A 56357-nucleotide genomic window follows, 5' to 3' on the forward strand; every position below is an offset into this window, starting at 1 on the left:
GAACTCAACAGCCTGATCGGCGGGCGCGATGCGGGCATGGTGCTCTACACCGCGTGGAGCGAGCGCGCCCTGCGCCAGATTGCCAAGCGCTGGCGTATCCCGCTGCCGCCATGAGCGCGGACATGACAGGCGACGAGCTGCTCGCCCTGACCCTCACCGCCGGCTGCGGCGGGCTCACCGACCCCGATCAGGCCCGGCGCATCTGCGTCCGGTTGGAGGCCTTGTGTCGGAACTAGCCGTCCTGCGCGAGCTGCTGGCCGACGCCCTCGCCCGCGTAGAGGCGCTCGAGGCGGCCGAGCGGGCGAGAGATGTACGTGAGCGGCAGGCAGAGCTGCTGAATCGCGCAGCGGCCGCCGTGGACCCGCTGGCGAGCCGCTGGCAGCGTGCCCAAGCCCTCGCCCGCCGGGTGGCCGCCCGTGGCCGCAGCGCCCGGCCGCCGGCGACCGAGGCCGACCGATGGGTGGACCAGGCCCTCGGCCTCGGGGCGCTGCCGGCCAGCGCGCGCCGCCTGTGGGAGCTGTTGACGCCCGAGCGTCAAACCGGAGCGGCTACGCTCCCCCCATCACCGCCGACCCGTGGCGGACTATGGGATGACTGACATGACCCAAGACGAATACGCACGCGGACTCGAAGACATCGCGGTCCGCCAGGGCGTCGAGCGCGCCAAGAGCGCTCGCACCGAGCGCCTGGCGGCCGGCCGGTACAGCCGCGAGGACCTGGTTGACGCGCTGGACGATTACATCGGCGAGCTGGTCGGCGACCCCTCCAGCGACCCGCACCCGCTCGCCAGGCACCTGCACCGGGATAGCTCTCTGCGCCGCGTGCTGTACGAATACCACGGCGCCGACACCGCGCAGGACCTGCACCGTGCCTTGGCGTTCTCGGACTGGCCGCAGCTGATCGCAACCCGCGTCACCCGTGCTGTGACGCAGCGCCCCTCGGGCCTCACCGAGCACCGTGCCCTCGTCCTGCCTGCGCCGCTCGACACCTACCACCCGTCGGCGTTCTTCGAGACGGCATCGAGCGATGCCATCGCGCCCATCCCGACCGGCGGCGGCCCGTGGCCCATCCCTGAAATCGACATCAGCGACGCGACCGTCACCGGCGCGCCCTCGCGCTACGCGGTGCGGGTGGCCATCGGCCGGGCGTTGTTCTTGACCGCGAGTCTGTCGCCCGTCGAGGCGCTGGTCACCGAGCTGCACAACGTGCTGTTGCGCGCCGAGAGCAAGGCGTTCTCGACCTACCTGGAGAGCTCGCCGCAGTTGGGGGATGGCAACCCGCTGTTCGTCGACGGCACCAACGCCATCGCCAGCGGCAGCGGCGGCGAGCCGTCCGCCACGACGATCGGCGTCGCGCTGCAGACCCTGCGCACGCAGGCCAATGCGGCCGGCGCCCGTAACGCGGTGCGCGGCAAGTATCTCGCGGTGCCACCCGCGCTGGAGGCGACTGCGCTCACCGCGCTGGGAGCTATCGACCCGCACGACCGCCGCGGCTTGCAGGTGGTGGTCCTGCCGTACGCCAGCAGCTCGACCGCCTGGTGGCTGTTTGCCGCCCCCCGCGAGGCCGCCTCGATTGCCCGCCTGTCGGTCGGCGATGCGGTCGATCCGGTGGTCGAGACCCGTCCCGTCCCGATGCAGGATGCGGTCGACTTCCGGGCGGCGGTGGACTTCGGATTCATCGCCTTGAGTCGTGCCGGCTGCTTCTATAACCCAGGCGCATAAGGTTTCTGCCGTCTGCCCCCGTCGCGACGGGGGCGGCAGGCGTTAGTCGGCGAGTGGCCTGCCTCGGACCAACCAACCCCGACTGCCAGCGGGCGCACCATTACCTCGGGCGCCGCGGCTGGCCCCCCGGAGCCCCCGGCCGGGCCCGGGGGTCGCACCGGCCGGACAGTTCACGCCCACCCCGGCGGGCTCAAGCCGGGGCCCTCCCCACCGTATAGCGTTACCGCCCGTAACGCTATAAGGTGACGCCGCGGACATCTGCGGTGTTGCGACCGAGCCGTTAGTGGTCTACCTTAGCGTTACTGCCGGTAACGATAAGGGGGTTGGCGTGGAAGATCATATTCGCCGGTGCCAGCACTGCGGGGCGTTCTTCACATCACCGCGCCGGTCCGCCCGGTTCTGTTCCGCGCGGTGCCGCATCGGCAATCACCGCAATGGCTCGCGGCCGCTGTCGTCGGTCTGGCTTCGCCGTGCCGCTCGGGCCCTGGCGGGCGAGCTACTCGTGCCGCTGGGCGCAGAGGTCGCCGTCAACCGCCTGGATATCCATTTCAGTGAGTACCGCGAGAAGTCAGACAGCGGCGTCGAGCTTGGCGTCATCGGCGGCAAAGCATACGGTGGCCAGGACGCGATAACCATCGCCATTTCAGCCGATGCGGTGCTGGTGCTGGGGACGTTGTTGCACGAGCTGATCCACCTTGCGACCCCTGGCGAAGGACACGGCGGAAGGTTTGCCGAGGTCGCTCGCGAGCTAGGGTTTCTCCCCCCGGTCACTCAGTACAAGCCGAGCGCGACCCTGAAAGACCGGCTCAAGGCGCTTGCTCAGAAGCTCGGCCCGATGCCGATGCCCTTCGACCCACGCGTAAGCAAGACCGGGACAATCAGGTTCAAGGCGCTGAAGGGTAGCCCCGACGTGTTTGTCCCCGTCGGCACCCCTGATTGGGTGCCCAAGCGCAAGCCGTAGCCGTTAGCCGCTAACAGCCCCCTGGTCAGGCAACTGGCCGGGCCTTTCTGCGTCTGGAGGCCGCCCCACGCGCGCGCGGGCGCGACGACTTCCCGGCAAGATTGCCGGAAGGTTGCAGGGGCCGCCCCACGCGCGCGGGCGCGTGGGAGGGGGTCGCCGGCGGGGACCGTTACCGCGTAACGGGCGGGCGACTGCACACGGGCGGGGCGGGTTGTGTGCAGCGGGCTGGGTAACAGCGCTGTTACCCAAGCAGGATCGCGGGGCGGGGTCGCCTGGCGACAGGGCGAGCAGATCCCGGGCTGTTACCCAAACTGTTACCCAATTCCTCCGCGCCGTCTCGCTTTTCTCGTGTAAACCCTTGGTTTCTTTGGCTCCCCGGGACGGGCTCGAACCGCCGACCTAGTGATTAACAGTCACCCGCTCTACCGACTGAGCTACCGGGGAAAAGCGCGACGTATCCTACTGGCGGCGCGGGAATGGGTCAACCTGAGGAAACCATTCCCGCCGGACGCGCGGCCGGCGGCCGCGCCGTCGGGCTGGCCATGGAGCCAGCGCCCCGTCAAGCCGGCCCGAGGAAGGCCGTGATGCGCTCCATGGCCTTTTCCAGGTTCGCCAGGCTCGTGGCGATGGAAATGCGCTGGAACCCCGGGGCGCCGAAGGCGGAGCCGGGAACGAGCGCGACGCCGGCCTCGCGCAGCAGCAGGTCCGCGAAGGACACGTCGTCGGAGGCCCCCGTCGCACGCATGGCATCCCGGGTGTCGGGGAACAGGTAGAAGGCCCCCTGGGCCGGGAGGCAACGGACCCCCCGGATGCCGTTCAGGGCCCCCAGCACGTAATCGTGCCGCGTCTTGAACGCCCGCACCATCTCGGCGATGAACGCCTGGTCGCCGTCGAGGGCCGCCTCGGCTGCGACCTGGGCAATGGAGGTCGGGTTGGAGGTGCTCTGGGACTGGATCTTGACCATGGCCCGGATCAGCGGCGCGGGGCCGGCGGCATAGCCGATGCGCCAACCCGTCATGGAGTAGGCCTTGGAGACGCCGTTCAGCACGACGGTCCGGTCATAGAGGTCCGGCCGGGCCATCAGGATGTTCGCAAAGGGCTCGCTGCCCCAGGTGATGTGCTCGTACATGTCGTCGCTGGCGACGAGCACGTCCGGGTGCCGGTGCAGGACCTCGCCGAGTGCCGCGAGTTCGGCCCGCGTGTAGCAGACCCCGGTCGGGTTGGAGGGGCTGTTGATCACCAGCATGCGGGTGCGCGGCCCGATGGCCCGCTCCAGTTGCTCCGGGGTCAGCTTGAACCCGTGCTCGGAAGTGCCCTCGAGGATGACGGGGGTCCCGTCGGCCAGCAGCACCATGTCGGGGTAGGACACCCAGTACGGCGCGGGGATGAGCACCTCGTCCCCCGCGTCGAGCAGAGCCTGGGCGAGGTTGTAGAAGGTCTGCTTGCCGCCCACGGACACCACGACCTGCTCCGGGGCATAGGTGAGCCCGTTGTCGCGCTGGAGCTTGCGGATCACGGCCTGCTTCAGCGACGGGATTCCGTCGACCGCGGTGTACTTGGTGAAGCCGCGGTCCAGGGCCTGTTTGGCGGCGTCCTTGATGTGGGTGGGTGTGTCGAAATCCGGCTCCCCAAGCCCGAGGTTGATGATGTCCTGGCCGGACGCCTTGAGCGCGGCGGCGCGGGCGCTCACGGCGAGGGTGGGGGAGGGCTTGATGCGCCGTACGCGCTGGGAGAGGCGGAGTTCCACGGCGAAGGTCCTGGTGCGGGAAGGGAGTGTCGGCCGGGAATTCTATACCAAGCGGGCGCGCTTGCCCCCGGGGCAGGCGCGCCGATCCGGGGGCAGGGGCTGCCGCGCCGGGGCGGGGCCGCCAGCGGGAGATTGGCCCCCCCCGGTGGGGGCGCTATCCTGCGGCCCATGTCCAGGCCATTGGAGCTGGTTTCGAGCTATGCACCGTCCGGCGACCAGCCGGACGCCATCCGCCGGATGCTCGAGGGGATCGAATCCGGCCTCGCCTGCCAGACCCTGCTCGGCGTCACCGGCAGTGGCAAGACGTTCTCGGTCGCGAATGTCATCCAGCACGTCCAGCGCCCGACCCTGATCCTTGCGCCGAACAAGACGCTGGCAGCCCAGCTCTACGGGGAGATGCGCGAGTTCTTCCCGCACAACGCAGTCGAGTACTTCGTCAGCTACTACGACTATTACCAGCCGGAGGCCTACGTCCCCTCGACCGACACGTACATCGAGAAGGACGCGTCGATCAACGAGCACATCGAACAGATGCGGCTCTCGGCGACGAAGGCGATTCTCGAGCGCAGGGACGTGGTGATCGTGGCGACCGTCTCGGCGATCTACGGCCTCGGCGACCCGGACGCGTACATGAGCATGGTGTTGCACCTGGCGCGCGGACACCTGCTCGACCAGCGGGAGATCCTGCGCCGCCTCGCAGAGCTCCAGTACGCACGCAACGAGCTCGAGCTCTCCCGGGGCACCTTCCGGGTGCGCGGGGACGTCATCGACATCTTCCCCGCAGAGAGTGAGCGGGACGCGATCCGCGTGGAGCTGCTCGACGACGAGATCGAGTCGCTCGGCTACTTCGATCCCCTCACGGGGGAGGTGCTGCGGAGAGTGCCGCGCCTCACCGTCTACCCGAAGAGCCACTACGTCACGCCCCGCGAGCGGGTGCTGGAGACGGTGGACGGGGCGCGCGCGGAACTGCGGGAGCGGCTCGAGCAGCTCCACCAGGCGGGTAAGCTGCTCGAGGCCCAGAGGCTGGAGCAGCGCACGACCTTCGACCTCGAGATGATGCAGGAGCTCGGTTACTGCAAGGGCATCGAGAACTACTCCCGCTACCTCTCCGGGCGCCGGCCGGGGGAGCCGCCGCCGACCCTCTTCGACTACCTGCCGCAGGACGCCCTGCTGGTGGTGGACGAGAGTCACGTCACGATCCCCCAGCTCGGCGGCATGTATCGGGGGGACCGCTCGCGCAAGGAGACGCTCGTCGAGTACGGCTTCCGGCTGCCTTCGGCCCTCGACAACCGCCCGCTTCGTTTCGACGAGTGGGAGCGGCTGATGCCCCAGGCGATCTTCGTGTCGGCCACCCCGGGCCCCTACGAGCTCGAGCACTCCGGGCAGGTGGTAGAGCAGGTGGTGCGGCCTACAGGGCTGGTGGACCCGGAGATCGAGGTCCGGCCCGCGGCGACGCAGGTCGATGACCTGCTCTCCGAGATCGTGCTGCGCGTGGCGGGTGGTGAGCGGGTGCTGGTCACGACCCTGACCAAGCGGATGGCCGAGGACTTTACCGACTTCCTCGGTGATCACGGCATCCGGGTGCGCTACCTGCACTCGGACATCGAGACCGTGGAGCGGGTGGAGATCATCCGCGACCTGCGGCTCGGCGAGTTCGACGTGCTGGTGGGGATCAACCTGCTGCGCGAGGGCCTGGACATCCCCGAGGTCTCCCTGGTCGCCATCCTGGACGCGGACAAGGAGGGTTACCTGCGGTCGGAGCGCTCCCTCATCCAGACCATCGGGCGCGCCGCTCGCAACCTGCACGGCAAGGCGATCCTCTACGCCGACGGGGTGACGGGCTCCATGCGCCGGGCCATCGACGAGACCGAGAGGCGGCGCGCGAAGCAGCAGGAGTACAACCGCTCCCACGGGATCACGCCGAAGTCGGTGGAAAAGGCCGTGGCCGACATCATGGAGGGTGCGAGGAGCGGCCCGGTCGTTCCGGCGAGCCGGTACGCCCGCGTGGCGGAGGACCTCTCCGTCTACGCCGCGCTCGCGCCCGAACAGTTGAGGAAAAAGGTGTCGGAGCTCGAGGCCCAGATGTACCGGCACGCGGAGAATCTTGCATTCGAAGAGGCCGCGCGGCTGCGGGACGAGATCCGTCGGATCGAGGACCTCCACCTCGGGATCGCGAAGGAGCCGGCGTCCCGGGGGCGGAGGCGCCGGGCGTCGGGTTGAGCGGTGCCCTCGGCAGCGCGCCCCAGACCCGTGCAGACCCCGCGGCACCCCCGGAGCGGGCCCCTTCGGTTGTCGGCGACGCACGCTTGCTCGCCGGGCGGGGATTCCGCTATCTTTACGGCCCCACAGGCGCGTAGCTCAGTGGTAGAGCACTACCTTGACATGGTAGTGGTCGGTGGTTCGATCCCACTCGCGCCTACCAGAAAAACAAGGGGTTGGCTGCGCAGGCTGGCCCCTTTGTCGTTTTTGTCGCCCTGAGGGGCGACAACGGGGCCTCGCCCCTGGACGGGGCCGTGACGAACTGAGTGCCTGACATGCCAATCATTACCCTGCCCGACGGTTCCCAGAAGGCGTTCGACCAGCCGGTGACGGTGGGGGAGGTCGCTGCCGCGATCGGCCCCGGACTGGCCAGGGCAGCGGTTGCGGGCCGGGTCGACGGCAGGCTCGTGGACACGTCCCATCGCATCGACCGGGACGCCACGCTGGCGATCGTCACCGAGCGCGACCCCGAGGGCGTGGACGTCATCCGCCACTCCACCGCGCACCTGATGGCGCACGCGGTGAAGGAGCTCTTTCCCGAGACCCAGGTGACGATCGGTCCCGTGGTCGAGGACGGGTTCTATTACGACTTCTCCCGGGAGGAGCGCTTCCGTCCCGAGGACCTCGCGCTCATCGAGGCGCGGATGAAGGAAATCGCGAGCCGCGACCTTCCGGTCGAGCGGACCGAGATGGCGCGGGACGACGCGGTGCGCTTCTTCCTCGACCAGGGCGAGAAGTACAAGGCCGAGATCATCGCCTCCATCCCGGCCAACGAGACCCTCTCTCTGTACCGCCAGGGCGAGTTCGTGGACCTCTGCCGCGGGCCGCACGTGCCCTCCACGGGGAAGCTGCGGGCCTTCAAGCTGATGAAGCTGGCGGGCGCCTACTGGCGGGGCGACTCGCGCAGCGAGATGCTGCAGCGCGTCTACGGGACCGCCTGGGGGAGTCAGAAGGACCTGGACGCCTACCTCCATCGCCTGGAGGAGGCCGAGAAGCGCGACCACCGCAAGCTCGCCAAGCAGTTGGACCTCTTCCACCAGCAGGAAGAGGCGCCCGGAATGGTCTTCTGGCACGACCGGGGCTGGACCGTGTACCGCCTGGTCGAGCAGTACATCCGCGACGTGATCCGGGAGCACGGCTACACGGAGGTCCGGACCCCGCAGGTGATCGACCGCTCCCTCTGGGAGCGCTCCGGACACTGGGACAAGTTCCGGGAGAACATGTTCACCACCCGGAGCGAGAATCGGGACTACGCGGTCAAGCCCATGAATTGCCCGGGCCACATCCAGATCTTCAACCAGGGGCTGCGCAGCTACCGCGACCTGCCCCTGAGGATGGCGGAGTTCGGGTCCTGCCATCGCAACGAGGCCTCGGGGACGCTGCACGGCCTGATGCGGCTCCGGAACTTCGTCCAGGACGACGCGCACATCTTCTGCACCGAGGAGCAGCTGCAGCCCGAGGTCGCGGCCTTCATCGACCTGTTGTTCCGGGTGTACGCGGACTTCGGGTTCCAGGAGGTCATCATCAAGCTCTCCACCCGTCCCGAGCAGCGCGTCGGGGCGGACGAGGTCTGGGACCGGGCGGAGCAGGCGCTCGCCGTGGCCCTGGACGGCAAGGGGCTCGACTGGAAGCTGCAGCCCGGCGAGGGCGCGTTCTACGGGCCCAAGATTGAATTCTCGCTGCGGGACTCCATCGGGCGCGTCTGGCAGTGCGGGACCATCCAGGTGGACTTCTCCATGCCTGGCCGGCTCGGCGCCGAATACGTGGCCGAGGACGGTAGCCGAAAGGTCCCGGTCATGCTGCACCGGGCGATCCTGGGCTCCATGGAGCGCTTCATCGGGATTCTGATCGAGGAGCACGCGGGCAAGCTGCCGGCCTGGCTCGCTCCGGTACAGGCCGTTGCCCTCAATATCACCGATGGGCAGGCCGAGTACGCGCAGGAGGTCGTGAAAGTCCTGCGGAAACAGGGGTTCCGGGTCGAGTGCGACTTGAGAAACGAGAAAATCGGTCTTAAGATCCGCGAGCACACGCTGCAGCGGGTCCCTTACCTCCTCGTGCTGGGGGGGCGGGAGCTGGAAAACCGGACCGTGGCCGTTCGCACCCGCAACGGAGCCGATCTCGGGGCGATGCCGTTGGAGGGGTTCGCCGAGAAGCTCCGTGAAGAGGTGGCGAGCCACGGTCGAGTCGTTCTGGAGGGCTGACAATCACTGCGAAGACGGAGTACCGCATCAACGAGGAGATCACGGCTCGGACGATGCGCGTGGTCGGGCCGGAAGGCGAGCAGGTCGGGATCCTGTCCCGGGAAGATGCTCTCCGGATGGCAGAGGAAGCGGGTGTGGACCTGGTGGAGATCGCGCCCCAGGCGGACCCCCCCGTGTGCCGGGTCATGGACTACGGCAAGCACTTGTTCGAAGAGAGCAAGCGCAAGACCTCCGCGCGCAAGAGGCAACAGCAGGTCCAGGTCAAGGAGATGAAGTTCCGCCCTGCAACCGGGGAGGGGGACTACCAGGTCAAGCTGCGCAAGCTCGTCGAGTTCATCACCGAGGGCGACAAGGCCAAGGTGACACTGATGTTCCGTGGTCGCGAGATGGCCCACCAGGAACTGGGGATCAAGCTGCTACGGAGGGTCGAGGCCGATCTGGCCGAGATCGCGAAGGTGGAGCAGTTCCCGCGGCTCGAAGGCCGCTTCATGACGATGATGCTGGGACCGAAGAAATAGCGGATTCGGACCCTGACGATAAAGTCTCCGGCGGCGGTCCTGGGCGGACCGCCAAACGGGCGCAGTCCCTGCCGCCGGGGGTAGTAGTCGATAAACAGGAGTGCAGACATGCCCAAGATGAAGAGTAACCGGGGCGCGGCGAAGCGCTTCCACGCCACGGGCGGGGGCGGGTTCAAGCGGACCCAGGCCTTTCGCCGCCACATCCTCACCAAGAAGGCGACCAAGCGCAAACGCCAGCTGCGCGGCCCGGCCCAGGTGGCCGCGACCGACGTGCGGAACGTGCGCGGCATGTTGCCTTACAGCTAAGGGAGGAGGCCCAAGATGCCCCGTGTAAAACGTGGTGTGACCGCTCACGCCAAGCACAAGAAAGTCCTCGACCGCGCCAAGGGTTATTACGGCCGTCGCAAGAACGTCTTCCGGGTCGCCAAGCAGGCGGTCATCAAGGCGGGACAGTACGCCTACCGTGACCGGCGCCAGAAAAAGCGCCAGTTCCGGGCCCTCTGGATCGTGCGCATCAACGCCGGGGCCCGCGAAAACGGGCTTTCCTACAGCCGCCTCATGGACGGACTGAAGAAGGCGCAGGTGGCCATCGACCGTAAGGTCCTTGCCGACCTGGCGGTGTTCGACAAGCCCGCCTTTGCGGTGCTCGCAGAGCGCGCCCGCGCCAGCCTCGCGGCGGCCTGAACGGGAGGCGCATGGACGCGCTGACCGAGGTCATCGCCCGTGCGGGCCGTGAGGTCGAGCAGGCTGCCGACCTGGCACAACTCGACGCCGTACGGGTTCGATACCTCGGAAAGAAGGGTCTCCTCACCGACCACCTGAAGGCGCTCGGCGCGTTGCCGGCCGAGGAGCGCCGGGTCGCCGGGCAAGCCATCAACGAGGCCAAGGACCGGCTTCAGGGGGCCCTCGACGGACGGCGTGCGGTGCTGGAGACCGAAGCGCTCCAGGCCCGGCTTGCCGCCGAGCGGATCGACGTGACGCTCCCCGGTCGAGGGGGGCGTCCCGGTGGCTTGCATCCCCTCACCCGGACCCTGGAGCGCATCGAGCGCATCTTCGCCCAGGCCGGGTTCGAGGTCGCCGAAGGGCCGGAGATCGAGGACGACTGGCACAACTTCGGCGCGCTCAACATCCCCGCCCACCACCCGGCCCGGGCGATGCACGACACCTTCTATTTCGACGCCCACACGGTGTTGCGCACGCACACTTCGCCCGTGCAGATCCGGGTGATGGAGCGGCAGGCGCCGCCCGTACGGGTCATCGCGCCCGGGCGGGTCTACCGCTGCGATTCCGACGTGACCCATAGCCCCATGTTCCACCAGGTCGAGGGGCTGATGGTCGACGAGGGGGTGAGCTTCGCCGACCTGAAGGGGACGCTCGACGACTTTCTCAAGACGTTCTTTGAGACCGACCTTCCGGTGCGGTTCCGGCCCTCCTATTTTCCCTTCACCGAGCCCTCCGCGGAGGTCGACATCGGCTGCGTGATCTGCGGGGGAAAGGGTTGCCGTGTCTGCAAGGACTCGGGCTGGCTCGAGGTGCTGGGGTGCGGGATGGTGCACCCGAACGTCTTCGCCGCCGTAGGGGCGGACAGCGAGCGCTACACGGGGTACGCGTTCGGAATGGGTGTCGAGCGCCTCGCGATGCTTCGCTATGGAGTCAATGACTTGCGGCTATTCTTTGATAATGATTTGAGGTTCTTGCGGCAGTTCCGCTAACGTCATGCGCTTCAGCGAACGCTGGCTCCGGGAATGGGTCTCTCCGCGGCTCGACACGGCAGGCTTGGCCGCGCGCCTCACCGCGGCGGGGCTCGAGGTCGACAGCGTCACGCCGGTGGGGGAGCGCTTCTCGGGCGTGGTCGTCGGTCACGTGCTCGAGGTCGCCTCGCATCCCGCCGCCGATCGGCTTCACGTCTGCCGGGTCGATGCGGGGGGGAGCGAGCCGCTCGTCATCGTGTGTGGCGCGGCGAACGTGGCCGTGGGCATGAAGGCCCCCACGGCCCTGGTGGGCGCCCGGTTGCCCGGGGGCATGGAGATCCGGCGGGCGAAACTGCGGGGGGTGGAATCGTCCGGGATGCTCTGCTCGGCCCGGGAGCTGGGGCTCGCGGAGACGAGCGAAGGGCTCCTGCCGCTGCCCGCGGATGCCCCGGTCGGGCTCGACGTGGTGAGCTATCTCGGCCTCGACGACGTCGCCATCGAGGTGGACCTCACCCCGAACCGCAGCGACTGTCTGTGCGTCGCAGGGGTCGCCCGTGAGGTGGGGGTCCTCTTCCAGCAACCGGTCCGAGGCGTGGCGGTGGAGCCGGTCCCGCCGGTCATCCCCGACACCTTCCCGGTCGAGCTCGAGGCGCCTGCCGACTGCCCGCGCTACGTGGGGCGGGTGGTGCGCAACGTCGACCCTGCCGCGCAGACCCCGCTCTGGATGAAGGAGCGCCTGCGGCGCAGCGGGCTGCGAAGCATCAGCCCCGTCGTCGACGTGACCAACTACGTCCTCCTCGAGCTCGGGCAGCCGATGCACGCGTTCGATCTGGATCGCCTCTCCGGCGCCATCCGGGTCCGTCGCGCCCGGGCCGGGGAGTCCCTGACCCTCCTCGATGGCAACTCGCTCAGTCTCGACGAGGACTGCCTGCTGATCGCCGACGACCGGGGCCCCATCGCCCTCGCCGGGGTCATGGGTGGCCTCGAGTCGGGCGTCACCGCCGAGAGCCGGCACATCTTTTTTGAGAGCGCGTTCTTCTCGCCGAGCGTGATCGCGGGGCGGGCGCGGCGTTTCGGATTGGCGACCGACGCGAGTCACCGCTACGAGCGGGGAGTGGATTTCGAGCTTCAGCGCCGAGCCATCGAGCGCGCCACCGGGCTCCTGGTGCAGATCGCGGGCGGCGAGTGTGGTCCGGTGATCGACCGGGCGTCACCGGAACACCTTCCCACGAGGGCACCGATCACCTTGCGGGCGGTGCGGCTGCAGAAGGTCCTCGGCGTTGCCGTCCCCGACGAGGCGGTGGCCGACGTGCTGAGCCGCCTCGGGTGCCGCGTCGAGACCCAGGCCGGCGGCTGGAGGGTCACGCCCCCGAGTTTCCGCTTCGATCTCGCGATCGAGGTGGACCTGATCGAGGAGGTCGCTCGGGTCAACGGGTACGAGCACGTTCCCACCACGGCGCCGGTGGCCCACCTGAGCCTGCGCCCTGTGCCGGAGACGCGGGTGCCCCTGGAGCGGCTGCGGGGACTGCTCGCCGACCGCGGCTACCAGGAGGCCATCACCTACAGCTTCGTGGACCCATCGCTGCAGGTCATGCTGGACCCCGGGGAAGAGGTCGTCCGCCTCGCGAACCCCATCTCCGCCGACATGGCGGTCATGAGGACGACCCTGTGGCCGGGGTTGCTGAAGGCCCTCGCGCACAACCAGAACCGCCAGCAGGCCCGCGTCTGGCTCTTCGAGTCAGGACTGCGCTTCCGGCGCCGCCACGGTGAAACCATGCAGGAGCCCGTCCTTGCGGGGCTCGCTTCCGGCAGTGCGCTGCCCGGGCAGTGGGGTCTGGCCCGGCGGCCGGTGGATTTCTACGACGTGAAGGCGGACGTGGAGGCGCTCCTCGCGTCGACCGGGGTTGCCGCTGAGTTCCGTTTCGAGCCGGCGAGCCATCCCGCGCTGCACCCGGGCCAGACCGCCGCGGTATTCCGGGGCGCGGAGGAGGTCGGACGGCTCGGAGCCCTTCACCCCGCGCACTTGCGGTCGCTAGACCTCGAGGGCCCGGTCTATCTCTTCGAACTGGGCCTGAGGCCGTTGCAGGCGGGGGTACTCCCCCGGTTCGCCGCTCTGTCCCGGTTTCCGGCGATCCGCCGTGACCTGGCCGTAGTGGTGGACGAGGCCGTGCCGGCAGAGGCGGTGCGCGCGGCGATTGGACAGGCTGCGGGGGATCTGCTAAATGACCTTGAGTTGTTTGATGTATATCGTGGGGAAGGCATTGACGGCGGACGCAAGAGCCTGGCCCTGTCTCTGACCCTTCAGGCGACGGATCGAACTTTGCTGGACGCAGAGGTCGATGCGGTCTTGAAAAGGGTCCTGGAAAAGCTGGAAAGGGAATACAAGGCCACTCTCAGGGCGTAGCGATGGCGTTAACGAAGGCAGGCATGGCCGAGAAGCTCTTCGAGGAGCTCGGTCTGAACAAGCGCGAAGCCAAAGAGATGGTCGAGTCCTTCTTCGAGGAGGTCAGGCGCTCCCTCGAAGCCGGGGACCAGGTCAAGCTGTCGGGCTTCGGCAACTTCGACCTGCGTGACAAGAATCAGCGTCCGGGCCGGAACCCGAAGACCGGGGAGGAGATCCCGATCAGCGCACGGCGGGTCGTTACGTTCCGCCCCGGTCAAAAATTGAAAACACGGGTAGAGGCTTATGCTGGATCCGTCGAGCGGCGGTGATCTTCCACCGATCCCGGGAAAGCGCTACTTCACCATCGGTGAGGTGAGCGAGCTCTGTGCGGTGAAGCCGCACGTCCTCCGGTACTGGGAACAGGAATTCCCGCAGCTGAAGCCGCTCAAGCGTCGCGGCAACCGCCGGTATTATCAACGGCAGGACGTCATCCTGATCCGCCAGATCCGGAGCCTGCTCTACGAGCACGGCTTCACGATCGGTGGGGCGCGTCACAGGCTCTCCGGCGAGGAAGCGAAGAGTGATCTGAGCCAGAGCCAGCAGATCGTCCGTCAGTTGCGCAGCGAGCTCGAGGAAGTCCTGGAGATCCTCAAGCGCTGACGGTCGGCGACTCCGGGTCGCGTACGATTTCGGGGCGCCCACCCCCCCCCTTTGGGATCCACGCAGACCTGGTGTACTCTACGGGCCCTCGGGAGGGGCTGCTGAGAGATGGTCGGTTGACTCCCTCCCGCGCGGTAAGACACTGCAGACTCGGGGCGTAGCGCAGCCTGGTAGCGCACCTGAATGGGGTTCAGGTGGTCGGAGGTTCAAATCCTCTCGCCCCGACCAATACTCCTGCTACATCGGGCGGTTGTCAGACCGCCGTCCATCACATCCTGCTTCAATGCGGACTCGAAATCGCTATCGCTGCCCGCCGGACGTTAGCTCCGCCGGGTGATCGAGGGGCGAGTGCGCGTGCGAGGGACGGTCGCTCCATCCCGCAGTGGGGAGCGGCAAACGTTGCGGCAGGGCTGCCCCTGGCACATATTCCTTCTCTCCTTGCTTCCTTACATGACCGGGGTTTTTTGCTGATGCGGATCTGGGTCGACGCGGACGCCTGTCCGAAGGTGGTCAAGGAGGTCCTGTTCCGCGCCGCCGAGCGGTTGCGCCTGCCCCTGGTCCTGGTCGCCAACCAGCCCGTCGCGGTTCCGCGCTCGCCCCACATCCGCGCCCTGCTGGTGTCGGCAGGCTTCGACGCGGCGGACAGTCGGATCGTGCGCGACCTCGAGCCCGCGGACCTGGTGGTCACGGCGGATATCCCCCTGGCGGCTGCGGTGCTCGAGAAGGGCGGTCACGTCCTCAGCCCGCGGGGCGAACGCTACACCCGCGACAACATCCGCGATCGGCTGGTCATGCGTGACTTCATGGAGACCCTGCGCAGCAGCGGCGCGGTGACGGGTGGACCCCCTCCGCTGTCGCAGACCGACCGTAAGGCGTTCGCCGACGCGCTGGACCGATTCCTCGCCGGCGGCGAGGCCGCTCGGTAGGTCGGCCGGCCGGCAGGAGGTCAGCCTGCCAGGCGCACGAGGGTTTCGTGGTCCGGTTCCGGCGCGCTGCAGCGCCAACAGCGCCCCTGGCCCTGCGGGTAGAGCCGGCCGCACGCCAGGCAGACCCGTTCCGGGCCATCCCGCTCAACCTTCTCGGGCCAGTCGAACCCGGAAAGCTTGAAGACGCGGTCGCCCGGGCGGAAGTAGCCGGACAACTCGTGGGGCAGCCGCAAAGTGACCTTCCTGCCGTGTCCGGGCAGGGACCGTTGCGGGACGCCGGCGGACGGGTACCGCTCGCGGAGCGCGCGCATGCGGCGCACCTGCATCTGGTTCCTGGCCACGTCCTCCACGACCCCGAGCCAGCTTTGAGTCGTCGCCCGCCGGGACCACCGGGCCAGGAGGAAGAAAACCAGGGCCGCGAAGGCGAAGGAAGAGAGTACGTCCTGGCTCAGCTCGCCCATCTCCCACCAGATGAGCCCCAGGATCGCGGGCAGGACCAGAAGGAAGAAGCCCCAGGCGTAGACACGGGATTGGCGGCCATAGGTACGTACCCAGGCCGCGGTCTGGTCCGGGGTCAGGGGGGGCGGTTCAGCGCGCGATCGCGTCTTGAATGCCCTGCTTGGCCCGCTCAATCCATTCCTTCCCCTGCTGGGTCACCGCACCCTTGACGGCGCTCGCGAGCCCGGGCCTGGTCAGAGTCTTCCCGTCGATCTTCACCTCGAAGGGTGAGGTCGCATAGGCGGACAGCGGGTCGCTCAACTGGAGAGCCGTATTCTCCTGGGCGTTGTACTCGTAGTAACACACGGCCTCACCGTCGCGCCCCTGGGAGGAGTAGCGCACCCGGACGGCCGCGTGTTCGTATCCTTTCGTCTCGGTGTCCGCGCCCTTTATCGTCGCGGAGGGGCCGGTCTCTTTCAGCACGATGTTCTTGCAGAGGGTGACGCGCACGTCTTCCGTCGGGCTCGAGCAGCCGGAGACCAGGAGTCCCACGGAGAGGAACACGACAGGGAAAAGGACCTTGGAACCTCGCAGATCGCTCACGCGTCTGATCTCCTGGGGTGATCGTCGAAACGCTGGCCAACCGATGCCGGGCGCAGTGTAGGACCGGGCCGGGGTGGCCACAAGCGCAAGCCTCTGTCACAGGCCTGCCGCGCCCGCGGACTCGGTCCCGCGGGAAGCTAACATGACCTCAGGCCTTCTCGCGAGCGCATCCAGCACTGCCTGGAGGGGCTTCCCCGGGTTTCGTGACGGGTCTCGCAGATGGTTTGGACAGCCCGCCGGGCGAGTGGCGAATTCATGACACGTCAACCTCGACACCGGGCCGCCCCGGAAACGTCCTGGTCTACACTGTCTTGGACGCGCGGCCCGGTCTTCCCGGGGACGGAACGCTGCCGGTTCTGAACGGGTGAGGGGAGATATCCCTGGCCATGCTGGGCGAACTGCTCCAGGTCCTGCTCGTGCTGACGCTGGGGCTGCTCAGCCCCGGTCCTGACTTCTTCCTGGTCGTCAAGAACAGCCTCGGAGGCAACCGCCGGCGGGCCTATGGGACCGTGGCGGGAATCACGCTGGGCCTGTCCGTGCAGATGCTGGTGGTGTCACTCGGTTTCGTCGCCGCGCCGCCCGAGGTGCTCTCGGGGGTGCAACTGGCAGGGGCGGCCTTTCTGGCCTATCTTGGGCTCCGTGCCCTGCTCTCGGACCCAGCGTCGGCGGGTGGGGGGGGGCGATTGGATGGAGCCCGGGCCCTGCCGGGTGCGCGGAGTGGATTCGTGGAGGGCCTGCTGTGCAATCTCACCAACCCGAAGGCCTTCCTGTTCTTCGTGAGCCTGTTCGCCCAGATGCTCCACCCCGGAACGCCGCCAGCCTGGCGTGTCATGCTGCCGGTGGCCATCGTGGTGCACGGCGTGGCGGCCTGGAGCCTCGTCGTTCTCGCGGTGCAGTCCCCACCGGTGGAGAGGCGCCTGCAACGGGCCCAGCGCTGGCTGCCCCGCGCGTTCGGACTGGCCCTGCTCGTGCTCGCGGCCTTCGTCGCCTGGCAGGGGCTGTCGTGACGGCGCGATACCGGCGTGCTGCGGCGGCGTTGCTGCTTGCCTCGCTGGCGCCCCTGCACGCCCACGCGGTGCCCGAGGAGTCGGTGATCGCCCTGGGGCTGACCGTGCCCCTGGCTCCCATTCTTGCCGCACTCGAGGCCCGGATCCCCCAGGAGGTGCGCCAGGACCGCTCCTGGCATCAGCACGATGGCTTCGAGGTGCGTTATGCGGCGCGGCGTGGGCCGCTCGACCTGCAGGTGCAGGGGAACGTCCTGGTCGCCCGGACCCTGGTCGGGTACTGGGTCCAGGCACGCAAAGACGTCCTCGGAAAGCTCACCGTGCGGGGGAGTTGCGGGGTCGAGGAACCCCCCCGCGGGGTCCTGTTGACCCTGACCACCCGTTTCGGTCTGCGCCCCGACTGGCGGCTGGCCGTGGAAACGGCCATCCATCCGCCCCAGTTCCTGAACCCGTGCCAGATGACCTTCGCGGGCATTGACGTCACGGGGGCCGTTGCGCGGGCGCTGCACGAAAAACTCTGGCACACGGCTCGCGCGGTGATCGACCAGGAGGCCCCGAGGCTCGGTGACCTGCAGGTCCCCGCGACGCTCGCCTGGCGGAGGCTGCATCGCCCCATCCCGATGGAGAACGGCCTCTGGCTGGAGCTCAACCCCGTGTCCGTCTGGGTGACCCAGCCCCTCGCCGACGGGCGCGCGGTGCAACTGGTCCTCGGCCTGACGGCGCGACCAAGCCTGCGGGAAGGGCTGCCCGCGGAGGGTTTGCCCGTGCCGCCGCTGCCGCCACTGCAGGTGGCCCCGCCGGTGGTCCCGAGCCTGGAGCTGCCGGCCCGACTGGCGTTGCCCCACGCGGACGCGGAGCGACTGCTGCGCTCGGCCCTGGAAGGCCGCCCCCTGGAGTGGGCAGGGCGCACGGTCACGCCCACGCGGGTGAGGCTCACCGCCCAGGGCGGTACGCTGGCGGTGGAAGCGACGCTCTCCGGCTTGGTCTCGGGGACGGTCCGGCTCGCCGGCGCTCCCGAGTACGACCCTGAGACGGGTGAGTTGTTCCTGCGGGATCTGGACTACACGTTGCGGACCGAGGACGTGGACCTGCAACGCCTGGACCGCGGCCTCCACGAGCTCGTTCGCGGCGTCGTCGCCCAGCGCAGCCGCTGGCCCTTGCGGGAGCGGATCGAGGACTGGCGTGCCCGCGTCGAGCGGTCCCTGGCCGAGACCGTCGTGCCCCCGTTCACATTGCGGACGAAGCTCGTGGAGGTGCGCCCGAGCGCCGTGCGGGTGACCGACACGGCCACCGTCCTGGACGCCGTTCTGGCAGGGGAGGCCCGTTTGGGCCTGGAGTGAAGCCCCCCGGCCCTGGGCCGGGGGGAGTGCCTCGTCTTTGCGTTGACCGGGCTCGCGCCCGCGGGGCAAGGGTTTTCTGGGCGGGCGTCTCAGCCGGCCTTGTGCGTATTCATGCCGAGCAGGCTATACGCGGGGCAATAGCCCACGATGCCGGTCACCAGGGGCACCAGCCCGATCCAGCCCCACACACCGATGGTGCCGGCGAGCGTCAGCCCCACCAGGACCAATCCGGCGACGACGCGCGCAATGCGATCCAGGGTACCCGTGTTCGTGGTCATGCCTTTGGTCTCCTCGTGAGTTGTTTCGGCGTCGGGTCTGTTGCCGCCTCGTAAAGGATAGAATATCCGCCGCCATCGCTCTCGCCTGAGGGGGAACCGGAATGCCCATCTACGAGTTCTACTGCGTCGATTGCCACACGGTGTTCAACTTCTTCTCCCGGCGCGTGAACACCGACAAGCGGCCTGAGTGTCCCCGCTGCGGGCGCCCCGAGCTGGAGCGGCGGATGTCGGTGTTCGCGATCTCCAGGGGCCGCAAGGACGACGGGGGCGCCGACGACCTTCCGGACCTCGACGACGAGCGTCTGGAACGGGCGATGGAGGGCATGGCCTCGGAGCTCGAGGGCGTCGACGAGGAAGACCCGAAGGCCATGGGGCGCATGATGCGCCGGCTCTTCGATGCCGCCGGCATGAAGATGGGAGCGGGGATGGAGGAGGCCCTCCGGCGCATGGAGGCGGGAGAGGACCCTGACCAGGTCGAGTCCGACCTGGGCGACGTGCTCCAGTCCGAGGACCCGTTCGCACCCAGGGTCAAGGGCGGGCTCGCCGGTTTGCGCCGGCAGCTGCTGCCGCCTCGGGTGGACCCCACGCTCTACGACCTCTAGCCTCGGAGGTCCGGCCGGCGCCCCTTTGGGGAGGCGCCCGGCGGGCCTCGGGGACGCGCAGTCGGGGTGCTACGCTCAGGCGGACTCTCTGTCCTTGTCCCGTTTGACCATCGCGTACGCCGAGTGGTTGTGGATCGACTCGAAGTTCTCCGACTCGACCACGTAGGCCGCGACCCGGTCGTCCGCATTCAGCCGGGCAGCCACGTCGCGAACCATGTCCTCGACGAATTTCGGGTTGTCGTACGCGCGCTCGGTGACGTACTTCTCGTCGGGCCGCTTCAGCAGACCGTAGAGCTCGCAGGAGGCCTCCGATTCCACGATGTCGATGAGGTCCTCGATCCAGATGAACCCCCGCGAGCGCACGTTGACCGTGACGTGGGAGCGCTGGTTGTGGGCGCCGTACTCGGAGATCTCCTTCGAGCACGGGCACAGGCTGGTCACCGGGACGACGACCTTGATGGACATGATCGGTTTGTCGTCATGGATCTCCCCCGCGAAGGTCACCTGATAGTCGATGAGACTGCGCACCCCGCTGACGGGCGCGTGCTTGGTGACGAAGTACGGAAAGACCATGTCGACGTGACCCGACGCCGCCTCGAGGCGCTGCGTCATCTCGCTCAACATCTGCTTGAACGAGTCCACCGTGATCTCGTACTCGTGGTTGTTGAGGATTTCCACGAAACGGGACATGTGCGTGCCCTTGAAGTCGTGGGGGAGATTCACGTACATGCTGAACACGGCGACCGTGTGCTGCTCGCCGCCGCTGCGGTCGCGCACCCGGACCGGGTGCCGGATCTCCTTGATGCCGACCTTGTCGATGGGGATCCGCCGGGTGTCGTGGCTGCTCTGCACGTCGGCGATTTCGACCGCCCCTGCGGATTCACTCATGGACCCGATCCTCGTGGTTGCGCCAGGACATCGCGTGGGGCGCCTTTATTGTCGACAAATATACTCGGACTTCGTTCCTCAGGCGACTCCGGAGAGACCGGGCGCGCCCTGGTGCCGATACTTCTCCACGGCTCGCTGAATCCCCTCGGCGTCCAGCCCGCACGCCGCCAGGAGGTCCTCGCGCTCACCCTGCTCCACGAACCGGTCCGGGAGGCCGAGGTTGATGACCGCGGTGTCCAACCCCAGCGCGGCCAGGCATTCGTTCACGCCGGAGCCGGCCCCGCCAGCGACCACGTTTTCCTCCACGGTCACCAGTAGCCGGTGGGTGCGAGCCAGCTGAGCCACGAGCTCTTCGTCCAACGGTTTGACGAAGCGCATGTTGACTACCGTCGCGTCGAGCCGCACGCCCGCCTCCAGGGCGGGGGCGACCATGGTACCGAAGGCGAGGAGGGCGACCTCGCGCCCGCGGCGGCGCACCTCGCCCTTCCCGATCGGAAGGGCCCGCAGCAACGGCTGGACCGTCACCCCAGGGCCGGCCCCGCGCGGGTAGCGGACCGCTGCCGGGCCGTCCATCCGGAATCCCGTAAAGAGGGCCTGCCGGCACTCGTTCTCGTCGGCGGGCGCCAGGATGGTCAGGTTGGGGATGCAGCGCAGGAAGGAGAGGTCGAAGCTCCCTGCGTGGGTCGGACCGTCCGGGCCCACCAGGCCCCCGCGGTCCACCGCGAACAGGACCGGCAGGTTCTGGAGCGCGACGTCGTGGACCACCTGATCGTAGGCGCGCTGCAGGAACGTGGAGTAGATCGCCACGACCGGCTTCAGGCCCTCGCAGGCGAGTCCTGCCGCGAGGGTCACGCTGTGCTGCTCGGCGATGCCGACGTCGTAATACCGGTCGGGGAACTGCTCCGAGAACCGGACCAGCCCGGACCCCTCGCGCATGGCCGGGGTGATCCCCACGAGGCGATCGTCCTGAGCCGCCATGTCGCAGATCCAGTCGCCGAAGACCTGGGTGTAGGTCGGGCCCTGGCTCGCCGGCTTCTCCATCTTCCCCGTGGCGGGGTCGAAGGCCGAAACCCCGTGGAACGTGACGGGCTTTGCCTCGGCGGGTGGGTAACCCTTGCCCTTGCGGGTCACCACGTGCAGGAACTGCGGGCCCGTCAGGTCCTTGAGGTTGCGCAGCGTGCGCACCAGCAGGGGCAGGTCGTGGCCGTCCACCGGTCCCACGTAGTTGAAACCGAGCTCCTCGAAGAGAGTGCCGGGAACCACCATGCCCTTGACGTGCTCTTCGGTGCGGCGCGCGAACTCCCACACGCTCGGCATGCTGCGGAGGACCTTCTTGCTACCCTCGCGGACCGAGGCATAGAAGCGGCCCGTCAGGAGCCGGCCCAGGTAGTTGGAGAGCCCCCCGACGTTCGGGGAGATGGACATGTCGTTGTCGTTCAGGATGACCAGCAGGTTCGCGTCGAGGTCACCGGCGTGGTTCAGCGCCTCGAATGCCATCCCTGCGGTCATGGCACCGTCGCCGATCACGGCGACGACCCGCCGCCGGGCGGCCTGGCGCTTCGCCGCGATCGCCATGCCCAGCGCCGCGCTGATGGAGGTGCTGGAGTGCCCGACCCCGAAGGTGTCGTAGGGGCTTTCGTCGCGCCGGGGGAAACCGGAGATCCCGCCCTTCTGGCGCAGGGTCGGCATACGGGAGCGGCGGCCGGTCAGGATCTTGTGGGGATAGGCCTGGTGGCCCACGTCCCAGACCAGCCGGTCCTCCGGCGTGTCGTAGGTGTAGTGGAGCGCGATGGTGAGCTCCACCGTGCCGAGGCTGGCGGCGAGGTGCCCCCCGGTCTGGCAGACCGTGTGGATGAGCAGGTCGCGCACCTCTGCCGCCACGAGAACGAGCTCTTCCTCCGGCAGCTTCCGCAGGTCCGCGGGGTCATCGATCCGCTCGAGAATGGGGTAGTGACCGGGCTTGCACATGGCGATGGCTGACGAGGCTTCGGGCAGGGCGGTTTCTCGGTGCGAGTGGCTCAGTGCCGGCGCTCGACGATGAATGCGGAGAGCCAGCGCAGAGGGTCCGCTCCGGCGTCGAGGACCGACAGGCTCTCCATGGCCTGCTCGTGGAGTTGGTTGGCGAGCTCGATGGACCGCGCGAGCCCCATCACGGACGGGTAGGTGGGTTTGTGGCGGGCCGCGTCGGCACCGCGGGCCTTGCCGATGGTCGCCGTCTCGCCCTGGACGTCCAGGACATCGTCGCGGATCTGGTACGCGAGTCCGATGCACTTGGCGTAATGGTCCAGGCGCTCGAGCGTGTCCTCCGGCGTGTCCGGGGCGGCCAACCCCCCCAGCCGCACGCAGGCCCGCAGGATGGCGCCGGTCTTGTGGATGTGCATGTTCTCCAGTTCGGTCTCGTCGAGGGCGCGGCCGACCGCCTCGAGGTCGAGGGCCTGCCCACCCACCATGCCGCGGGACCCCGCCGCCGTCGCCAGGGTCTCGACCATCTGCAGCCGGCGCTCGGCGGACACCCTCAGCGTTTCGTCGCGGGCCAGGACGTGGAAGGCGAGGGCCTGGAGCGCGTCACCGACCAGTATCGCCGTGCCCTCGTCGTACGCCCTGTGGCAGGTGGGGCGTCCCCGCCGAAGGTCATCGTCGTCCATGGCCGGAAGGTCGTCGTGCACCAGCGAGTAGGCGTGGATGAGCTCCACCGCGGCTGCTGGCCCGTCGAGCCCCGACCGTTCGACCCCGAGGGCCTCGCCCGTGGAGTAGACCAGGGCCGGACGAATTCGTTTCCCCCCGAGGAGAACGGCGTACCGCATGGCCTCGTGCAGTCGGACCGGCCGGATGTGGGCCGGGGGAAGCCAGCGCTCGAGCACCGTCTCCACGCGACTCGCGTGGCTGCGCAGGAGCGGTTCCAGCCTCCCGGCATCCCCGGGGGGGTCAACCGGGCTGGTCATCGCTCGCGAACGGTTGGACCTCCAGTCCCCCGTTCCTCCTGCCGAGGATCTCCACCTTGCGCAGGGCACTGTCCAGGGTCTGCTGGCAGGCGCGGTGCAGCGCCAGGCCGCGCTCGTAGGCCTCCAGGGACTGCTCCAGCGAGAGGTCCCCCCGTTCCAGCTTTTCGACGAGGCCCTCGAGCTCCCGGAAGGCCTGTTCGAAATCCACTTCGCCCTGCGTCTCCAAGAGGTGCCGCTCCGCGTGGCAAGCCCTTGAACCTACTATACGGCCCAGGGCCGGTCAACGCGGGGTACACTGTGCGCCCCCAATCGAGTCCTTGGAGCCGACATGCCGGGGCGGTGGATCGAGGCGCAGGCGTTTCCCCTCGTGCTCTTGGCGGTGCTCCTGGCGGCCGGGTGCTCGGTCCTCCAGGAGGAGCCCGGTGACCAGGGAGAGAACTGGGTGGAGGAGCGGGTCACGCTTCCCCCCTACCCGGTGCCCGGTAGCCTGGTGGCGGCCGACATCGGGCGTCCCGGCGACCCGTACCGCTATTTCTTCGACCCGGCATCCCTCTCCGTGGGCCGGGACGGCGTCACGCGCTACACCGTGGCGCTGGTCTCGCAGGGGGGCGGCAGGAACGTCTTCTACGAGGGCATCCGTTGTCAGACGCAGAGCGCGAGGCGTTATGCGTATGGCCTCGACGGGAGGTTCCAGGGCATGGAGTCGAGTGACTGGGAGTTCATCCGCCAGGACGGCGGGAGCGCCTATCAGTACATCCTCGCCCGGGGCTATCTCTGCCAGCCCCGGGGATTCCCCTTCGAGGCCGCGACCGCCCGCGACCGCCTGGCGCGGGGCACCGTCCCGGGGCTGCGCGAGCAGGAAGGGTTCCGGTGAGCGGGTACGACGCCTCCGCTATCGAGGTCCTGACCGGCCTCGAGCCGGTTCGCCGGCGCCCGGGGATGTATACGGACACCTCGCGCCCCAACCACCTGGCCCAGGAGGTGGTGGACAACAGTGTGGACGAGGCGCTGGCCGGCCACGCGACGCACGTGGCGGTCACGTTGCACCCGGACGGCTCGCTCAGCGTGAGCGACGACGGCCGCGGCATGCCCGTGGACGTACACCCCGGGGAGAAGGTCTCGGGGGTGGAGGTCATCCTCACCCGATTGCACGCGGGCGGAAAGTTCTCGCAGAAGAACTATCAGTTCTCCGGCGGTCTTCACGGGGTGGGCGTCTCGGTGGTGAACGCCCTGTCGAAGCACCTCGAAGTCTGGGTCCGCCGCGCAGGGGTGGAGTACAACATGGCGTTCGCCGACGGGGCCCCGGTCTCGGACCTGGAGGTGGTCGGCGAGGTCCCCAAGCGTGCCACGGGGACCACCTTGCGGTTCTGGCCGGACCCGCAGTTCTTCGACTCCCCCCGCTTCTCGGTACCGCGCCTGCAGCACGTGCTGAAGGCCAAGGCGGTGCTCTGCCCGGGGCTGCGCGTCAGCTTTCGTGACGAGGCGACCGGGGAGGAGCAGGAGTGGCTCTACCAGGAGGGGCTGGCGGCCTACCTGCAGGAGGCCAACCAGGGTCTCGAGAGCATCCCGGCGGTGCCCTTCGTGGGGAGTTTCCGCAGCGAGCGCGAGGCCGTCGACTGGGCGCTCGCCTGGCTGCCGGAGGGGGGCGAGGGGCTCTCCGAGAGCTACGTGAACCTGGTGCCCACCCCCCTCGGAGGCACGCATGTGAGCGGGCTACGCAGCGGGCTGCTCGAGGCGATGCGGGAGTTCTGCGAGTTCCGCAACCTCCTGCCGCGCGGGGTCAAGCTGGCGCCGGACGACGTCTGGGAGCGTTGCACCTACGTGCTGTCGGTGAAGCTGGCCGAGCCGCAATTCTCGGGGCAGACCAAGGAGCGGCTGTCCTCCCGGGAGTGCGCCGCGTTCGTCTCGGGGGTGGTGAAGGACGCCCTCAGCCTGTGGCTCAACCAGCACCCCGAAACTGGCGAGCAGATCGCCGAGATTGCGGTCGCGAGTGCCCAGCGCCGGCTTCGGGCGAGCCGCCAGGTGGTGCGCAAGAGGGTGACGAGCGGACCCGCCCTGCCCGGCAAGCTGGCGGACTGCACGGGTCAGGAGTTGGAGCGCACCGAGCTCTTCCTGGTGGAGGGCGACTCGGCCGGCGGGTCGGCAAAACAGGCCCGCGACCGCACCTTCCAGGCGATCCTCCCCCTGCGCGGCAAGATCCTGAACACCTGGGAGGTGGAGCCCGAGGCGGTGCTGGCCTCCCAGGAGGTGCACGACATCGCCGTCGCGGTCGGTGTCGACCCGGCGTCGTCGGACCTGAGCGGGCTGCGTTACGGCAAGGTGTGCGTGCTGGCCGACGCCGACTCGGACGGGGCCCACATCGCGACCCTGCTCTGCGCCCTGTTCGTGCGCCATTTCCGCCCGCTGGTCGAGGCCGGGCACGTCTTCGTCGCCATGCCGCCGCTCTACCGGATCGACGTGGGCAAGGACGTCTATTACGCGCTGGACGACGGTGAGAAGCAGGGGATCCTGGACCGCATCGCGGCCGAGGGGAGAAGGGGGAAGGTGAGTGTGCAGCGCTTCAAGGGGCTCGGTGAGATGAGCCCCTTGCAGCTTCGCGAGACCACCATGGCCCCGGACACGCGGCGGCTCCTCCAGCTCATGGTCGAGCCCGGGGACGACACCGATTCCCTGATGGACATGCTCCTCGCGAAGCGCCGCGCGGCGGACCGCAGATCCTGGCTCGAGACCAAAGGCAACCTGGCGGAGGTGCTCTGACGGTGGCCGGCAGCGAACCACGCGTGAACACGGTCGAGGCCATCGAGCGGCGGCCGTTGCGAGAATTCACCGAGAAGGCCTATCTCGACTACTCGATGTACGTCATCCTGGACCGGGCCCTGCCGCACCTCGGTGACGGCCTGAAGCCGGTCCAGCGGCGGATCGTCTACGCGATGTCCGAGCTCGGCCTGCGGGCGGGGGCAAAGCACAAGAAGTCGGCCCGCACCGTGGGCGACGTGCTCGGCAAGTACCACCCCCACGGGGACTCGGCCTGCTACGAGGCCATGGTCCTGATGGCGCAGCCGTTCTCTTTCCGCTACCCGTTGGTGGACGGCCAGGGCAACTGGGGGTCGCCCGACGACCCGAAGTCGTTCGCGGCGATGCGCTACACCGAGGCCCGCCTGACCCCCTTCGCCCAGGTCCTGCTCCAGGAGCTCGAGCAGGGCACGGTGGACTGGGTCCCCAACTTCGACGGAACCCTGGACGAGCCGGCCGTCCTCCCGGCCCGGCTGCCGCACGTGCTGCTGAATGGTGCGACGGGGATCGCCGTCGGGATGGCGACCGACATCCCGCCGCACAATGTCCGCGAGGTGGCCAGCGCCTGTCTCCGGCTCCTGGATGACCCGCAGGCGACGGTGGCCCAGCTCTGCGAGCACATCCGCGGGCCGGATTTCCCCACCGAGGCCGAGATCACCACCGCGGCGGCCGACCTGCGCAAGCTCTACGAGACCGGCGTCGGCTCGGTGCGCCAGCGTGCCCGCTACGAAGTCGACCGCGAAGAGGGCGCGATCGTCATCACCGCGCTGCCTCACCAGGTCTCGGGGGCCAAGGTCCTGGAGCAGATCGCGGCGCAGATGACCGCCAAGAAGCTCCCGATGGTGGAGGATCTGCGGGACGAGTCCGACAACGAGAACCCCACGCGACTGGTGGTGGTCCTGCGGAGCAAGCGTGTCGAGGCGGAGCCGGTCATCTCCCACCTCCTGGCCACCACCGACCTCGAGCGCTCCTATCGGGTCAACCTGAACCTGATCGGCCTCGACGGCCGCCCGCGGGTCATGGGCTTGCGCGAGTTGCTCCTCGGCTGGCTGGAGTTCCGGGAGCGAACCGTTCGCAGGCGCCTGCAGCACCGGCTCGACCGGGTGCTCGCGCGCCTGCACATCCTGGACGGCCTGCTGATTGCCTACCTCAACATCGACGAGGTGATCGCCATCATCCGGCGGGAGGAGGAGCCCAAGCCGGTGCTGATGGCCCGTTTCGGGCTGAGCGACGCGCAGGCCGAGGCGATCCTGGAGTTGAAGCTCCGCCACCTGGCGCGTCTGGAGGAGATGAAGATCCGGGGCGAGCAGCAGGACCTGGCGCGCGAGCGCGACGGGCTCCAGGAGACGCTCGGCAGCCCGAAGCGCTTGCGGGCCCTGATGGCGGAGGAGATCCAGGCCGACGCCCGTACCTACGGTGACGCCCGGCGCTCGCCCCTGGTCGAGAGGACTCAGGCGCAGGCCCTGGAGGAGAGCGAAGTCGTCCCGGCGGAGCCCGTGACGGTAGTCCTCTCCGAGCGAGGGTGGGTGCGCACGGCGAAAGGGCACGACGTCGACCCCCGGTCGCTCGCGTACCGCTCCGGGGACGGCTTCAAGGCGGCGGCGCCCGGGCGCAGCAACCAGCTCGCGGTGTTCCTCGACTCCACCGGGCGTGCCTACGCCCTTCACGCGCACACGCTGCCCTCGGCCCGGGGGCAGGGCGAGCCCCTCACGGGCCGGATCGACGCCCCTGACGGTGCGACGTTCGAGGGCCTGCTGGTCGGCAACGCCGAGGACCTGTACCTTCTCGCGACGGATGCCGGCTACGGTTTCGTCGCGAGCTTCGAGGAGCTGGCGGGGCGCAATCGCAGCGGAAAGGCCGTGCTGACCGTACCCGAGGGGGCGCGGGTATTGTCTCCCGTGCGGGTCCGGGACCTCGAGCGTGACCTCGTCGCGGCCGTGACCACGGCCGGCCGGTTGCTGGTGCACCCGGTGTCCGAGCTCCCTCGGCTCTCCAAGGGCAAGGGCGTGAAGATCATCGGGATCACGCCCGCGGCCCTCGCCAGCCGCGAGGAGTACGTGAAGGCACTGACCGTGGTGCGCCCGGATGGACAGCTGAAGGTGACCGCGGGAAAGCGCGAGCTGACCCTGAGACCTTCCGACTGGGAGCCCTATCGGCTCGGCCGCGCGCGCAAGGGGCTGAAGCTGCCACGGGGATTCCAGCGCGTGGACGCGATGCTGGCCGTGGAGCCGGGTTGACGGGCAAAAAAAGCCGGGATGAATGATCCCGGCTCAATGAACGGACAAGGGAGGAGGGGTTTCCGTTCACTGGGGCTATCGAGCGCTGGGTAGAAATCTTTAGGGGCGCGCCGGGGCCTTGAAGGACCGTCTCGGCGGCCATAGATCCGGGAAAGCTGTTCTGGCAGAGACAGGGGAGTACCCATGAAGCGAGTCTTTCTCTTCGTCCTCACCAACCTCGCGGTCCTGGTGGTTCTCAGCACCGCCGCCCGCCTGCTCGGCGTGGACCGTTTCCTGACGGCCCAGGGCGGCGGGATCGACCTGAGCCAGCTGCTGGTCTTCGCGGCGCTCTTCGGGATGGGCGGGGCGTTCGTTTCGCTGGCGATGTCCAAGTGGACCGCCAGGCACATGACGGGAGCCCAGGTCATCGGGCAGCCCGGCACCGAGCTCGAGGCCTGGCTGGTGCGCACCGTTCAGGACCAGGCGCAGCGTGCGGGGATCGGGATGCCGGAGGTGGCGATCTTCGACTCGCCGGACCCGAACGCCTTCGCCACGGGAATGAACAAGGACAAGGCCCTCGTAGCTGTCAGCACGGGCCTCCTCCAGCGCATGAACAAGCGCGAGGTGGAGGCGGTGCTCGGGCACGAGATCAGTCACGTCGCCAACGGGGACATGGTGACCCTCGCCCTCATCCAGGGTGTGGTGAACACCTTCGTCATCTTCCTCTCACGCGTCGTGGGCAGCGTCGTCGACCGTGCGTTGTCGCGCAACGAAGAGTACGAAGGACCGGGCATCGGCTACTGGGTCACGAGCATCGCGGCCGAACTGCTGTTCGGGGTGCTCGCGAGCATCATCGTGATGTGGTTCAGCCGCCAGCGTGAGTTCCGGGCGGACCGGGGCGGGTCCGCACTCACCAGTCCTGCGCAGATGGTCGCGGCCCTGGAGCGCTTGAAGGCCTCGGCCGAGGGGCAGCACCTGCCGGACCGCCTGGCCGCCTTCGGGGTGTCGGGCCGCACCGGTGGGGGCTTGGCCCGCCTGTTCCTGTCGCACCCGCCGCTCGAGGAGCGGATCGCTGCGCTGCAGGAGCCGCGCACGTGAGCGGGTCCGCGGGTCCCCTGACGCGTCCCTTCCCGGGCCTGCGGCCCGCGCCGGGCCTGGCCGAGGCGGTGGCGGCCCCCCCCTACGACGTGGTGAGCCTCGAGGAGGCGAGGGCGCTCTCCGCAGGCAAGCCCTGGAGCTTCCTGCACGTCTCGCGGCCCGAGATCGACCTCCCCGACGGGACCGACCCGTACGACACCGCGGTCTATCGCAAGGGGGCGGAGACCTTTAAGGGCATGCGGGAAGCGGGGGTCCTGAAGGCCGACACCGGGCCCCGCTACTACGTGTACCGTCTGGTCCAGGGCGGGCACAGCCAGACGGGTGTCGTGCTGGCCGCCTCGGTGGCGGCCTACGAGTCGGGTCAGATCCGCCGTCACGAACTGACCCGTCCCCAGAAGGAGGACGACCGGGTTCGGCACATCCAGGCGCTCGGCGCCCAGACCGGTCCTGCGTTCCTCACCTACCGCAAACATCCCGACCTCGACCGGCTCGTCTCCTCGGTGGTGGCGGGTGCGCCCGAGGTCGATTTCACCGGGGCGGACGGGGTGCGCCACACGCTCTGGGTGGTGGCCGACCCCGACCGGTTGGCCGAGTTCAGTGCCGCCTTCGAAGCGGTAGGGCGCCTGTACATCGCCGACGGGCACCACCGCTCCGCGGCCGCTGCCCGCCTCGCCCAGGCTCACCGGGCGGCCGCAGGGGCGCCGGACGCACCGTCGCTCTACTTCCTCGCCGTCGCGTTCCCCGACGACCAGATGCGCATCCTGGCCTACCACCGGGTCGTCGCGGACCTCGGGGGGCTCAGTCCGGAGGCCTTCCTGGAGCGCCTGGGGGAGGAGTTCGAGGTGCAGCCGAGTGCCTCTCCCGTCACGCCCGCGGCGCCGGGCGAGTGGGGTCTGTTCCTGAGCCGGGGCTGGTTCAGGCTCAGGGCCCGGGGTGGGCCGCTTTCAGCGGGTGACCCCGTGGCCCGCCTGGACGTGAGCGTGCTGTCGGACCGGGTTCTCGGTCCGCTCCTCGGGATCGAGGACTTGCGGCGCGACCCGCGCATCGACTTCGTGGGCGGGATCCGCGGCCTCGGGGAGCTCGAGCGGCGCGTGCGCTCGGGGGAGATGGCGGCGGCGTTCGCCCTCTATCCCACCCAGCTCTCCGACCTGATGGCGGTCGCCGACGCGGGTCTCATGATGCCGCCCAAGTCCACCTGGTTCGAGCCGAAGCTGGCGGACGGGCTCGTCTCGCACCTGCTGTAGGGCCGGCGCGACCGTCCCTCCGCCGCGGTCACAACGGGAGCTTCGAGGGTGCGCCCCGAAGCTCCCTCACGAGACGCGGTACCAGATACCCGGGCAGGCGCTCGCGGACCCCGGCGAGCAGGGCCCGGGCGCTGTCATCGGCGACCTCGAAGTGGGCGGCGCCCTGCACCGGGTCGAGCTGGTGCAGGTAGTAGGGCAGCACCCCTGCCTGGAAGAGGCGTTCGCTGAGCTCGGCCAGCACCCGGGCGTCGTCGTTCACCCCCCGCAGCAGCACGGCCTGGTTGAGCAGCGTCACTCCGGTTCGCGCGAGCTCTCGCGCCGCCCGGGTGACCGTGTCGTCGATCTCCGCGGGGTGGTTGGCGTGGAGGACGACGACCGTCTGAAGCGGGCAGCCCTCCAGCCAGGACAGGAGCCCCTCGTCGACTCGCGACGGGAGAACGACGGGCGTGCGGGTGTGCACCCTCAGGCGCCGCACATGCGGGATGGCCGCGATCCGTCGCACGAGTCCCGCGAGCCGCTCGTCGCTGAGGGTGAGGGGGTCACCGCCGCTCAGAATCACCTCCTGCACCGACCCGTCGGCCGCGACCGCCCGGACCGCGGCATCCCATGCGTCGTGTCCGGCGTGCTCGCCGTAGGGAAAGTGGCGGCGGAAGCAGTACCGGCAATGGACCGGGCAGGCTCCGGTCGCGATGAAGAGCGCGCGCCCGGGGTATTTGCGGAGCAGACCGGGGGTAGTGGCAGCGGCGAGGTCCCCGACCGGGTCCTGGCTGAAGCCCGGGGCGTGGTGGTGCTCTTCGGCGACGGGCAGGACCTGGCGCAGGAGTGGGTCCTCGCGATCACCCCGCCGCATGCGGTCGACGTACGCGAGGGGCACGCGAAGCGCAAACGGCGAGGCGGCGAGGGGCAGCGTCGCAGGGTCCAGGCCGAGGCGCGCCAGGAGCTCCTCGGGGCGGCTCAGTGCCGCGGCCAGTTCGATCTGCCAGCGTGCGATAGCGCGAGGTATCATGGTCGGCCGGAGTAGGGCTGCACCGTGCTGCGCGAGAAAAGAACGGGTTGGGCGACGACGGGAGCCGCCGACCCTTGCGAATTCTGACGACCCGGAGACCTTATGGCGAGCATCGGGATGAACGACCTCCGCGTGGGGGTCAAGATCATGGTGGAAGGGGACCCCTGCACGATCGTGGAGTCCGACCTGGTGAAGCCGGGCAAGGGTCAGGCCTTCACACGCATCCGCTACCGGAACCTGAAGACCGGCCGCGTGCTGGAGCGCACCTACAAGTCGAGCGATTCGGCCGAGCTCGCCGACGTCATGGACAGCGAGCTGCAGTACCTCTACGCGGACGGCGACCACTTCCACTTCATGCACCCGGACAGCTACGAGCAGATTGCCGCCGACGCGGCCGTCGTGGGCGACGCGGCCCAGTGGCTGAAGGGACAGGACACGTGCACGGTGACGCTCTGGAACGGGCTGCCGATCGCGGTGTCGCCGCCCAACTTCGTCAGCCTGCGCATCACCCGGACCGACCCGGGCGTGCGGGGAGATACCGCCTCGGGGGGCGGCAAGCCGGCCACGCTCGAGACCGGGGCCGTGATCAAGGTCCCGCTCTTCGTCGAAGAGGGCGAGGTCATCAAGGTCGACACTCGAACGGGCCAGTACGTCTCGCGGGTGAAGGAGTAGCCCGGTCCCCCACGGGGCCGCCCCTCCGGGGGTCGGCCCTCAAGGGGCCAGGCCTGCGCGTGCAAAGGGGCCGGTGGGGGCATGCACCACTTGGACGCTGAGGACTGGCGCCCCACGGCTTCGCTCGAGGCCCTGCGGGCACGGGCCCGGCTCCTGGAGGACGTGAGGTCCTTTTTCCGGGAGCGCGGGGTGCTCGAAGTGGAGACCCCCGTCCTCGGGAACGCCACGGGCACCGACCCGCACCTCGCCCCGCTGCGGGTGTGGCACGGCGCGGGGGGTGGGGGAACCCTCTACCTGCAGACTTCTCCCGAGCTCGCCATGAAGCGGCTCCTCGCCGCCCATGGCGTCCCCATCTATCAGGTCACCAGGGCGTTCCGGGACGACGAGCGCGGCAGCCTGCACAACCCGGAGTTCAGTCTCCTCGAGTGGTACCGACCGGGCTGGGACCACCAGGCCCTGATGGGCGAGGTGGAGGCCCTCTTCGAACGGGTGGTGGGAACGGCGGGGGCGCGGCGGCTGACCTACCGGGAGGCCTTCCGGTCGGCTGTCGGTCTCGACCCTTTCGATTGCGCCGCCGGGGCTCTGTGCGAGCGCGCCGCTCGCCACGGGCTGGCCACCGCGTCCGGGGCCGACGGGGAGGCCGGCACGGAGGCCTGCCTCGATTTCCTGTTCGCGGTCGTCGTGCAGCCCTGGCTTTCGGCCGTGCCTCTCGCCTTCGTCTACGACTATCCCGCCTTCCAGGCATCCCTGGCCCGGGTACGCCCGGGTGACCCACCGGTGGCCGAGCGTTTCGAGGCGTTCCTCGGGGGCGTGGAGGTGGCCAACGGCTACCACGAGCTCACCGACGCCGACGAGCAGGCGCGCCGCTTCGAGGCCGACCTCGCGCGGCGCCGCGCGGCGGGTCTTCCGGAGGTCCCGGTGGACGGGCGCCTGCTCGCCGCGCTGCGGGCGGGGTTGCCCCCTTGCGCCGGAGTCGCGTGCGGCCTCGACCGGATGCTGCTCGCGGCGCGTGGTGGGGGGCGGATCGACGAGGTGTTGGCGTTTCCCCTCGAGCGGGCCTAGGCGTCCAGCGCCAGCCGTCCGACCGGCAGGGTTCCGCGGCAACCTCGGAAGCCCGGGGGGCAGAGGACCGTGTTGACGGGCGGACGGGTCTCGTCGGGCGCCGGGTAGTCGAGCGTGTAGTGCAGTCCACGGCTCTCGCGCCTCGAGAGGGCCGAGCGGATGATGAGGTCGGCGACCTGCGCCAGATTGCGCAATTCGATGAGGTCGTTGGTCACCCGGAAGTGCCCGTAGTACTCGTCGATCTCCCCGAGCAGGAGGTCGACCCGGTGTTTCGCCCGCTCGAGCCGCTTGGTGGTGCGCACGATCCCCACGTAGTCCCACATGAAGCGGCGCAACTCCTCCCAGTTGTGCGCGACCACTACCTCCTCGTCGGAGTCCGTGACCCGGCTCTCGTCCCAGGGAGGGATCACCCCCGGAGCTTCGGTTCTCGGCAGGTGCTCCAGGATGTCGGTGGCGGCGCTGCGCGCGTACACCAGGCACTCGAGCAGCGAGTTGCTCGCCATGCGATTGGCCCCGTGCAGGCCGGTGAAGGCGGTCTCCCCGATCGCGTAGAGGCCTTGCAGGTCCGTCGCCCCTCGCAGGTCCGTGAGGACGCCCCCGCAGGTGTAGTGGGCCGCAGGCACCACGGGGATCGGCTCGCCAGTGATGTCGATGCCGTAGTCGAGACAGCGGGCGTACACGTTCGGGAAGTGCTCGCGGACGAAGTCGGCGGGTCTGTGGCTGATGTCGAGGAAGACACACTCGACCCCCAGGCGCTTCATCTCGTGGTCGATGGCCCGCGCCACGACGTCCCTCGGGGCGAGCTCGGCGCGGGGGTCGAAACGATGCATGAACGGGGTGCCGTCGGGCAGCAGGAGACGCCCGCCTTCCCCGCGCACAGCCTCGGTCACCAGGAAGGACTTGGCCTTGGGGTGGTACAGGCAGGTGGGGTGGAACTGGATGAACTCCATGTTTCCGACCCGGCAGCCGGCGCGCCAGGCCATCGCGATCCCGTCTCCCGTGGCCACGTCGGGATTGCTGGTGTACAGATAGACCTTGCCAGCACCGCCGGTGGCGAGCACCGTGACGGGAGCGGCGAAGACCTTCACCTGGCGGGTCGCGCGATCGAAGACGTAGGCGCCGAGACAGCGATTCGGGGTCCGCCCCAGCTTCGCGGCGGTGACCAGGTCCAGGGCGAGGTGGTGCTCGTAGACCGTGATGTTGGCGGCCTTGCCTGCCTGGCCGACGAGGGCCTCCTCGATCGATCGGCCGGTCGTGTCCGCCGCGTGCACGACGCGTCGGCGGCTGTGGCCGCCCTCGCGGGTCAGGTGCAGCACCACCGACCCGTCGCTGCGCTGCTCGCGCGTGAACTCGACGCCCTGGGCCGTCAGCCACTCGATGGCCTCTCGGCCGCCCGCGACCACATGGCGAACGACGTTCGGCTCACAGAGCCCCGCGCCGGCGGCGAGGGTGTCGGCGACGTGCTGCTCGACCGAGTCGCCCGGGTCGAGCACGGCCGAAATACCGCCTTGGGCGTAGTAGGTGTTCCCCTCGGCAAGGGGGCCCTTGGAGACCACGGCCACCCGCACGTGGGGGGCGAGATGCAGGGCAAGGGCGAGCCCTGCGGCGCCGGTGCCGATGACCAGGACGTCGCTGGACAGGGGTTCGTTCATGGCGGGACCTGCGTTGAGGAAGAGGGGCGGAGGGGTCGGCGGCGGCCTTGCTACAATATACTCCTGGCCATCATTCGAACTATATCGGACACGCCTGGTCTACGGGGGTAGGCAGGGAGCGCCGATCGTGCAGAAGGGGAGCCCAGGTGGGCGAGGACGGCGTTGACCGCACACTCGTCGAGCGTGTCCAGCGCGGCGACAAGCGGGCTTTCGATTTGCTTGTGCTCAAGTATCAGCACAAGCTGGTCAAGCTGGTCTCGCGCTACGTGCGTGACCCTTCCGAAGTCATGGATGTCGTCCAGGAGGCCTTCATCAAGGCCTACAGGGCGTTGCCGAGTTTCCGGGGCGAGAGCGCGTTCTACACGTGGATCTACCGCATCGCCATCAATACGGCCAAGAACTATCTCGTGGCGCAGGGTCGGCGGCCCCCGGACGGGGACATCGATTCGAGCGACGTCGATCAGATCGAGGGAGAGACCGAGCTCAAGGACAACGCGACGCCCGAACGGCTGCTGCTGCGCGACGAGATCGAAGAGACCGTCATGGACGCGATCGCACAGTTGCCGGAGGACCTTCGAGTCGCCATCACCCTGCGCGAGCTCGAGGGGCTCAGCTACGAGGAGATCGCCGAGGCGATGGACTGTCCGGTAGGAACGGTACGATCCCGCATCTTCCGCGCCCGGGAGGCGATCAACAAACGCCTGCAACCGCTTCTGGATTAGGGGGCATCACGCGTCATGACCGAGGTCAATCACGAGCGGATATCGGCACTGGTCGATGGTGAGCTCGGCCGGGCCGAAGCCCTGTCGTTGCTGAGCCGGATCGAGGGCGACCCCGACTTGCGGCGAGTCTGGGAGCGCTATCACCGCATCGGGGACGCCGTGCGGGCCCAGCCGGCTCCCTCCATTCCCGCCGGGCAGCTCCTCGATCGGGTCCGGATGGCGGTCGCAGCCGAGCCGACGCTGTACCGATTCCCCACCTTGCGCCGGGGGGCCTTGCGGCCGCTGGCGGGGCTCGCCCTCGCGGCGTCGGTCGCGGTGGTGGCCGTCCTCGGGGTTCGCTCCTTCCTCGACGACCCGGGGCTCGGGGCCGGCGCGGTCGCGCAACGGGATGCGGCGCCGGAGCTGGGCGTGCCGCTCCAGGCCGGGCCGGGACTGGGTCTCGTTTCGGCGCGCGAGGCGTCGGGGCTGATGGACGCGCGGCTGAGCCGTTACGTGATCAATCACAGCGAGCTCGCGGGACCGAACGTGCACGGAATGCTGCCCTACGCCAGGATCGTCGCCCACGATGCGGGACGGTAGAGACAACGCCCCAGGCGCCGGTCCTCTGCGCCGGCTCTGGATAGGGATCACCCTGGCGCTGGCCGCCCAACTGGCCGCCGCCAGCTCGGCCGGGGACCAGGACCCCTCGTGGTGGCTCGAGCGCATGCCCGTGGCCGCCCGGACCCTGAACTACGACGGCGTATTCGTGTATCGGCACGCCGGTGGGATGGAGACCATCCGCGTGATTCACCGGGTGGTCGACGGCAATGAACAGGAGAGACTGACCTCCCTCGACGGTGACCGGCGCGAGGTCCTGCGGGGCCCCGATCGCGTCACGTGCATCTGGTCGGGCAACAAATCCGTGCTGGTCGACGAGAGCCGCAGGCGCGGGTTGCTCGGGAGCGCCCTGTTCCAGGCCGACGACCGGCTGCGCCAGCAGTACCGGCTGGAGATGGGGGGGCAGGCCCGGATCGCGGGGCGCGCCGCGCGGGAACTCCGGGTGGCGCCGGTGGACGAGTTCCGCTACGGGTACCGCCTGTGGCTGGACGTGGGCAGTGCCCTGCTCCTCAAGGCCCAGTTGCTCGATGAAAAGGCTGCGGTTCTCGAGGAGCTCCTGTTCACGCGGATCGAACTGCCCGAGGAGATCCCCGACAACGTCCTCGAGCCCGAGGTCGCCAGCGAGGGGTTCGACCGGCACACCACTGCCGGCCCGGCGGCGCCGGCCCCGGCCCCGAAGACGGCCCCGCCGCACTGGGCGGTGGGCTGGGTACCCCCGGGGTTTCATGAGACGGGTTACTCGAGAGAGCCCCTGGCGGGCGGGCAGACGCCGGTGGATCACCTCGTTTTCAGCGATGGGCTCGCAGCATTCTCCGTCTACGTGGAGCGGGTCACCGGGGACCGCAAGCCGTTCGAGGGGCTCTCCCAGATGGGTGCGCTCACGGCCTACGGAAAGCGGCTCGGGGAGTTCCAGGTCACGGTCGTCGGAGACGTGCCGCGGGTCACGGTGGACCGCGTCGGCCGCTCGGTGCAGAGGCGATGACGGCGGCGCTCGAGGAGGTCGCGACTGTCGTGGCAGTCGACGGGGACTTCGTCCTGCTCGAGGTGGAGCGGGGCGGGGGCTGCGGGGCTTGCGCCCTGAAGGGCTCGTGCGGGGTCAGCGCGCTCTCCTCGGCCTTCGGGCACCGGGCGGTGGAATTGCGCCTGCGCAACACGCTTGGCGCGTGTGCCGGGGAAAAGGTGCTGCTCTCGATTGACGAGACGGCAGTCGCCCGGGGCTCGGCGACGGTATACGCTGTGCCTTTGACGGGGCTCGTGGCCGGGGCAGGCATCGGCCACTGGCTCGGCACTCGGTTCGGCCTTTCGCTGGATGGAATGGCGGCCATGGGGGGGCTCCTCGGGCTCCTGCTCGGGGCTGCCCTCGCCTGGTGGATTGGCAAGGGTGCAAGGGGCGATGCGCGCTTCGAGCCCGTGCTCCGGCGCCGGCTACCGGGCTGAGCGAAGGGCCGCGGATTTCGATCAGGGGCGTCGGCGGCGACGCCCGGACAGGAGGCGGGGAGCCAGAAGAGATGAAAGCGATTCGAGCCGTAAACGCAGGTGTGGCGCGTGTCGCGCTGTTGCTGGTGGGGATGGCGGCTGCCGTTCCCGTGACGCATGCCCGGGACGGTCTGCCCGAGTTCACGTGGCTCGTGGACAAGTACGGTCCGGCCGTGGTGAACATCTCCACGACCCAGAGCAAGGCGTCGCCCCACGGCCTGCCCAAGGGGCTGGAGCTGCCGAAGGGACTCGAGATCCCCGACATCCCCGAGGACAGCCCCTTCTATGAATTCTTCCGCCGGTTCTTCGGAGAGGGCGGCCAGCCGGAGGAGTTCGACGCTCAGTCGCTCGGTTCGGGCTTCATCATCTCCAGCGATGGCTTCATCCTGACCAACCACCACGTCGTACGCTCCGCCGACGAGGTGGTGGTGCGGCTGACTGACCGGCGGGAGCTCACCGCGGAGGTCGTGGGCAGCGACGAGCGCAGCGACGTGGCGCTGCTGAAGGTCAAGGCCACAGACTTGCCGACGGTGAAGCTCGGTACTTCGGCGAAGCTCCGGGTCGGCGAGTGGGTGCTCGCCATCGGCTCGCCCTTCGGCTTCGACTACTCCGCGACCGCCGGGATCGTGAGCGCCATGGGGCGCAGTCTCCCCTCCGAGAACTACGTTCCCTTCATCCAGACGGACGTGGCCATCAACCCGGGGAATTCGGGCGGCCCGCTCTTCAACCTGGAAGGGGAGGTGGTCGGGGTCAACTCGCAGATCTACAGCCGCACGGGTGGTTTCATGGGGCTGTCGTTCGCGATTCCCATCGACGTGGCCGTGGACGTCGTCGACCAGTTGAAGGGCCAGGGACGGGTGAGCAGGGGCTGGCTCGGCGTTCTCATCCAGGACGTCAACCGCGAGCTCGCGGAGTCTTTCGGGATGGACCGCCCGCGCGGCGCCCTGGTCGCGCGCGTGCTGCCATCCAGCCCGGCGAGCGAGGCCGGATTCCAGGTCGGAGACATCGTGCTGGAGTTCGACGGCAAGGCGGTGGTGCAGTCATCGGACCTTCCGCCCATCGTCGGCAAGGCGCGGGTCGGAGTCCGGGCACCGGTCAAGGTGCTGCGCGAGGGCAAGCCCGTTCAGTTGTCCGTGACCATCGCGGAGCTGCCCGAGGAGAAGGAAGTCCGGGCGCGTTCCGGGGGACCGGGGGGGCCCGCCACGGATTCGCGCCTCGGGCTCACGGTGCAGGAGTTGACTCGCGAGCAGCGTGAGGAGCTCGAGGTCAAGGAGGGCGGGGTGCTCGTTACGCAGGTCGCCGACGGTCCGGCGCATCGCGCCGGTGTGCGGCAAGGGGACGTGCTGCTGATGCTGAACGGCGTCCAGCTGAAAGGAACGGCACACTTCCGCGAGTTGGCCGGCGGCCTGCCGTCCGACCGCTCGGTGCCGCTGCTGGTGCAGCGGCGTGGAAACCCGCTGTTCCTCGCGCTCAAGTTGCGCTGAGCGCGGCAGGGGCTTGCCCCCGGGCCTGCCGCCGGAGCCTTTCCGGTGGCGGGCCCCTGGGTTACACTTCCCGGGTCTGGTCCTTCGCTGGGCCGCGGGACAGCGCCGGAAGAGCGGTCTGAGCACGAGAGACCGGGAAAAGGGCGTCCATGGCGCCCTTTTTTTCGTTGCATGGATCACATTCGAAACTTCTCAATCATCGCCCACATCGATCACGGCAAGTCGACCCTTGCCGATCGCCTGATCGAGTCGTGCGGTGGACTCAGCCGGAGGGAGATGGCGGCGCAGGTTCTCGACTCGATGGACCTCGAGCGGGAGCGCGGAATCACGATCAAGGCCCAGAGTGTCACGCTCAGCTACAAGGCGCGCGACGGCCGGGTGTACGAACTGAACATCATCGACACCCCGGGCCACGTCGATTTCTCCTATGAGGTCTCCCGTTCGCTCGCCGCCTGCGAGGGGGCGCTGCTGGTCGTCGACGCGGCTCAGGGCGTAGAGGCGCAGAGCGTCGCCAACTGCTACAAGGCGATCGAGCAGGGCCTCGAAGTGGTGCCGGTGCTCAACAAGATCGACCTGCCCGCCGCGGAGCCGGCGCGAGTCATCCAGGAGATCGAAGAGATCATCGGGATCGAGGCGCAGAACGCCCTGCGGGTGAGCGCCAAGACCGGGGAGGGGGTGCCCGACCTGCTCGAGGCCATCCTCGTGCGGATCCCGCCTCCGGTGGGCAATCCCGACGGCCCGCTCAAGGCTCTCATCGTGGATTCCTGGTTCGACAACTACCTGGGCGTCGTGTCGCTCATTCGTGTCGTCGACGGGCGGGTGACGGCCGGGCAGCGCGTGCGGGTCATGGCGACCGGTGTCTCGGCCGAGGTTGGAAAGCTCGGAATCTTCGCTCCGAAGCCGCGCGACCGGACGGTCCTCGAGACGGGAGAGGTCGGGTTCATGGTCGCGGGGATCAAGGACATCCACGGGGCGCCGGTCGGGGACACCATCACCGACGACCGCCGTCCCGCCCAGGCGCCGCTCCCCGGCTTCAAGGCTGTAAAGCCCCAGGTCTTCGCTGGCCTCTACCCGGTTGACTCCGCGGACTACGAGGCCTTTCGTGAGGCGCTCGGCAAGCTGCGCCTGAACGACTCCGCGCTGCAGTACGAGCCGGAGAACTCCCAGGCGCTCGGCTTCGGGTTCCGGTGCGGTTTCCTCGGGCTGCTGCACATGGACATCGTCCAGGAGCGGCTCGAGCGTGAGTACCATCTGGACCTGATCACCTCGGCACCGACGGTTGTCTACGAGGTGGTCACCACCGGGGGCGAAACCCTGCGCGTGGAGAACCCGGCGGACCTCCCCGCGGCGAATCGCATCGCAGAGATTCGGGAGCCGATCGTGCAGGCGAACATGCTGATGCCGCCCGAGCACCTCGGCAACGTCATCAATCTCTGCATCGAGAAGCGGGGTGTCCAGCGCTCGCTCCAGTATCTCGGCCGGCAGGTTGCGTTGGTGTACGAACTGCCTCTGAGCGAAGTCGTGCTCGACTTCTTCGACCGGCTCAAGTCGCTCAGCCGGGGCTACGCCTCGCTGGATTACCAATTCGTCCGTTTCCAGGCCGCGGACCTGGTGAAGCTCGACATCCTGGTGAACGCCGAGCGGGTGGACGCCCTGTCGATCATCGTGCACCGCGACCAGGCCTTCGCGCGCGGGCGAGACCTCTGCGAGCGCATGCGGGAGATCATCCCGCGCCAGATGTACGAGGTCGCAATCCAGGCGGCGATCGGGTCCCACATCGTGGCCCGCCAGTCGGTGAAGGCCCTGCGCAAGAACGTCACGGCGAAGTGCTACGGTGGAGACGTGACCCGCAAGCGCAAGCTGCTGGAGAAGCAGAAGGCGGGTAAGCGCAGGATGAAGCAATTCGGCAAGATCGAGATCCCGCAGGAGGCGTTTCTCGCCGTCCTGCAGGTCGGGAAGAAGACATGAAGATCGATTTCGCGACGTTGCTGTTCGGTTTCGTTCTGGCGAGTGGCGTCCTCTGGCTGCTCGACGCCGTGTCGTTCGCGCCTGCGCGGCGCCGCAGGGCCGAGGCAAGCGGCAGGCCGATGCCGCCGCGGCCCCGTCTGTTCGAATACGCACGGTCGTTCTTTCCCATCTTCCTGGCCGTTCTGCTCCTGAGGTCGTTCCTGGTCGAGCCGTTCCGCATCCCGTCCGGGTCCATGTTGCCCACCCTGCTCATCGGGGACTTCATCCTGGTGAACAAGTTCACCTACGGGATCCGGCTGCCGGTCGTGGACCGCAAGGTCTTCGAGATCGGTAGTCCACAGCGGGGCGACATCGTGGTGTTCCGCTACCCGGAAGACCCCTCCGTGCCTTTCATCAAACGGGTGGTCGGTCTGCCCGGGGACCGTATCGGGTACTTCCACAAGACCCTGTACGTGAACGGCAAGGAAGTCGCGCAGGAGCCCGCCGGAACCTATCGAGGGAGCGGATCGGGTGCCGTGATGAGCGGCGCCGACGTTCGTCGCGAGGCGCTGCAGCCGGTGGTCCACGAGATCCTGGTGCAGCCGTCGGCCCCGTCGGTGGAAGGAGAGATGGTCGTGCCGGACGGCCACTACTTCGTGATGGGGGACAATCGCGACAACAGCCGCGACAGCCGGTACTGGGGCACGGTACCGGACGCCAACCTCATCGGAAAGGCCTTTCTCATCTGGTTCAGTTGGGACTGGGCCGGCGGGGAGATCAACCTCGGCCGGGTCGGCAACCCCGTTCGGTAACCCGTGGCGAGGCGCGGAAGACCGCGCTCAGGATGCATCGGAGGACGACATGAATACGCTGCGTAAACAGATGGGCATGACGGTGATCGGCTGGGTCTTGACGCTCGTGGTGCTGGCCTTCGGGGTGCTCTTCGTGCTGCGGCTCGTGCCCCTGTACACGGAGAGCTTCAAGATCGACCAAGCCCTCAGCTCCATCATCCGCGACCCGTCCACGGCGGACAGCAGCCGCGCCGAGATCGTCAAGAGATTCGTGGCGCGCATGAGCATCGACGACGTGGACCGCTTCGACAGTGAGGAGAAGGTCAAGGATTCCCTCACGGTGGAGAAGGGCAACGGGCGCACCGTCATCCGGATGCAGTACCAGACGCTCGCGCCGCTGGTCGGGAATCTCTCGATTCTCGCCGACTGGGACAAGGAGGTCAGCCGTCCGTAGGACGGACATGGCCCGCGGCCGGCTGGTGTCGCAGCTCGCCCCCCGGTTCGCGCGGCCGGAGCTCCTCGAGCGCGCCTTGACCCACCGCAGCGCCGGGGGAGACCACAACGAACGGCTGGAGTTTCTCGGCGACGCGGTGCTCGGCTTCCTCGTCAGCGAGGAGCTGTTCCGGCGCTTCGGGGATGCCTGCGAGGGAGACCTGACCCGTCTGAGGGCCCGCCTCGTGCGGGAGTCGACGCTCGCAGACCTCGCCAGGGGCGGGGGGCTTGGCGAGGACCTGAGGCTCGGGGGCGGGGAGCTCAAGAGTGGTGGGCGCAATCGTGATTCGATCCTCGCCGACGCCCTCGAGGCGGTGATCGGAGCGGTCTACCTGGACGCAGGGGTCGACGGGTGCCGCGAGCTCGTGCTCGGCCTCTACGCAGACCTGCTCGCCGGCATCGAGCCGGGGCAGATCGAGAAGGACCCGAAGACCCGCCTGCAGGAATGGCTCCAGGGGAGGCGCCTGCCGCTCCCCACGTACGCCGTCACCCGCGTGACGGGCGACGCCCACGACCAGGTCTTCGCCGTCGTGTGCGAGGTGCAGGGGCTCGGGCTCTTCGCCGCGGGTGAAGGGGCGAGCCGACGGGGGGCGGAGCAGGTTGCGGCGGGGCACCTGCTCGCCCAACTGGCAGGCTCTCCTCCGGGGCGGGGCGGTGCTCCCCGCGACGAGCGTTAGAGGGCGGGGCGAGCGGCCGATGGATACGGACGACAGGGTGACGAGGTGTGGGTTCGTGGCCATCGTCGGCCGCCCGAACGTGGGCAAGTCGACCCTGCTGAACCACCTGGTCGGACAGAAGGTCAGCATCACGTCCTCCAAGCCCCAGACGACCCGTCACCGGGTCATCGGCATCAAGACGGCGCAGGGTGCCCAGGCCATCTACGTCGACACGCCGGGTCTGCACGGGGGCCGGGGGCGCGCCATCGATCGGGCCATGAGCCGGGCGGCCCTGGGCGCCCTGCAGGACGTGGACCTCGTGGTCTTCGTCGTCGAGGCCCTGCGTTGGACTGGGGACGATGCACGGGTCGCGGAGCGGTTGCGGGATCTCCGCGTTCCCGCCATCCTGGCGGTCAACAAGGTGGACCGGGTCGAGCGAAAGGAGGACCTGCTGCCCTACCTGGAAGAGTTGGGTACGCGCGGCTCCTTCGCGGAGGTCATCCCGGTCTCGGCGCGCGCGGGCATCCAGCTCGACGTCCTGGAGCGTGAGGTCGGGTGTCGCCTTCCGGAGTCCGCCCCGCTCTTCTCGACGGACCAAGTGACGGACCGCAGCGAGCGTTTTCTCGCCGGGGAGATCATCCGTGAGAAGCTGATGCGCCGGCTGGGGCAGGAGGTCCCGTACCGTCTGACGGTCGAGATCGAGCGCTTCTCGGAAGAGGGCGTGACTACGAAGATCGACGCCGTCATCTGGGTCGAGACGCCCGGCCAGAAGGCCATCGTCATCGGGGCCGAAGGCAAGATGTTGAAGGCGGTGGGTGCGGAGGCGCGCGCGGACATCGAGCGCATGCTCGAGAAGCGGGTCTATCTTGGTCTCTGGGTGAAGGTCCGGGAGGGGTGGTCGGACGACGACCGGGCGCTGCGCCAGTTGGGGTACGACGGATAGCGTTCCCATGCGCGCACAGCTCGAGCCGGCCTACGTCCTGCACCGCAGGCCTTACCGGGAGACGAGCCTGCTGGTCGAGGCGCTGACGCGGGAACACGGCCGGATCGGCCTCGTGGCGCGCGGGGCCCAGGGGGAGCGCTCGCGCCTGAGGGGAACGCTGCAGCCCTTCGTCCCGCTGCTCCTCTCCTGGAGCGGGCAGCAGGAGTTGATGTCCCTGACCGGGGCCGAGGGCGCAGGGGGTGGAACGCTTCCGGCCCGGGCGCTTCTCTCGGGCTTCTACCTGAACGAGCTCCTGATCCGCCTGCTGCCCCGCCTCGATCCCCACCCTGCGATCTACGACGCGTACGCCGAGGCCCTGGCCGGCCTTGCACGGCGCGAGGTGGAGGAGGCGGTCCTGCGGGTCTTCGAGAAGCGGCTCCTGGGCTCTCTCGGCTACGGGCTGGTCCTCGGTGGCGCCGACTGCACCGGCAACCCCCTCGACCCCGAGGGCACGTACCGCTACCAGGTGGAGACGGGGGCCATCCCGGGCGACTCGAGCGGCGAAGGGGTGACCGTCCGGGGGGCCACCCTGTTGGCGGTGGCCGAAGAGCGGGTCAGCGATCAGCGGTCGGCGCGGGAGGCCAAGCAACTCATGCGCTACGTGCTTCGGCACTATCTGGGGGACCGCCCGCTGGAGAGCCGGTCCCTCTTTCGCAGGCCGGGCGAGGGGCAGGAGACGTGAGGGACATGGGGGGAGACGCGGTGTCGGAGAGGGACGAGATCCTGCTGGGCGTGAACGTCGACCACGTGGCGACCCTCCGTCAGACCCGGGGAACGCGCTATCCGGATCCGGTCCAGGCGGCGATCGACGCGGAGCAGGCCGGGGCCGACGGGGTCACCGTTCATCTGCGGGAGGACCGGCGGCACATCCAGGTGCGCGACCTGGAGGTCCTGCGAGAGGTCCTGCTGACCCGGATGAACCTGGAGATGGCTGTCACCGCCGACGGCCTGGCGGTGGCCGAGCGGATTCGCCCGGCCGACTGCTGCCTGGTGCCGGAGCGCCGGGAGGAGCTCACGACCGAGGGTGGGCTCGACGTCGCGGGAAATCTCGCGGCGGTGCGCGACGCCTGCCAGCGCCTGGCGGCTGCGGGGGTGCGCACGTCGCTCTTCATCGACCCGGACCCCCGTCAGGTCGAGGCGTCCCTGCAGGCCGGAGCCCCCGTCGTCGAGGTGCACACCGGGAGGTTCGCCGACGCCCGGGACCGCGCCGAGCAAGCCCGAGAGCTCGCCCGCATCGGGAGCGTGGCCGCCTTGGCGCGAACCGCTGGCCTGCAGGTGAACGCGGGGCACGGCCTGAACTACCAGAACGTCCAGGCGGTCGCCGCCATCCCCGAGGTGTGCGAACTGAACATCGGGCACGCCATCATCGCCCGGGCGCTCTTCACCGGCATCGGCGAGGCGGTGCGTGAGATGAAGCGGCTGATGCGGGAGGCCCGCCGGTGATCCTGGGCATCGGCGTGGACGTCGTGCGGGTCTCGCGGATGCAGTCGATCGTGGACCGCTTCGGCGGGCGCTTCCCACAGCGCATCCTGACGGGGGAGGAGTTGGAGGAGCTGCCGGGCAGGCGCCGCTCCGCACCGTTCCTCGCCAAGCGGTTCGCCGCCAAGGAGGCCCTGGTCAAGGCCCTCGGTACCGGTTTCCGCTTCGGCGTCGGCCCGCGCGACATCGGGGTGCGCCACGACCCGCTGGGACGGCCGTATCTCGTCTTCTCCGCCGTGGCCCAGGGGCTGCTCGATGCGCGCGGTGTCGCCGAGAGTCACCTCAGTCTCGCGGACGAGGAAGACCTGGCCGTCGCCTTCGTGACCCTCCTGAGGCAGCTCCAGGACTCCAACCCCTGAGGGGCTGCGGGACCACCGGGCGAGATGGGCCGCGGTTCCGTCGGACACCACGTACAGGGCGGGCATGGCGTGACGCCAGGCCCGCTTGCACGGCTGTTTCGCGGACGTCTGCCGGCTTCGCCGGTCTCAGGCCCCCGATTCCGAGGAGCGGTCCGGGCTCGACGATGCCCCCCCGGAGGCTGTGCCGGGTCCCTCGGAGGTAGCGCTTCGCTCCACGGGTGGGGGTGAAGGTGGCGCGGATTCGACCCGCGCGCGGGGCGCGGCCGGTTCGCCCTGGGCCTCGCTCGCCGCCGGGGCCGGTCGCTCGGCTGGACGGTGAGGGGGTGCGGCCTCTGCCTCACCACTGTCGGCGGGAGAGGCATCGGGCGTGGATGCGCCAGGAGTCGCCCCCTCGACGCGACGACGGCCACGCCCGCGGCGGCTGCCCCGGTGGGAGCGTGGGGGCCGCCCGGTCTCCGTTGGCCTTCCCGCCTCGGCGCCTTCCGCTGCCGTAGCCTCGGGGGGCGGAGCGAGCTCCACCCGTTCCTCGGTGTCGAGGCTGCGCTCGGGCACCGCAGGCGGCGCAGCCGCTGGTGCCGCTGGTGCCGCTGGTGCCGCCGCAGCCGCAGCGGAACCAGCGCCGGCCTCTGAGGCTGTCGGCCGTGGTGGCGGGGCCGTGCGTTCCCGTTCCCTTCTGGCGGGGGGCTCGCGCGTCGAGGTCCCTCCCCGCGGGGGTGTGGATTCCCGGTCCCGGGCGGGGGCGGACTCACGGGGGGGCAGGTTGTCCCGAACGGACTCCGTGCCCCGCGGGGGACGCTGACGCCCGCCGCGCCGAGCACCCCCAGTGCGTGAGCCGGGCCCTTCCTGGCGTCCCCGGCGCGGCTCCTCCGGGCGAGTCCGCGGGCGCGCCGAGGGGCGCTCTTGCTCTTCTGTCTCGCCCGGGCCCCCGGCGCCGCCGAAGACCGCGCTCCACAAGCGGCGGATGAAGCCGGGGCGCACCTCGCCCGCGGGTTCCCGGGGCGGCGGCGTGGGTGCCTGGGGAAGCACGGCCTTCACCGCCGGCTCTTCCATGCGGGCCCGCGCCGGCGAGGTCACGAACTCCGGTGTCTCCTCGGGCTGGGCCGCCAGTTGATAGCTCGGTTGGCTGTACACGCCGTGCTCGGTCTCGTCTTCCCGGACCCGCTGGATGTCGTATTGCGGGGTCTCGAGCCGCGTGTTGGGGACCAGGACGACGTGGACCTCGTGGCGCCTCTCCACGTCCTGGATGGCCGCACGCTTCTCGTTCAGGAGGTAGGTGGCGACGTCGACAGGAACCTGTGCCAGCACCCGCCCCGTCTTCTCCTTCATCGCCTCCTCCTCGAGGATGCGCAGGATGGAGAGGGCGAGCGACTCGAGGCTGCGGATCGTGCCCTGACCGTTGCAGCGTGGGCACACGATCTGGCTGGATTCCCCGAGCGAGGACCGCAGGCGCTGGCGCGACATCTCCAGCAGCCCGAAACGGGAGATGCGCCCGATCTGGACGCGGGCCCGGTCCATCGTCAGGGCGTCCTTCAGACGGTTCTCCACCTCCCGCTGGTTGCGCGCGGGGGTCATGTCGATGAAGTCGATCACGATGAGGCCGCCCAGGTCGCGCAGGCGCAATTGGCGGGCGACCTCGTCGGCGGCCTCGAGGTTGGTCTGCAGGGCCGTCTCCTCGATGTCCGCGCCCTTGGTCGCACGGGCCGAGTTGATGTCGACCGACACGAGGGCCTCGGTGTGGTCGAATACCACGGCGCCCCCGGAGGGCAGGCGCACCTCGCGCCGGTAGGCTGATTCGATCTGGCTCTCGATCTGGTAGCGCGTGAACAGCGGAACGGGGTCCTGGTAGAGCTTGACCTTGCGCACGTTGTCCGGCATCACGTGCCGGATGAAGTCGAGGGCGTTCTCGTAGACCCCGGGGTCATCGACCAGGATCTCGTTGATGTCCTGCCGGTAATAGTCCCGGATCGCGCGGATGATGATGTTGCTCTCCTGGTGCACGAGGAACGGCGCTGGGCGTGCGTCGCTCGCCTCTTCGATGGCGCGCCAGAGGTGCAACAGGTAGTCGAGGTCCCACTGCAGCTCCTCGTTGCTGCGGCCCACGCCGGCGGTGCGCACGATGAGCCCCATCCCGGTGGGAACGTCGAGGTTGCTCAGCAGCTCCCGTAACTCGTCCCTCTCTTCTCCCTCGATACGCCGGGAGACCCCGCCGGCCCTCGGGTTGTTTGGCATGAGGACCAGGTAGCGCCCGGCGAGGCTGACGAAGGTGGTGAGTGCCGCTCCCTTGTTGCCCCGTTCCTCCTTGTCCACCTGGACCAGAAGCTCCTGCCCCTCCTCGAGGAGCTCGCTCAGCTTCATCCGGCCCGTGTCGGCGCCCTCCTTCTCGAGGAAGTAGCTGCGGGCGATCTCCTTCACGGGCAGGAATCCGTGCCGGGACGCCCCGTACTCGACGAAGGCCGCCTCCAGGCTCGGCTCGAGGCGGGTGATCCGTCCCTTGTAGATGTTGGCCTTCTTCTTCTCACGGGAAGGCACCTCGATGTCCAGGTCGTACAGGCGTTGACCGTCGACCAGGGCCACGCGCAGCTCTTCGGGCTGCGTGGCATTGATGAGCATGCGTTTCATGAAACCGTTTACCCTCGGTCGGGTGCTCGACAAGCATCCAACCGGCAAGAGGACTCCGCGTCACCCGGCGCACGGCCTGGCACGAGGGAGGGCATGTCCGGGGGAGACGGGCGCGCGGGGCGGATGCCGGCTGCGGATGGCGCGCGAGCAGATTGCAGCCGGGATTTGATCGTTCTTACCCTGACCCGGTATGCCACCACGCTCACGGGGCGCATCGGGCGACATCGGAATCCTGTGCGAGTCCTCGGGGTCACGGGAAGCTACGGCGCCGACCGCGGCGTCGCCCAGTTCCCCCGCCGGCCAGGAAATCCCTGGCAATTCCAGACTATAGCAACGTTGGGGGTGGCCGGCAAACTACGTATCATTGGCGAATGGAGACGCAAGAGCAGTCGCAGCCCGAAGGGGCCTACCGGTTGGTGGTGGAGGTCGACGCGGGAGGGCAGCGGGTCGACAACTTCCTTCGCGCCCGGCTGAAGGGCGTTCCGAAGAGCCTCATCTACCGAATCCTGCGGACCGGGGAGGTGCGCGTCAATCGCGGCCGGGTCCGGCCGGACCATCGGCTGGAGGCCGGTGACGTCGTCCGCGTCCCGCCGCTGCGCCGCGGTCAGGAGACGGGCAAGACGCCACCCGACGGGCGTGCGACCCGCCTGCTGCGCGAGAGGGTCCTGTTCGAGGACCGGTCGCTCCTGGTCCTGGACAAGCCCGCAGGACTCGCCGTGCACGGCGGCAGCGGCCTGTCCTTCGGGGTGATCGAGGCCCTGCGGGCCTTGCGTCCCGAGGCCCCCTTTCTCGAACTGGTTCACCGGCTCGACCGGGAGACCTCCGGGTGTCTCATGGTGGCGAAGCGGCGGCCAACCCTGAGGGCCCTGCACGCGCTCCTGCGCTCGGGGGAGGTGACGAAGACCTACACGGCCCTCCTGGTCGGCAGGCTCGAGGGTCCCCGCGAGGTGCAGGCCCCCCTGCGCAAGAACGTGCTGCAGTCGGGCGAGCGGGTCGTGCGCACGAGCGAGGAGGGAAAGGCGGCCTTCACGCGGCTCGAGCCCATCGCCCACGGACCGGAGGTCACCCTGGTCCGGGCCACGCCGCTCACGGGACGCACGCACCAGATCCGGGTCCACGCGGCCGAGACGGGCCACCCGGTGGCGGGAGACCTGAAGTACGGGGACCCGGACCGCAATCGCGCGCTCCGGGCGAAAGGGCTGCGTCGGCTCTTCCTCCACGCCCACTCCCTGCGCTTCCGGCACCCCGACAGCGGGGAGCCCGTCGAGGTCACGGCCCCGCTACCCGAGGAGCTGCGTGGGGTCCTGAAGGCCCTCGGGGTATCGCAGTGAAGACCTTCCGGCTCCTCGTCTTCGACTGGGACGGCACCCTCATGGACTCCGAGGACCGCATCGTCGGCTCGGCGAAGGGGGCCATGACCGACCTGGGGCTCGAGCCCCGCAGCGACGAGGCCATCCGCGACATCATCGGCCTCGGTCTGCGCGAGGCGATGCAGGTGCTGTATCCGGAACTGCACCCGGAGACACACACCGCGCTGGTCGAGCGCTACCGGGTCCGCTTCCTGGCCGAGGGGGGGATCCCCATGCCCCTGTTCCCGGGTGCCCACGAGACCCTGACCGCCCTGCGCCGGGAGGGGTACCTGCTCGCCGTGGCCACGGGTAAGGGTCGCCGCGGCCTGGACCACGTGCTCGCCGAGTCCGGTCTCGCTCCGCTGTTCGCAGCCACGCGTTGCGCCGACGAGACGCGATCGAAACCCCACCCGCAGATGCTGCTCGAGCTGATGGCCACGCTGGGCACGGGGCCGGACGAGACACTCATGATCGGCGACAGCGAATACGACCTGCAGATGGCGCTCGAGGCGGGCGTTCCGTCGCTCGGGGTGAGCTACGGGGTGAAGGACTGCGAGCGTTTGCTAGACTACCGCCCGCTCGCGTGCCTCGATGCGATCGACGAACTGCCGGCATGGCTCGATGCCTGGCGCCTGAACGGGGGAGAGCGATGACCGATGCGGCGGATACGGAGAAGGGGGGCGGGGAGCGGCGCTCTCCGGGCTGGGAGCGGGACCTCCTGGAACGACTGGCATTCGCTTCCCTCCAGGAGCAGCGCCGCGCAAGGCGCTGGGGGATCTTCTTCAAGTTCCTGGTCGTCGCCTACGTGGTGGCCCTCGCATGGGTGTACTGGCCCAGTGATCTCGAGGCGCTCGGCACTACGAAGCACACGGCCCTCGTCGACGTCGAAGGGGTGATCGCCGAGCACGCCCGCGGCGGCGCCAGCATCGTCAATCGCAGCCTGAAGGCCGCGTTCGAGGACCGGAACGCCAAGGGCGTCATCCTTCGCATCAACAGCCCGGGCGGCAGCCCCGTGCAGGCAGAGGCCATCTATCAGGAGGTCCGGCGCCTGAAGGAGAAACACCCGGACCTCCCCGTCTACGCCGTGATCACGGACATCTGTGCCTCGGGCGGCTACTACGTCGCGGCCGCCGCCGATCGCATCTACGCCGACCCGTCGAGCATCGTGGGCTCGATTGGCGTCAGGATGGACGGATTCGGCTTCGTCCGGGCCATGGAGAAGGTCGGCGTCGAGCGCCGCCTGCTGACCTCCGGAGAGCACAAGGCCCTGTTCGACCCGTTCTCACCCGCAAACCCCGTCGAGACCCAGCATCTCGAGAAGATGCTGGAGGAAATCCACGAGCGCTTCATCGCCCGCGTCCGCGAGGGGCGGGGCTCGCGGCTCGTCGAGGACGACCAGTTGTTCAGTGGCCTCATCTGGACCGGGGCACGGGGCAAGGACCTGGGGCTGGTCGACGAGCTGGCCAGTACCGAGCACGTGGCGCGCGAGGTGATCGGGGCCGAGAAGATCGTCAACCACACCGCCAAGCCCGATTACCTGGAACGGCTGGTGGACCGCTTCGGCGTCGCCCTGGGCGAAGGGTTCTCGGCAGTGCTCGGAGCGACCCCCGGGGTGCGCTGACGGGAAGGGGGCCTCGACAGAGGGTGGAGCGTTCCGCCAGGAACCGTGGGAGCACCGCGCACCCGCGCGCGGCGCGGGTCAATCCAGGGTGAGCACGTCCACTCCGGCCTCGGCCAGCATCGCCGTGAGTCGGATGAGGGGCAGCCCGACCAGTGCGGTCGGGTCCTCACCCTCGATGCGTTCGAAGAGCGCGATCCCCAGACCCTCGGATTTGAAGCTGCCCGCCGCGTCGTAGGGCCGTTCCCGCTCCAGGTAGCGCTCGATCTGGGCAGCGCCGAGCACCCGGAACACGACCCTGGAGGGCACCAGGTCCACGCTCGCCGTCCCCGAGGCGGCGTCCAGCAGGCAGAGGCCCGTGAGGAATACCACCGGTCTGCCCGAGGCCCGCGTCAGTTGCGCCACGGCGGCCTCGTGCGTCCCGGGCTTTCCCAGCCGCTCCCCGTCCAGCACCGCCACCTGGTCGGACCCGACGATGAGGGCGTCCGGAAAGGCCGCGGCCACCGCCCGCGCCTTCGACTCGGCAAGCCGGCGCACGAGGGCCGCAGGGTGCTCCCCGGTGATGGGCGACTCTTCGACTCGGGGGGCGGCCGCCTCGAAACGCAGGCCCAGGCGGTCCATGAGCTCACGCCGGTAGGGCGAGGTCGAGGCGAGCACGATCCTGCGCATGAGCAATCCCCGGAGCGACGGGTAGGGGCCGGGCTCAGGCCGCGGGCTGGATCTCGATCAGCGCCTCGTCCGGGTTGACGCTGTCGCCCTTGACCACGTGCACCGCTGCCACGGATCCAGCGATGGGTGCCTGCAGCTCGGTCTCCATCTTCATGGCCTCCGTGACGATCACCGGGTCACCCGCCCGGACCGCGTCACCGACCCGCACGAGCACCTCCACGATCGTGGCCGGCATGGAGGTCGTGACATCCCCCTGCTTGCTGGCACGGGGGCGCTTGCTTCCGCGATGGGCGGCCGCCACGCCTGCGCTGGGCTCGGCGGAGACCTCCTGCAGGGACTCCATCATGACCTCTTCGGGCATGCCGTCGACGGTCAGATAGAACGGGCGCTTCTCCTGGGTGCGATGCCCCGTGCCACGGATCTGGATGTGATAGGTCTCCCCGTGGACCGTGACGTTGAACTCGGTGGGGATCGTTCCCTGGGGCCGCTGGCCGGGCCTGACTGGCTCGAGCGGCTCAGGGACCAGACGACCGGCGCGGCGCGCATCCAGGTACTCGCGGGCCAGGTCCGGGAACATCGCGAAGGTGAGGACGTCCCCCTCGCTCTGGGCGAGGTCCCCGACCTGGGTGCGCAGGCGCTCCATCTCCGGCTCGATCAGGTCGGCCGGGCGGCAGTCGATGACCGACCGGCCCCCGATCGCCAGCTTGCGCACGACCTCGTTGACCGGCCCCGGCGCGCGGCCGTAACGCCCCTCCAGGTAGAGCTTCGTCTCGTTGGTGACGATCTTGTACCGCTCGCCGTTCAGCACGTTGATGACCGCCTGGGTCCCCACGATCTGGGAGGTCGGGGTCACGAGGGGCGGGTAGCCGAGGTCGGCGCGCACCCGGGGGATCTCCTCGAGCACCGCATTGATCTTCTGCAGCGCCCCCTGGTCCCGGAGTTGTTGAACCAGATTCGAGGTCATTCCCCCAGGGACTTGATTTACCTGCACTCTCGTGTCAAGTCCAGTGAACTCGCTCTCGAAGTGCTGGTACTTCCTGCGGGACTCGTAGAAGTAGAAGCCGATCTCCTGCAGGAGCGCGAGGTCGAGCCCCGTGTCCCACTCCGTGTCACGCAATGCCGCAACCATGCTCTCGGTGGCGGGGTGGCTCGTGCCCCCGGACAGGGACGAGATCGCGGTGTCGATGTGCCGGCAACCCGCCTCGATCGCCTTGAACTGGCACATCTCCGCCAGGCCGGCCGTCGCGTGGGAGTGCACCTGGATAGGGACCCCGACCGAGCGCACCAGCGCCCGCACCAGGGTCTCGCTGGAACGCGGCGTGAGCAGGCCCGCCATGTCCTTGATGGCGATGCTCTGGCACCCCATCTCCTCGAGCTCGCGGGCCATCTCGACGAACTGCTCGATGCTGTGGACGGGACTCGTCGTGTAGGCGATCGCCCCCTGCGCGTGCTTTCCGGTGGCCCGCACCGCCTCGACCGCCGTGCGCAGGTTCCGGGTGTCGTTCAGGGCGTCGAAGATGCGGAAGACGTCGATCCCGTTCTCGGCCGCCCGGGCTACGAAAGCACGCACCACGTCGTCGGAGTAGTGCCGGTAGCCCACCAGGTTCTGCCCCCGCAGGAGCATCTGCAGGCGGGTGTTGGGCAGCGCCCGGCGCAGCTGCTTCAGCCGGTCCCAGGGGTCTTCCTTCAGGAACCGGATGCAGGAATCGAAGGTGGCCCCACCCCAGACCTCGAGAGACCAGAAACCGACCCGGTCGAGCTTGGGGCAGACGGGCAGCATGTCGGCCGTGCGCATCCGGGTCGCGAGGAGGGACTGGTGCGCATCGCGCAGGCTGGTATCGGTGATGTACACGCGGGACATGGCGCAGTCCTCTCTCAGTACCCGAGGTGAGCGGCGATGGCGGCCGCGAAGGCCGCCGCCATTTCCTGGGCCGGCCTCTGAACGGAGTAGTCGAGCAGCTCCGGGTGATTCTCGATGAAGCTGGTGTCGAAACGGCCTGCGCGGAACTCGGGCACCTGCAAGATGCGCTGGTGGAACGGGATGGTGGTCTTGACCCCCCCGAGCCCGAGGTCCTTCAGCGCCCGGCCCGAGCGGTCCAGGACCTCCTCCCAGGACAGCGCCCACACCGAGAGCTTCACGCAGAGCGAATCGTAATAGGGCGGGATCTCGTAGCCCGTGTAAATGCCCCCATCGGTGCGCACCCCGGGTCCGCCCGGTGCGTAGTAACGCGTGATGCAACCAAAGCTCGGGAGGAAGTCGTTCTTCGGGTCCTCCGCGTTGATGCGGAACTGCACGGAGTATCCCCGCCGCGTGATCTCCTCCTGCCGGAAGGGCAGGGGCTCGTCGTTGGCGATGCGGATCTGCGCCTTCACGATGTCGATGCCGGTGATCTGCTCGGTCACGGTGTGCTCGACCTGCAGCCGGGTGTTCATCTCCATGAAGTAGACCTGGCCGTCCTGGTCCAGGAGGAATTCCACGGTGCCGGCGTTCGTGTAGCCGACGGCCGCAGCCGCCCGTACCGCATACACCCCGAGCCGCTGACGAACGTCGTCGGCCAACTGGGGCGAGGGGGCGATTTCGAGCAGTTTCTGGTGGCGGCGCTGGATCGAGCAGTCGCGCTCGAAGAGATGGACGATGTGCCCGAAGTGGTCCGCCAGGATCTGAACCTCGATGTGGCGAGGGTTGATGATGGCCTTCTCGAGGAAGACCTCAGCCGCGCCGAACGCCTTGCGGGCCTCCGAGACCACCCGGTCGAAGTGCCGCCGAAGGTCCTCCGGCGTGTTGCAGCGGCGGATGCCGCGCCCGCCACCGCCCGAGGTCGCCTTCAGCATCACCGGGTAGCCCACCTCTTCGGCCACCCCGAGGGCGTCCTCGAGCGAATCCAGGTTGCGGTCGCTGCCCGGAATCACCGGGACACCGGCGGCACGCATGCTCCGACGGGCCTCGGTCTTGTCACCCATCCGGCGGATGACGTCCGGCGTGGGGCCGATGAACCGCACCCCGCGGGCCTCGCAGGCCTCCGCAAGCAGGGGATTCTCCGAGAGGAACCCGTAGCCAGGGTGAAGGGCGTCGCAACCCGCCGCGACGGCGAGGTTGACGAGTCGGTGTACGTTCAAGTACCCCGCGACGGACTCGGGGCCGATGTTGTAGGCCTCGTCGGCCTTTTTGACGTGGAGGGCGTGGCGGTCAGCGTCGGTGTACACCGCGACGGGCTTGATGCCCATCTCGTTGCAGGCCCGCACCACTCTTACCGCGATCTCCCCGCGGTTGGCGATCAGGATCTTGCCGAACATCGAAGCCCTTTCGTGGGTGACTGGCTGGAGCAGGCGGGCCGGAGGGGATGCCCCGGCGCCGCGCACGCGCGAACCCTCGCAGCCGGGGCTGGCGGGCAAAGCGGTTTATCGTAGCACCGGATGCCGGCCGTCTGCGAGGTGGCCCCGGGCTGACCGCTCAGATCGGGTGGTCGATACGGACGTCCACCGTGGGGGATGCGGCAGGGGATACCGCCTCGCTCTGCCCCTCCAGGTCCCCGGTCTGGGGTATCGCATTCCCCGAACGGGAGACCCGCGCCCCCACGACGACCTGCGGGATCGCGGAGAGCTTTGCGCCCCCGCTCATCACCGCCCGGTCGTCCAGGGTAACCGTCAGGGGCAACTCGGCCGCCGTGTGCCGCACGATGGCGAGCGGCATGCGCGCACCTTCCGCCGGGCGTGCGTACACGAACACCGCATCCCCCGCGGCGACGCGGTCCTGGAGCTCGGGCGCCAGGGTGACCCGCACGGTCACCGCGGCCGGGGCGAGCACGGCCACAGCCGGGGTCGTCTGTGCCTCAGGAACCGAGGGGGCGGGCGCGGCCTCGGAGGAGGTCTCCGGTGGGGCGACCTGCTTGCGGGCCTCGACGAGATACTGCGCGACCGTGGCCTTCTCCTCTGCGCTCGTGACGACCTGCTCGAGGGTCTCCCAGTAGCCTATGGCCTCGGCGTACTGCTGACGCTGCGAGGCGGCCAGCCCCGAGAGCCAGAGCGCGGTGGGGGCCCGGGAGTCGATGGCCAAGACCTCGTGCAGGATCTCCTCCGGCTTCCCGCTCAGGTCGCCGTCGTTCGCGAGGGCCGTCGCCTCGGCCAGGCGCGTCAGCACCTCGGCGTCCCGGGGCGCGAGGCGGGCGGCCGCCCCGAAGGCCTCCCGCGCCTCGGCGAAACGCTCGAGGGCGT

Annotated in this window: 54 protein-coding genes and 3 tRNA genes (1 of these 57 running past the window's edge); 41 read left to right on the top strand and 16 right to left on the bottom strand. The window is 69.1% G+C overall.

Translation table 11 applies throughout. The annotated features are described in order from the left end of the window. The first annotated feature begins 223 nt into the window (after nt 1–223). The 3 genes from KA217_06850 to KA217_06860 all read left to right on the top strand — a co-directional run bounded on the left by KA217_06850 (nt 224) and on the right by KA217_06860 (nt 2682). Nucleotides 224–598 carry a hypothetical protein gene (locus tag KA217_06850; protein ID MBP7712168.1) on the top strand — a complete coding sequence of 125 codons (375 nt, stop codon included), beginning with the start codon at nt 224–226 and terminating at the stop codon, nt 596–598. A 1-nt stretch (nt 599) separates the two neighbouring features. After that, complete coding sequence (locus KA217_06855) at nt 600–1721, top strand: hypothetical protein (GenBank protein ID MBP7712169.1); 1122 nt, start codon at nt 600–602, stop codon at nt 1719–1721. A gap of 328 nt (nt 1722–2049) precedes the next feature. Further along, on the top strand, nt 2050–2682 hold the full coding sequence (locus tag KA217_06860) for a hypothetical protein (GenBank protein ID MBP7712170.1): 633 nt from the start codon (nt 2050–2052) through the stop codon (nt 2680–2682). A gap of 368 nt (nt 2683–3050) precedes the next feature. Here KA217_06860 and KA217_06865 read toward each other — a convergent pair. Both KA217_06865 and KA217_06870 read right to left on the bottom strand, forming a co-directional pair. Continuing rightward, nucleotides 3051–3126: transfer RNA gene (locus KA217_06865), tRNA-Asn, on the bottom strand. Nucleotides 3127–3241: 115 nt separating this feature from the next. Continuing rightward, a complete protein-coding gene (locus KA217_06870) occupies nt 3242–4429 on the bottom strand; it encodes a pyridoxal phosphate-dependent aminotransferase (protein ID MBP7712171.1) in 1188 nt (395 codons plus the stop codon). Nucleotides 4430–4597: 168 nt separating this feature from the next. Here KA217_06870 and uvrB point away from each other — a divergent pair, with 168 nt between their 5' ends. The 12 genes from uvrB (at nt 4598) to KA217_06930 (ending at nt 15067) form a co-directional block, all read left to right on the top strand. Further along, complete coding sequence (uvrB, locus tag KA217_06875; GenBank protein ID MBP7712172.1) at nt 4598–6649, top strand: excinuclease ABC subunit UvrB; 2052 nt, start codon at nt 4598–4600, stop codon at nt 6647–6649. Between the two features lie 127 nt (nt 6650–6776). Then, a tRNA-Val gene (locus KA217_06880) sits at nt 6777–6851 on the top strand. A 112-nt stretch (nt 6852–6963) separates the two neighbouring features. Further along, nucleotides 6964–8889 (top strand): threonine--tRNA ligase, encoded by a 1926-nt coding sequence (gene thrS, locus KA217_06885; protein ID MBP7712173.1) that lies wholly within the window; start codon nt 6964–6966, stop codon nt 8887–8889. Beyond that, the gene (infC, locus tag KA217_06890) at nt 8886–9407 is read left to right on the top strand and encodes a translation initiation factor IF-3 (GenBank protein MBP7712174.1); all 522 of its coding nucleotides are present in this window, start codon (nt 8886–8888) and stop codon (nt 9405–9407) included. Before thrS ends, infC begins: the two co-directional genes overlap by 4 nt. Nucleotides 9408–9515: 108 nt before the next feature. Continuing rightward, nucleotides 9516–9713, top strand: coding sequence for a 50S ribosomal protein L35 (gene rpmI / locus KA217_06895; GenBank protein MBP7712175.1), 198 nt, complete (start codon nt 9516–9518; stop codon nt 9711–9713). A gap of 15 nt (nt 9714–9728) precedes the next feature. After that, the gene (rplT, locus tag KA217_06900; protein ID MBP7712176.1) at nt 9729–10091 is read left to right on the top strand and encodes a 50S ribosomal protein L20; all 363 of its coding nucleotides are present in this window, start codon (nt 9729–9731) and stop codon (nt 10089–10091) included. 11 nt (nt 10092–10102) lie between these two features. Continuing rightward, on the top strand, nt 10103–11119 hold the full coding sequence (gene pheS, locus KA217_06905; protein ID MBP7712177.1) for a phenylalanine--tRNA ligase subunit alpha: 1017 nt from the start codon (nt 10103–10105) through the stop codon (nt 11117–11119). Between the two features lie 4 nt (nt 11120–11123). Further along, nucleotides 11124–13502, top strand: coding sequence for a phenylalanine--tRNA ligase subunit beta (gene pheT / locus KA217_06910; protein ID MBP7712178.1), 2379 nt, complete (start codon nt 11124–11126; stop codon nt 13500–13502). Between the two features lie 2 nt (nt 13503–13504). Continuing rightward, nucleotides 13505–13810 carry an integration host factor subunit alpha gene (gene ihfA, locus KA217_06915; protein MBP7712179.1) on the top strand — a complete coding sequence of 102 codons (306 nt, stop codon included), beginning with the start codon at nt 13505–13507 and terminating at the stop codon, nt 13808–13810. Continuing rightward, the gene (locus tag KA217_06920) at nt 13785–14141 is read left to right on the top strand and encodes a MerR family transcriptional regulator (GenBank protein ID MBP7712180.1); all 357 of its coding nucleotides are present in this window, start codon (nt 13785–13787) and stop codon (nt 14139–14141) included. Before ihfA ends, KA217_06920 begins: the two co-directional genes overlap by 26 nt. A 151-nt stretch (nt 14142–14292) precedes the next feature. Beyond that, nucleotides 14293–14369, top strand: a tRNA-Pro gene (locus KA217_06925). A 242-nt stretch (nt 14370–14611) separates the two neighbouring features. Continuing rightward, the gene (locus tag KA217_06930; GenBank protein ID MBP7712181.1) at nt 14612–15067 is read left to right on the top strand and encodes a YaiI/YqxD family protein; all 456 of its coding nucleotides are present in this window, start codon (nt 14612–14614) and stop codon (nt 15065–15067) included. Nucleotides 15068–15087: 20 nt separating this feature from the next. Here the strand turns inward: KA217_06930 and KA217_06935 are convergent, their stop codons facing one another. Both KA217_06935 and KA217_06940 read right to left on the bottom strand, forming a co-directional pair. Then, nucleotides 15088–15699: a hypothetical protein gene (locus tag KA217_06935; GenBank protein ID MBP7712182.1), complete on the bottom strand. Its 612-nt coding sequence runs from the start codon at nt 15697–15699 to the stop codon at nt 15088–15090. Next, complete coding sequence (locus KA217_06940; protein ID MBP7712183.1) at nt 15656–16108, bottom strand: hypothetical protein; 453 nt, start codon at nt 16106–16108, stop codon at nt 15656–15658. Before KA217_06940 ends, KA217_06935 begins: the two co-directional genes overlap by 44 nt. 386 nt (nt 16109–16494) lie before the next feature. Here KA217_06940 and KA217_06945 point away from each other — a divergent pair, with 386 nt between their 5' ends. Continuing rightward, on the top strand, nt 16495–17115 hold the full coding sequence (locus KA217_06945) for a LysE family transporter (GenBank protein ID MBP7712184.1): 621 nt from the start codon (nt 16495–16497) through the stop codon (nt 17113–17115). Next, nucleotides 17112–18452 carry a DUF4403 family protein gene (locus KA217_06950; GenBank protein ID MBP7712185.1) on the top strand — a complete coding sequence of 447 codons (1341 nt, stop codon included), beginning with the start codon at nt 17112–17114 and terminating at the stop codon, nt 18450–18452. Before KA217_06945 ends, KA217_06950 begins: the two co-directional genes overlap by 4 nt. A gap of 89 nt (nt 18453–18541) precedes the next feature. Here KA217_06950 and KA217_06955 read toward each other — a convergent pair whose 3' ends face one another. Further along, nucleotides 18542–18730 (bottom strand): DUF2892 domain-containing protein, encoded by a 189-nt coding sequence (locus KA217_06955; GenBank protein MBP7712186.1) that lies wholly within the window; start codon nt 18728–18730, stop codon nt 18542–18544. Between the two features lie 101 nt (nt 18731–18831). Between KA217_06955 and KA217_06960 the strand changes: the two genes are divergently transcribed. Continuing rightward, nucleotides 18832–19332 (top strand): zinc ribbon domain-containing protein, encoded by a 501-nt coding sequence (locus KA217_06960; protein MBP7712187.1) that lies wholly within the window; start codon nt 18832–18834, stop codon nt 19330–19332. 75 nt (nt 19333–19407) lie between these two features. On the opposite strand, the gene KA217_06965 is transcribed toward KA217_06960, so the two are convergent. The 4 genes from KA217_06965 to KA217_06980 form a co-directional block, all read right to left on the bottom strand. Continuing rightward, entirely contained in the window at nt 19408–20220 is an 813-nt protein-coding gene (locus KA217_06965; GenBank protein MBP7712188.1) for a GTP cyclohydrolase I FolE2, read from the bottom strand. Between the two features lie 78 nt (nt 20221–20298). Next, complete coding sequence (dxs, locus tag KA217_06970) at nt 20299–22188, bottom strand: 1-deoxy-D-xylulose-5-phosphate synthase (protein MBP7712189.1); 1890 nt, start codon at nt 22186–22188, stop codon at nt 20299–20301. A gap of 50 nt (nt 22189–22238) precedes the next feature. Continuing rightward, the gene (gene ispA, locus KA217_06975) at nt 22239–23162 is read right to left on the bottom strand and encodes a (2E,6E)-farnesyl diphosphate synthase (protein MBP7712190.1); all 924 of its coding nucleotides are present in this window, start codon (nt 23160–23162) and stop codon (nt 22239–22241) included. After that, nucleotides 23146–23388, bottom strand: a complete 243-nt coding sequence (locus KA217_06980; protein ID MBP7712191.1) for an exodeoxyribonuclease VII small subunit — start codon at nt 23386–23388, stop codon at nt 23146–23148. The genes ispA and KA217_06980 overlap by 17 nt, the downstream gene beginning before the upstream one ends. 102 nt (nt 23389–23490) lie before the next feature. Here KA217_06980 and KA217_06985 point away from each other — a divergent pair, with 102 nt between their 5' ends. The 5 genes from KA217_06985 (at nt 23491) to KA217_07005 (ending at nt 30513) form a co-directional block, all read left to right on the top strand. Continuing rightward, nucleotides 23491–24036: a hypothetical protein gene (locus KA217_06985; protein ID MBP7712192.1), complete on the top strand. Its 546-nt coding sequence runs from the start codon at nt 23491–23493 to the stop codon at nt 24034–24036. Further along, nucleotides 24033–25919, top strand: a complete 1887-nt coding sequence (parE, locus tag KA217_06990) for a DNA topoisomerase IV subunit B (protein ID MBP7712193.1) — start codon at nt 24033–24035, stop codon at nt 25917–25919. The genes KA217_06985 and parE overlap by 4 nt, the downstream gene beginning before the upstream one ends. Nucleotides 25920–25942: 23 nt before the next feature. Then, a complete protein-coding gene (gene parC, locus KA217_06995; protein ID MBP7712194.1) occupies nt 25943–28192 on the top strand; it encodes a DNA topoisomerase IV subunit A in 2250 nt (749 codons plus the stop codon). Between the two features lie 183 nt (nt 28193–28375). Beyond that, entirely contained in the window at nt 28376–29269 is an 894-nt protein-coding gene (gene htpX / locus KA217_07000) for a protease HtpX (GenBank protein ID MBP7712195.1), read from the top strand. Then, complete coding sequence (locus KA217_07005; GenBank protein ID MBP7712196.1) at nt 29266–30513, top strand: DUF1015 domain-containing protein; 1248 nt, start codon at nt 29266–29268, stop codon at nt 30511–30513. Before htpX ends, KA217_07005 begins: the two co-directional genes overlap by 4 nt. Before the next feature lie 28 nt (nt 30514–30541). Here the strand turns inward: KA217_07005 and epmB are convergent, their stop codons facing one another. Further along, nucleotides 30542–31519: an EF-P beta-lysylation protein EpmB gene (gene epmB, locus KA217_07010; protein MBP7712197.1), complete on the bottom strand. Its 978-nt coding sequence runs from the start codon at nt 31517–31519 to the stop codon at nt 30542–30544. 102 nt (nt 31520–31621) lie between these two features. On the opposite strand from epmB, the gene efp reads away from it, so the two are divergent. Both efp and genX read left to right on the top strand, forming a co-directional pair. Further along, a complete protein-coding gene (efp, locus tag KA217_07015; GenBank protein MBP7712198.1) occupies nt 31622–32191 on the top strand; it encodes an elongation factor P in 570 nt (189 codons plus the stop codon). Nucleotides 32192–32272: 81 nt separating this feature from the next. Next, entirely contained in the window at nt 32273–33253 is a 981-nt protein-coding gene (gene genX / locus KA217_07020; protein MBP7712199.1) for an EF-P lysine aminoacylase GenX, read from the top strand. On the opposite strand, the gene nadB is transcribed toward genX, so the two are convergent. Further along, on the bottom strand, nt 33250–34905 hold the full coding sequence (nadB, locus tag KA217_07025; GenBank protein MBP7712200.1) for an L-aspartate oxidase: 1656 nt from the start codon (nt 34903–34905) through the stop codon (nt 33250–33252). The two genes, genX and nadB, sit on opposite strands and share 4 nt — an antisense overlap. Before the next feature lie 146 nt (nt 34906–35051). Between nadB and rpoE the strand changes: the two genes are divergently transcribed. The 13 genes from rpoE (at nt 35052) to KA217_07090 (ending at nt 45890) form a co-directional block, all read left to right on the top strand. Then, a complete protein-coding gene (gene rpoE / locus KA217_07030) occupies nt 35052–35627 on the top strand; it encodes an RNA polymerase sigma factor RpoE (protein MBP7712201.1) in 576 nt (191 codons plus the stop codon). A gap of 15 nt (nt 35628–35642) precedes the next feature. After that, a complete protein-coding gene (locus KA217_07035) occupies nt 35643–36206 on the top strand; it encodes a sigma-E factor negative regulatory protein (protein MBP7712202.1) in 564 nt (187 codons plus the stop codon). Further along, on the top strand, nt 36193–37206 hold the full coding sequence (locus KA217_07040; protein MBP7712203.1) for a MucB/RseB C-terminal domain-containing protein: 1014 nt from the start codon (nt 36193–36195) through the stop codon (nt 37204–37206). Before KA217_07035 ends, KA217_07040 begins: the two co-directional genes overlap by 14 nt. Further along, the gene (locus KA217_07045; GenBank protein MBP7712204.1) at nt 37203–37661 is read left to right on the top strand and encodes a SoxR reducing system RseC family protein; all 459 of its coding nucleotides are present in this window, start codon (nt 37203–37205) and stop codon (nt 37659–37661) included. The genes KA217_07040 and KA217_07045 overlap by 4 nt, the downstream gene beginning before the upstream one ends. Before the next feature lie 71 nt (nt 37662–37732). After that, nucleotides 37733–39184, top strand: coding sequence for a DegQ family serine endoprotease (locus tag KA217_07050; GenBank protein MBP7712205.1), 1452 nt, complete (start codon nt 37733–37735; stop codon nt 39182–39184). A gap of 171 nt (nt 39185–39355) precedes the next feature. Beyond that, entirely contained in the window at nt 39356–41152 is a 1797-nt protein-coding gene (gene lepA / locus KA217_07055; GenBank protein ID MBP7712206.1) for a translation elongation factor 4, read from the top strand. Then, complete coding sequence (gene lepB, locus KA217_07060; protein MBP7712207.1) at nt 41149–41943, top strand: signal peptidase I; 795 nt, start codon at nt 41149–41151, stop codon at nt 41941–41943. The genes lepA and lepB overlap by 4 nt, the downstream gene beginning before the upstream one ends. A gap of 49 nt (nt 41944–41992) precedes the next feature. Beyond that, nucleotides 41993–42376 (top strand): DUF4845 domain-containing protein, encoded by a 384-nt coding sequence (locus KA217_07065; protein ID MBP7712208.1) that lies wholly within the window; start codon nt 41993–41995, stop codon nt 42374–42376. A gap of 7 nt (nt 42377–42383) precedes the next feature. Continuing rightward, nucleotides 42384–43091: a ribonuclease III gene (gene rnc / locus KA217_07070; GenBank protein ID MBP7712209.1), complete on the top strand. Its 708-nt coding sequence runs from the start codon at nt 42384–42386 to the stop codon at nt 43089–43091. Between the two features lie 19 nt (nt 43092–43110). Next, entirely contained in the window at nt 43111–44013 is a 903-nt protein-coding gene (gene era / locus KA217_07075; protein MBP7712210.1) for a GTPase Era, read from the top strand. A 7-nt stretch (nt 44014–44020) separates the two neighbouring features. Beyond that, nucleotides 44021–44734, top strand: coding sequence for a DNA repair protein RecO (gene recO / locus KA217_07080; protein MBP7712211.1), 714 nt, complete (start codon nt 44021–44023; stop codon nt 44732–44734). A 20-nt stretch (nt 44735–44754) separates the two neighbouring features. Then, on the top strand, nt 44755–45495 hold the full coding sequence (gene pdxJ / locus KA217_07085; protein ID MBP7712212.1) for a pyridoxine 5'-phosphate synthase: 741 nt from the start codon (nt 44755–44757) through the stop codon (nt 45493–45495). Beyond that, nucleotides 45492–45890, top strand: a complete 399-nt coding sequence (locus KA217_07090) for a holo-ACP synthase (protein MBP7712213.1) — start codon at nt 45492–45494, stop codon at nt 45888–45890. The genes pdxJ and KA217_07090 overlap by 4 nt, the downstream gene beginning before the upstream one ends. Before the next feature lie 126 nt (nt 45891–46016). On the opposite strand, the gene rne is transcribed toward KA217_07090, so the two are convergent. Next, complete coding sequence (rne, locus tag KA217_07095) at nt 46017–48509, bottom strand: ribonuclease E (protein ID MBP7712214.1); 2493 nt, start codon at nt 48507–48509, stop codon at nt 46017–46019. A gap of 371 nt (nt 48510–48880) precedes the next feature. Here rne and rluC point away from each other — a divergent pair, with 371 nt between their 5' ends. Genes rluC through KA217_07110 form a run of 3 tightly spaced genes read left to right on the top strand, consistent with a single transcriptional unit; the run spans nt 48881 to nt 51479 of the window. Next, nucleotides 48881–49840, top strand: a complete 960-nt coding sequence (rluC, locus tag KA217_07100; protein MBP7712215.1) for a 23S rRNA pseudouridine(955/2504/2580) synthase RluC — start codon at nt 48881–48883, stop codon at nt 49838–49840. Then, the gene (locus KA217_07105; GenBank protein MBP7712216.1) at nt 49837–50511 is read left to right on the top strand and encodes an HAD-IA family hydrolase; all 675 of its coding nucleotides are present in this window, start codon (nt 49837–49839) and stop codon (nt 50509–50511) included. The genes rluC and KA217_07105 overlap by 4 nt, the downstream gene beginning before the upstream one ends. Next, nucleotides 50508–51479 (top strand): S49 family peptidase, encoded by a 972-nt coding sequence (locus KA217_07110; protein ID MBP7712217.1) that lies wholly within the window; start codon nt 50508–50510, stop codon nt 51477–51479. Before KA217_07105 ends, KA217_07110 begins: the two co-directional genes overlap by 4 nt. Nucleotides 51480–51557: 78 nt before the next feature. Here KA217_07110 and maf read toward each other — a convergent pair whose 3' ends face one another. From maf to ccmI, 4 genes are all read right to left on the bottom strand, one after another. Beyond that, complete coding sequence (gene maf, locus KA217_07115; GenBank protein MBP7712218.1) at nt 51558–52145, bottom strand: septum formation inhibitor Maf; 588 nt, start codon at nt 52143–52145, stop codon at nt 51558–51560. 34 nt (nt 52146–52179) lie between these two features. Next, nucleotides 52180–54006 (bottom strand): sodium-extruding oxaloacetate decarboxylase subunit alpha, encoded by a 1827-nt coding sequence (oadA, locus tag KA217_07120; protein ID MBP7712219.1) that lies wholly within the window; start codon nt 54004–54006, stop codon nt 52180–52182. A gap of 14 nt (nt 54007–54020) precedes the next feature. Then, nucleotides 54021–55439, bottom strand: a complete 1419-nt coding sequence (locus KA217_07125; protein MBP7712220.1) for an acetyl-CoA carboxylase biotin carboxylase subunit — start codon at nt 55437–55439, stop codon at nt 54021–54023. 157 nt (nt 55440–55596) lie between these two features. Continuing rightward, nucleotides 55597–56357 carry the 3' portion of a c-type cytochrome biogenesis protein CcmI gene (ccmI, locus tag KA217_07130; GenBank protein ID MBP7712221.1) on the bottom strand. 508 nt of this gene lie beyond the right edge of the window, so 761 of the gene's 1269 nt are visible here — the last part of the coding sequence; its start codon lies beyond the right edge, outside the window — the gene reads right to left on this strand; its stop codon occupies nt 55597–55599.

This window comes from Gammaproteobacteria bacterium (genome assembly GCA_017999615.1).
Classification (GTDB): Bacteria; Pseudomonadota; Gammaproteobacteria; order JAABTG01; family JAABTG01; genus JAGNLM01.

What these genes read in the sequence shown, in the direction of transcription:
- KA217_07035 (MBP7712202.1), top strand. Translation starts at nt 35,643, where the DNA reads ATGACCGAGGTCAATCACGAGCGGATATCGGCACTGGTCGATGGTGAG.
- era (MBP7712210.1), top strand. Translation starts at nt 43,111, where the DNA reads ATGGATACGGACGACAGGGTGACGAGGTGTGGGTTCGTGGCCATCGTC.
- rpmI (MBP7712175.1), top strand. Translation starts at nt 9,516, where the DNA reads ATGCCCAAGATGAAGAGTAACCGGGGCGCGGCGAAGCGCTTCCACGCC.
- lepB (MBP7712207.1), top strand. Translation starts at nt 41,149, where the DNA reads ATGAAGATCGATTTCGCGACGTTGCTGTTCGGTTTCGTTCTGGCGAGT.
- rne (MBP7712214.1), bottom strand. Translation starts at nt 48,509, where the DNA reads ATGAAACGCATGCTCATCAATGCCACGCAGCCCGAAGAGCTGCGCGTG.
- KA217_07125 (MBP7712220.1), bottom strand. Translation starts at nt 55,439, where the DNA reads ATGTTCGGCAAGATCCTGATCGCCAACCGCGGGGAGATCGCGGTAAGA.
- KA217_07045 (MBP7712204.1), top strand. Translation starts at nt 37,203, where the DNA reads ATGACGGCGGCGCTCGAGGAGGTCGCGACTGTCGTGGCAGTCGACGGG.
- KA217_06960 (MBP7712187.1), top strand. Translation starts at nt 18,832, where the DNA reads ATGCCCATCTACGAGTTCTACTGCGTCGATTGCCACACGGTGTTCAAC.
- nadB (MBP7712200.1), bottom strand. Translation starts at nt 34,905, where the DNA reads ATGAACGAACCCCTGTCCAGCGACGTCCTGGTCATCGGCACCGGCGCC.
- KA217_06955 (MBP7712186.1), bottom strand. Translation starts at nt 18,730, where the DNA reads ATGACCACGAACACGGGTACCCTGGATCGCATTGCGCGCGTCGTCGCC.
- recO (MBP7712211.1), top strand. Translation starts at nt 44,021, where the DNA reads ATGCGCGCACAGCTCGAGCCGGCCTACGTCCTGCACCGCAGGCCTTAC.
- lepA (MBP7712206.1), top strand. Translation starts at nt 39,356, where the DNA reads ATGGATCACATTCGAAACTTCTCAATCATCGCCCACATCGATCACGGC.
- rplT (MBP7712176.1), top strand. Translation starts at nt 9,729, where the DNA reads ATGCCCCGTGTAAAACGTGGTGTGACCGCTCACGCCAAGCACAAGAAA.
- pheS (MBP7712177.1), top strand. Translation starts at nt 10,103, where the DNA reads ATGGACGCGCTGACCGAGGTCATCGCCCGTGCGGGCCGTGAGGTCGAG.
- dxs (MBP7712189.1), bottom strand. Translation starts at nt 22,188, where the DNA reads ATGTGCAAGCCCGGTCACTACCCCATTCTCGAGCGGATCGATGACCCC.
- KA217_06945 (MBP7712184.1), top strand. Translation starts at nt 16,495, where the DNA reads ATGCTGGGCGAACTGCTCCAGGTCCTGCTCGTGCTGACGCTGGGGCTG.
- ispA (MBP7712190.1), bottom strand. Translation starts at nt 23,162, where the DNA reads ATGACCAGCCCGGTTGACCCCCCCGGGGATGCCGGGAGGCTGGAACCG.
- pheT (MBP7712178.1), top strand. Translation starts at nt 11,124, where the DNA reads ATGCGCTTCAGCGAACGCTGGCTCCGGGAATGGGTCTCTCCGCGGCTC.
- thrS (MBP7712173.1), top strand. Translation starts at nt 6,964, where the DNA reads ATGCCAATCATTACCCTGCCCGACGGTTCCCAGAAGGCGTTCGACCAG.
- oadA (MBP7712219.1), bottom strand. Translation starts at nt 54,006, where the DNA reads ATGTCCCGCGTGTACATCACCGATACCAGCCTGCGCGATGCGCACCAG.
- genX (MBP7712199.1), top strand. Translation starts at nt 32,273, where the DNA reads ATGCACCACTTGGACGCTGAGGACTGGCGCCCCACGGCTTCGCTCGAG.
- KA217_07050 (MBP7712205.1), top strand. Translation starts at nt 37,733, where the DNA reads ATGAAAGCGATTCGAGCCGTAAACGCAGGTGTGGCGCGTGTCGCGCTG.
- KA217_07040 (MBP7712203.1), top strand. Translation starts at nt 36,193, where the DNA reads ATGCGGGACGGTAGAGACAACGCCCCAGGCGCCGGTCCTCTGCGCCGG.
- htpX (MBP7712195.1), top strand. Translation starts at nt 28,376, where the DNA reads ATGAAGCGAGTCTTTCTCTTCGTCCTCACCAACCTCGCGGTCCTGGTG.
- rnc (MBP7712209.1), top strand. Translation starts at nt 42,384, where the DNA reads ATGGCCCGCGGCCGGCTGGTGTCGCAGCTCGCCCCCCGGTTCGCGCGG.
- maf (MBP7712218.1), bottom strand. Translation starts at nt 52,145, where the DNA reads ATGCGCAGGATCGTGCTCGCCTCGACCTCGCCCTACCGGCGTGAGCTC.
- ihfA (MBP7712179.1), top strand. Translation starts at nt 13,505, where the DNA reads ATGGCGTTAACGAAGGCAGGCATGGCCGAGAAGCTCTTCGAGGAGCTC.
- KA217_07110 (MBP7712217.1), top strand. Translation starts at nt 50,508, where the DNA reads ATGACCGATGCGGCGGATACGGAGAAGGGGGGCGGGGAGCGGCGCTCT.
- efp (MBP7712198.1), top strand. Translation starts at nt 31,622, where the DNA reads ATGGCGAGCATCGGGATGAACGACCTCCGCGTGGGGGTCAAGATCATG.
- KA217_06985 (MBP7712192.1), top strand. Translation starts at nt 23,491, where the DNA reads ATGCCGGGGCGGTGGATCGAGGCGCAGGCGTTTCCCCTCGTGCTCTTG.
- KA217_06965 (MBP7712188.1), bottom strand. Translation starts at nt 20,220, where the DNA reads ATGAGTGAATCCGCAGGGGCGGTCGAAATCGCCGACGTGCAGAGCAGC.
- KA217_06855 (MBP7712169.1), top strand. Translation starts at nt 600, where the DNA reads ATGACCCAAGACGAATACGCACGCGGACTCGAAGACATCGCGGTCCGC.
- KA217_06920 (MBP7712180.1), top strand. Translation starts at nt 13,785, where the DNA reads ATGCTGGATCCGTCGAGCGGCGGTGATCTTCCACCGATCCCGGGAAAG.
- rluC (MBP7712215.1), top strand. Translation starts at nt 48,881, where the DNA reads ATGGAGACGCAAGAGCAGTCGCAGCCCGAAGGGGCCTACCGGTTGGTG.
- KA217_07065 (MBP7712208.1), top strand. Translation starts at nt 41,993, where the DNA reads ATGAATACGCTGCGTAAACAGATGGGCATGACGGTGATCGGCTGGGTC.
- KA217_06930 (MBP7712181.1), top strand. Translation starts at nt 14,612, where the DNA reads ATGCGGATCTGGGTCGACGCGGACGCCTGTCCGAAGGTGGTCAAGGAG.
- epmB (MBP7712197.1), bottom strand. Translation starts at nt 31,519, where the DNA reads ATGATACCTCGCGCTATCGCACGCTGGCAGATCGAACTGGCCGCGGCA.
- uvrB (MBP7712172.1), top strand. Translation starts at nt 4,598, where the DNA reads ATGTCCAGGCCATTGGAGCTGGTTTCGAGCTATGCACCGTCCGGCGAC.